At 48.0% G+C, this 57,671-nt stretch carries 52 protein-coding genes, 1 pseudogene and 2 riboswitches; of the genes and pseudogenes, 15 read left to right on the plus strand and 38 right to left on the minus strand.

The annotated features are described in order from the left end of the window. Positions 1-498: 498 nt before the first annotated feature. From ABNN70_RS02260 to ABNN70_RS02280, 5 genes are all read right to left on the minus strand, one after another. Positions 499-774, minus strand: a complete 276-nt coding sequence (locus tag ABNN70_RS02260) for a hypothetical protein (RefSeq protein WP_353948619.1) — start codon at positions 772-774, stop codon at positions 499-501. A gap of 36 nt (positions 775-810) precedes the next feature. After that, positions 811-2,535, minus strand: a complete 1,725-nt coding sequence (locus ABNN70_RS02265) for an N-6 DNA methylase (RefSeq protein ID WP_353948620.1) — start codon at positions 2,533-2,535, stop codon at positions 811-813. A 632-nt stretch (positions 2,536-3,167) separates the two neighbouring features. Next, positions 3,168-3,461 carry a DUF2252 family protein gene (locus ABNN70_RS02270; RefSeq protein WP_353948621.1) on the minus strand — a complete coding sequence of 98 codons (294 nt, stop codon included), beginning with the start codon at positions 3,459-3,461 and terminating at the stop codon, positions 3,168-3,170. Then, positions 3,389-4,474, minus strand: a complete 1,086-nt coding sequence (locus ABNN70_RS02275; RefSeq protein ID WP_353948622.1) for a DUF2252 family protein — start codon at positions 4,472-4,474, stop codon at positions 3,389-3,391. The genes ABNN70_RS02270 and ABNN70_RS02275 overlap by 73 nt, the downstream gene beginning before the upstream one ends. Positions 4,475-4,570: 96 nt before the next feature. Next, on the minus strand, positions 4,571-5,347 hold the full coding sequence (locus ABNN70_RS02280) for a tyrosine-protein phosphatase (RefSeq protein ID WP_353948623.1): 777 nt from the start codon (positions 5,345-5,347) through the stop codon (positions 4,571-4,573). A gap of 446 nt (positions 5,348-5,793) precedes the next feature. Between ABNN70_RS02280 and ABNN70_RS02285 the strand changes: the two genes are divergently transcribed. Both ABNN70_RS02285 and ABNN70_RS02290 read left to right on the plus strand, forming a co-directional pair. Next, positions 5,794-6,504: a tyrosine-protein phosphatase gene (locus ABNN70_RS02285; RefSeq protein ID WP_353948624.1), complete on the plus strand. Its 711-nt coding sequence runs from the start codon at positions 5,794-5,796 to the stop codon at positions 6,502-6,504. Between the two features lie 106 nt (positions 6,505-6,610). Further along, positions 6,611-7,360, plus strand: a complete 750-nt coding sequence (locus ABNN70_RS02290) for a class I SAM-dependent methyltransferase (RefSeq protein ID WP_353948625.1) — start codon at positions 6,611-6,613, stop codon at positions 7,358-7,360. A gap of 15 nt (positions 7,361-7,375) precedes the next feature. Here ABNN70_RS02290 and ABNN70_RS02295 read toward each other — a convergent pair whose 3' ends face one another. Continuing rightward, complete coding sequence (locus ABNN70_RS02295) at positions 7,376-8,038, minus strand: Crp/Fnr family transcriptional regulator (RefSeq protein ID WP_353948626.1); 663 nt, start codon at positions 8,036-8,038, stop codon at positions 7,376-7,378. Between the two features lie 195 nt (positions 8,039-8,233). Here ABNN70_RS02295 and ABNN70_RS02300 point away from each other — a divergent pair, with 195 nt between their 5' ends. The 4 genes from ABNN70_RS02300 to ABNN70_RS02315 all read left to right on the plus strand — a co-directional run bounded on the left by ABNN70_RS02300 (position 8,234) and on the right by ABNN70_RS02315 (position 10,190). Beyond that, the gene (locus tag ABNN70_RS02300; RefSeq protein ID WP_353948627.1) at positions 8,234-8,569 is read left to right on the plus strand and encodes a cupin domain-containing protein; all 336 of its coding nucleotides are present in this window, start codon (positions 8,234-8,236) and stop codon (positions 8,567-8,569) included. 14 nt (positions 8,570-8,583) lie between these two features. Continuing rightward, the gene (locus ABNN70_RS02305; protein ID WP_256359831.1) at positions 8,584-8,877 is read left to right on the plus strand and encodes a ferredoxin; all 294 of its coding nucleotides are present in this window, start codon (positions 8,584-8,586) and stop codon (positions 8,875-8,877) included. A gap of 78 nt (positions 8,878-8,955) precedes the next feature. Continuing rightward, entirely contained in the window at positions 8,956-9,318 is a 363-nt protein-coding gene (locus tag ABNN70_RS02310) for a DUF488 family protein (protein WP_353948628.1), read from the plus strand. A 95-nt stretch (positions 9,319-9,413) separates the two neighbouring features. Continuing rightward, positions 9,414-10,190 (plus strand): NAD(P)H-dependent oxidoreductase, encoded by a 777-nt coding sequence (locus ABNN70_RS02315; RefSeq protein ID WP_353948629.1) that lies wholly within the window; start codon positions 9,414-9,416, stop codon positions 10,188-10,190. Positions 10,191-10,265: 75 nt separating this feature from the next. On the opposite strand, the gene ABNN70_RS02320 is transcribed toward ABNN70_RS02315, so the two are convergent. Continuing rightward, on the minus strand, positions 10,266-10,934 hold the full coding sequence (locus ABNN70_RS02320) for a Crp/Fnr family transcriptional regulator (RefSeq protein WP_129929303.1): 669 nt from the start codon (positions 10,932-10,934) through the stop codon (positions 10,266-10,268). Positions 10,935-11,244: 310 nt separating this feature from the next. Between ABNN70_RS02320 and ABNN70_RS02325 the strand changes: the two genes are divergently transcribed. Continuing rightward, positions 11,245-12,180: a hypothetical protein gene (locus tag ABNN70_RS02325; RefSeq protein WP_353948630.1), complete on the plus strand. Its 936-nt coding sequence runs from the start codon at positions 11,245-11,247 to the stop codon at positions 12,178-12,180. A 10-nt stretch (positions 12,181-12,190) separates the two neighbouring features. Here the strand turns inward: ABNN70_RS02325 and ABNN70_RS02330 are convergent, their stop codons facing one another. The 9 genes and pseudogenes from ABNN70_RS02330 to ribD form a co-directional block, all read right to left on the minus strand. Beyond that, positions 12,191-12,826, minus strand: a complete 636-nt coding sequence (locus ABNN70_RS02330; protein WP_353948631.1) for an alpha/beta fold hydrolase — start codon at positions 12,824-12,826, stop codon at positions 12,191-12,193. A gap of 94 nt (positions 12,827-12,920) precedes the next feature. Continuing rightward, positions 12,921-13,607, minus strand: a complete 687-nt coding sequence (locus ABNN70_RS02335) for an NAD(P)H-dependent oxidoreductase (RefSeq protein WP_353948632.1) — start codon at positions 13,605-13,607, stop codon at positions 12,921-12,923. 32 nt (positions 13,608-13,639) lie between these two features. Then, positions 13,640-13,870, minus strand: coding sequence for a hypothetical protein (locus ABNN70_RS02340; RefSeq protein WP_353948633.1), 231 nt, complete (start codon positions 13,868-13,870; stop codon positions 13,640-13,642). Positions 13,871-13,900: 30 nt separating this feature from the next. Then, positions 13,901-15,936: pseudogene (locus tag ABNN70_RS02345) on the minus strand (KUP/HAK/KT family potassium transporter). A 158-nt stretch (positions 15,937-16,094) separates the two neighbouring features. Next, positions 16,095-16,240: riboswitch (cyclic di-AMP (ydaO/yuaA leader) on the minus strand. 210 nt (positions 16,241-16,450) lie between these two features. After that, positions 16,451-17,983, minus strand: coding sequence for a Vga family ABC-F type ribosomal protection protein (locus ABNN70_RS02350; protein ID WP_353948634.1), 1,533 nt, complete (start codon positions 17,981-17,983; stop codon positions 16,451-16,453). Between the two features lie 384 nt (positions 17,984-18,367). Continuing rightward, positions 18,368-18,847, minus strand: a complete 480-nt coding sequence (gene ribE / locus ABNN70_RS02355; RefSeq protein WP_353948635.1) for a 6,7-dimethyl-8-ribityllumazine synthase — start codon at positions 18,845-18,847, stop codon at positions 18,368-18,370. Between the two features lie 15 nt (positions 18,848-18,862). Beyond that, positions 18,863-20,050 carry a bifunctional 3,4-dihydroxy-2-butanone-4-phosphate synthase/GTP cyclohydrolase II gene (locus ABNN70_RS02360; protein ID WP_353948636.1) on the minus strand — a complete coding sequence of 396 codons (1,188 nt, stop codon included), beginning with the start codon at positions 20,048-20,050 and terminating at the stop codon, positions 18,863-18,865. Positions 20,051-20,065: 15 nt separating this feature from the next. Beyond that, positions 20,066-20,716 carry a riboflavin synthase gene (gene ribE / locus ABNN70_RS02365; RefSeq protein WP_353948637.1) on the minus strand — a complete coding sequence of 217 codons (651 nt, stop codon included), beginning with the start codon at positions 20,714-20,716 and terminating at the stop codon, positions 20,066-20,068. A 3-nt stretch (positions 20,717-20,719) separates the two neighbouring features. Beyond that, complete coding sequence (gene ribD / locus ABNN70_RS02370; protein WP_353948638.1) at positions 20,720-21,808, minus strand: bifunctional diaminohydroxyphosphoribosylaminopyrimidine deaminase/5-amino-6-(5-phosphoribosylamino)uracil reductase RibD; 1,089 nt, start codon at positions 21,806-21,808, stop codon at positions 20,720-20,722. Positions 21,809-21,990: 182 nt separating this feature from the next. After that, positions 21,991-22,136, minus strand: a riboswitch (FMN riboswitch). A 1,178-nt stretch (positions 22,137-23,314) separates the two neighbouring features. Between ribD and hcp the strand changes: the two genes are divergently transcribed. From hcp to ABNN70_RS02385, 3 genes are all read left to right on the plus strand, one after another. Then, positions 23,315-24,955 (plus strand): hydroxylamine reductase, encoded by a 1,641-nt coding sequence (gene hcp / locus ABNN70_RS02375; protein WP_353948639.1) that lies wholly within the window; start codon positions 23,315-23,317, stop codon positions 24,953-24,955. A gap of 170 nt (positions 24,956-25,125) precedes the next feature. Continuing rightward, positions 25,126-26,133: an NAD(P)/FAD-dependent oxidoreductase gene (locus ABNN70_RS02380; protein WP_353948640.1), complete on the plus strand. Its 1,008-nt coding sequence runs from the start codon at positions 25,126-25,128 to the stop codon at positions 26,131-26,133. A 359-nt stretch (positions 26,134-26,492) separates the two neighbouring features. Further along, positions 26,493-27,518 carry an IS30 family transposase gene (locus ABNN70_RS02385; protein WP_353948641.1) on the plus strand — a complete coding sequence of 342 codons (1,026 nt, stop codon included), beginning with the start codon at positions 26,493-26,495 and terminating at the stop codon, positions 27,516-27,518. 117 nt (positions 27,519-27,635) lie between these two features. Here the strand turns inward: ABNN70_RS02385 and ABNN70_RS02390 are convergent, their stop codons facing one another. The 6 genes from ABNN70_RS02390 to ABNN70_RS02415 form a co-directional block, all read right to left on the minus strand. Further along, positions 27,636-27,806, minus strand: a complete 171-nt coding sequence (locus tag ABNN70_RS02390; protein ID WP_353948642.1) for a helix-turn-helix transcriptional regulator — start codon at positions 27,804-27,806, stop codon at positions 27,636-27,638. Between the two features lie 349 nt (positions 27,807-28,155). Next, positions 28,156-28,683, minus strand: coding sequence for a histidine phosphatase family protein (locus ABNN70_RS02395; protein ID WP_353948643.1), 528 nt, complete (start codon positions 28,681-28,683; stop codon positions 28,156-28,158). 212 nt (positions 28,684-28,895) lie between these two features. Beyond that, positions 28,896-31,202, minus strand: a complete 2,307-nt coding sequence (locus tag ABNN70_RS02400) for an ADP-ribosylglycohydrolase family protein (RefSeq protein WP_353948644.1) — start codon at positions 31,200-31,202, stop codon at positions 28,896-28,898. A gap of 567 nt (positions 31,203-31,769) precedes the next feature. Further along, on the minus strand, positions 31,770-32,648 hold the full coding sequence (locus tag ABNN70_RS02405) for a DMT family transporter (protein ID WP_353948645.1): 879 nt from the start codon (positions 32,646-32,648) through the stop codon (positions 31,770-31,772). A 234-nt stretch (positions 32,649-32,882) separates the two neighbouring features. After that, entirely contained in the window at positions 32,883-33,353 is a 471-nt protein-coding gene (locus ABNN70_RS02410; RefSeq protein WP_353948646.1) for a GNAT family N-acetyltransferase, read from the minus strand. 308 nt (positions 33,354-33,661) lie between these two features. Next, entirely contained in the window at positions 33,662-34,219 is a 558-nt protein-coding gene (locus ABNN70_RS02415; protein WP_353948647.1) for a sugar O-acetyltransferase, read from the minus strand. A gap of 206 nt (positions 34,220-34,425) precedes the next feature. Between ABNN70_RS02415 and ABNN70_RS02420 the strand changes: the two genes are divergently transcribed. The 4 genes from ABNN70_RS02420 (at position 34,426) to ABNN70_RS02435 (ending at position 37,627) form a co-directional block, all read left to right on the plus strand. Then, positions 34,426-34,827, plus strand: coding sequence for a CrcB family protein (locus tag ABNN70_RS02420; protein ID WP_353948648.1), 402 nt, complete (start codon positions 34,426-34,428; stop codon positions 34,825-34,827). Next, positions 34,814-35,182 carry a fluoride efflux transporter CrcB gene (crcB, locus tag ABNN70_RS02425; protein ID WP_353948649.1) on the plus strand — a complete coding sequence of 123 codons (369 nt, stop codon included), beginning with the start codon at positions 34,814-34,816 and terminating at the stop codon, positions 35,180-35,182. The genes ABNN70_RS02420 and crcB overlap by 14 nt, the downstream gene beginning before the upstream one ends. Positions 35,183-35,254: 72 nt before the next feature. Next, positions 35,255-36,136 carry a DMT family transporter gene (locus ABNN70_RS02430; RefSeq protein ID WP_353948650.1) on the plus strand — a complete coding sequence of 294 codons (882 nt, stop codon included), beginning with the start codon at positions 35,255-35,257 and terminating at the stop codon, positions 36,134-36,136. Positions 36,137-36,385: 249 nt separating this feature from the next. Continuing rightward, positions 36,386-37,627 (plus strand): glycosyltransferase family 1 protein, encoded by a 1,242-nt coding sequence (locus ABNN70_RS02435; protein ID WP_353948651.1) that lies wholly within the window; start codon positions 36,386-36,388, stop codon positions 37,625-37,627. A 531-nt stretch (positions 37,628-38,158) separates the two neighbouring features. Here the strand turns inward: ABNN70_RS02435 and ABNN70_RS02440 are convergent. From ABNN70_RS02440 to ABNN70_RS02475, 8 genes are all read right to left on the minus strand, one after another. Beyond that, on the minus strand, positions 38,159-42,574 hold the full coding sequence (locus ABNN70_RS02440) for a hypothetical protein (protein WP_353948652.1): 4,416 nt from the start codon (positions 42,572-42,574) through the stop codon (positions 38,159-38,161). Then, positions 42,558-43,298 carry a DUF6063 family protein gene (locus ABNN70_RS02445; protein ID WP_353948653.1) on the minus strand — a complete coding sequence of 247 codons (741 nt, stop codon included), beginning with the start codon at positions 43,296-43,298 and terminating at the stop codon, positions 42,558-42,560. Before ABNN70_RS02445 ends, ABNN70_RS02440 begins: the two co-directional genes overlap by 17 nt. Next, complete coding sequence (locus tag ABNN70_RS02450) at positions 43,285-44,799, minus strand: replicative DNA helicase (protein WP_353948654.1); 1,515 nt, start codon at positions 44,797-44,799, stop codon at positions 43,285-43,287. Before ABNN70_RS02450 ends, ABNN70_RS02445 begins: the two co-directional genes overlap by 14 nt. Continuing rightward, positions 44,769-45,803 (minus strand): Wadjet anti-phage system protein JetD domain-containing protein, encoded by a 1,035-nt coding sequence (locus tag ABNN70_RS02455; RefSeq protein ID WP_353948655.1) that lies wholly within the window; start codon positions 45,801-45,803, stop codon positions 44,769-44,771. The genes ABNN70_RS02450 and ABNN70_RS02455 overlap by 31 nt, the downstream gene beginning before the upstream one ends. Before the next feature lie 190 nt (positions 45,804-45,993). Continuing rightward, positions 45,994-47,004, minus strand: coding sequence for a D-2-hydroxyacid dehydrogenase (locus ABNN70_RS02460; protein ID WP_353948656.1), 1,011 nt, complete (start codon positions 47,002-47,004; stop codon positions 45,994-45,996). After that, positions 47,001-48,194, minus strand: coding sequence for a pyridoxal phosphate-dependent aminotransferase (locus ABNN70_RS02465; RefSeq protein ID WP_353948657.1), 1,194 nt, complete (start codon positions 48,192-48,194; stop codon positions 47,001-47,003). Before ABNN70_RS02465 ends, ABNN70_RS02460 begins: the two co-directional genes overlap by 4 nt. 405 nt (positions 48,195-48,599) lie before the next feature. After that, complete coding sequence (locus ABNN70_RS02470) at positions 48,600-49,583, minus strand: NAD(P)H-quinone oxidoreductase (protein ID WP_353949360.1); 984 nt, start codon at positions 49,581-49,583, stop codon at positions 48,600-48,602. Between the two features lie 16 nt (positions 49,584-49,599). Then, positions 49,600-49,818, minus strand: a complete 219-nt coding sequence (locus ABNN70_RS02475; protein WP_353948658.1) for a hypothetical protein — start codon at positions 49,816-49,818, stop codon at positions 49,600-49,602. Positions 49,819-49,881: 63 nt separating this feature from the next. Between ABNN70_RS02475 and ABNN70_RS02480 the strand changes: the two genes are divergently transcribed. After that, a complete protein-coding gene (locus ABNN70_RS02480; RefSeq protein WP_353948659.1) occupies positions 49,882-50,484 on the plus strand; it encodes an NAD(P)-binding domain-containing protein in 603 nt (200 codons plus the stop codon). Positions 50,485-50,671: 187 nt separating this feature from the next. On the opposite strand, the gene ABNN70_RS02485 is transcribed toward ABNN70_RS02480, so the two are convergent. From ABNN70_RS02485 to ABNN70_RS02520, 8 genes are all read right to left on the minus strand, one after another. Next, positions 50,672-51,970 (minus strand): ABC transporter substrate-binding protein, encoded by a 1,299-nt coding sequence (locus ABNN70_RS02485; RefSeq protein WP_353948660.1) that lies wholly within the window; start codon positions 51,968-51,970, stop codon positions 50,672-50,674. Positions 51,971-51,998: 28 nt separating this feature from the next. After that, on the minus strand, positions 51,999-52,811 hold the full coding sequence (locus tag ABNN70_RS02490) for a carbohydrate ABC transporter permease (RefSeq protein WP_353948661.1): 813 nt from the start codon (positions 52,809-52,811) through the stop codon (positions 51,999-52,001). Then, positions 52,808-53,731 (minus strand): sugar ABC transporter permease, encoded by a 924-nt coding sequence (locus tag ABNN70_RS02495; protein ID WP_353948662.1) that lies wholly within the window; start codon positions 53,729-53,731, stop codon positions 52,808-52,810. The genes ABNN70_RS02490 and ABNN70_RS02495 overlap by 4 nt, the downstream gene beginning before the upstream one ends. After that, positions 53,728-54,846 carry a sn-glycerol-3-phosphate ABC transporter ATP-binding protein UgpC gene (ugpC, locus tag ABNN70_RS02500; RefSeq protein WP_353948663.1) on the minus strand — a complete coding sequence of 373 codons (1,119 nt, stop codon included), beginning with the start codon at positions 54,844-54,846 and terminating at the stop codon, positions 53,728-53,730. The genes ABNN70_RS02495 and ugpC overlap by 4 nt, the downstream gene beginning before the upstream one ends. 239 nt (positions 54,847-55,085) lie before the next feature. Continuing rightward, entirely contained in the window at positions 55,086-55,958 is an 873-nt protein-coding gene (locus ABNN70_RS02505) for a glycerophosphodiester phosphodiesterase (RefSeq protein WP_353948664.1), read from the minus strand. 443 nt (positions 55,959-56,401) lie between these two features. Further along, positions 56,402-56,557, minus strand: a complete 156-nt coding sequence (locus ABNN70_RS02510; protein ID WP_353948665.1) for a DUF1540 domain-containing protein — start codon at positions 56,555-56,557, stop codon at positions 56,402-56,404. Positions 56,558-56,629: 72 nt separating this feature from the next. After that, the gene (locus tag ABNN70_RS02515; protein WP_353948666.1) at positions 56,630-57,301 is read right to left on the minus strand and encodes a type 1 glutamine amidotransferase; all 672 of its coding nucleotides are present in this window, start codon (positions 57,299-57,301) and stop codon (positions 56,630-56,632) included. 176 nt (positions 57,302-57,477) lie between these two features. Then, positions 57,478-57,648, minus strand: a complete 171-nt coding sequence (locus ABNN70_RS02520) for a hypothetical protein (RefSeq protein WP_353948667.1) — start codon at positions 57,646-57,648, stop codon at positions 57,478-57,480. Positions 57,649-57,671: the final 23 nt, after the last annotated feature.

Raw genomic sequence — 57,671 nt, forward strand, 5'->3', positions numbered from 1 at the left:
TGTTCTTGGGTGATAAAAATGTATGCACCCATTATTTTCGCTGACTTCAATATCATGGTGTGAGTATTTTCTGTGAATAAAATTTAAACAGTTACCAGGTTACGTAAATCTGTCTTTTTAGATTTGTAAGCTTTCTGAAGCTGAAGTTGCTTCATTTCGTTTTCTTGAAGAATCTTATTTTTCTCTAAATCATTTCCCCCCTGCCAGTAACAGGCACATTCCCCATTAATCAGGTATTACTCTGACGAGTTTCATATATTTTCTTCTCTTCAAGCAACTTGTCAAGATCCTCAACACACTGATCCTTACTCAGTTTGCGCTTAAGAGAATAAAGCTTTTCTGTGGTTTTGATCATCGCTTTTTCGTAATATCAGGTTCATGACCAATAATTTCTTTTCTGTGTTTCTCCTCATCTAATTTTGCTCGAATACACAGAGCGCAAGCCCAGCTTGTCGGCGTGACATTTTTCCAATGTTTTTCTTAATTTGTTTTCCCTTTTTAACTCGCCACATCCTTTTTGACAAATGCAACTGCGACGTCCGGGAATGCATAGAGACACTTCACCTGTTCTTGATCAAAGTCGATGACCACACAATCTTTTGCTTCCTTTAATTCGTTTATTTGTTGATCATTCATTTTCAAAGCAAAATCATGTGACCAATCCTTAAAAAAGACGATATGATCGCTTTCTTCAATGAGTGCGACGGGAACGCCACTCGGATTTTCGCCAATATAGCAATCTTTACCGCTTACCATAATCTCAACACAATACATTCAATCACTCCTTCGTTATGGTGATAGATCGCTTTGTCACGCTTTGTCCCAAATACCCTGATTCATCGCGTCATCCAGCTGATTCCGCTCTGATACATATTTTTTCTGAAGCTCAGTTAGCTTTTTATAGTAGGATGAACGGAGCCGCCTGCAGGATTCACCAATCTGATCCGCTTTGGTAATCAGCTCTTCCGGTACCGGCAGCCGGCTCAGACTTTTCGCAGTCAGTACGGGCAGGATTGTGCCGGACTGGCTGCGCGACAGGTAATACTCCCCGAGCGGACTTTCCAGATAGGCTTTAAAAAAATAGGGATTGATCTGCTTCGGCCGCAGCGCCATCAGATTGATTGAGAGATAGACAGTTTCGCTGCTGTCAAAGACGGCGATCTTCTGCCGGGTGCCCTTGGCGACAAGGACGATATCGCCGTGCCGCAAACGGTGGCGGCTGAGGTCCCTGTTGACAGCGAACCGGGCGATCGACTGAAAATCAATGCGCCCGTCATCGCTGATGTCATTAAGCCGAAGTACGGCTGCCCCCTCTCCTGTCTCCGGGTTGTTAGCCGACAGGTTATACCCTTTCACCAGCGTGCACAGATCCTGCAGGGGAACCGTCTTCAGCGCGCGGAGTGTGTCCTGGTTCCACCGTATTTCACCCAGGTGTTTCGACAGAAAGGTAGTGCGCATCAGATACTTGTCCACGTCCCAGGAGTCGTCATGGGCAACAATCTCCTGATCCGGTACGAGCCGGCTGAAGCCATCTTCGTTTTTCGGCGTCTTCAGGACGGACAGGATCTTCTGAATGCCATCTTCAGAGATTTTCTTATCACGCAGGCGTCCTTCGCTGAAGGAACCGGCATCGATCATCAGCACGTGATCATTTTCCTTATGGTGGTCAAACAGCAGTAAATTGGTCGCTGTCGCCGACGCTGGATAAAGTCCGGCCGGAAGACGGATGACGGCGGACAGCTGAGCAAGCAGATAGCGCCGGACTTTCTGTTCAGAGGCGACGGAACGGATCAGCGGCCCGCTGCCGGAGACGATAATTGTCTTTCCTTTACTTCGTTCCACCGCATTGAGCAGGAAATAGAAGTCCAGCTTGCCCATTTTCCGATCAAGCGGAGAAAAGCGCCCATGCGACGCCGTTTGCGGATCAGCCGCCGTCTTCATGCCGATTGGCGGATCGATGACGACCGCGTCGAACTTTTTCAGGGCCGTCCCTTCAAAAAATGCCGGGTCGAGGATCGCGTCGCCGCGTGCCACCTGATGTGTGTTCCCACTGAGCGTGAGGAACATGTCGGTCAGTGCGACGGCTTCCGGACTGACATCCTGACCGTAATATGCGGTATCCGGATGATCCACTGCGAGGTCGAGGAACGAGCCGCCAAATCCGCAGGCTCCGTCGTAAATGGTTTTCACCTGCTCTTCATGAAGCATCCCGGCAATCAGCCGATTGATTTCCAGCGGCGTCACGGACAGGCTCCGGAGCCGGATCGCCTGTTTATAGAATCCGTCTTTCAGCTGGCTGGCGGTAATTTTTCTGAAATCGATGTCCTGAAATGAAGATTCCAGCTGACCGGCGAGATCCGGTACGAGTTTTTTCAACGTTTTTCGGATGGCATGGGCTTGTTCCTCCCCGCCGTCCTGTCGCGCATCGATCGCCCGGCTTCCGAGATACAGCGTCACCAGAAACAGTCGTTTTTCGCTGGACATCCGGTCATCCAGTGTTTCTGCACCACGCGCCAGTTGCTCACTGAGGTTCATTTGATCGCCTTCTCGATAGTTTTTATTAACTATTAATGTTATACCTCTTTTTCGTGGATTTATCAATAGTTTTGTAAAACTATTCATCTACACGCGCAGCAAAGACAACAAAAAGTGCGAGCAGCATCCGACCACGTAAGTAGAGATGCATTCTGCACCGGCAGCCGTGAGCAACTATCCACTTGTGCCTGAAAGGGTACCAGCCACTTAGCGTTCTCCGGAAATTTCCTGCTTATTTTAAAGCCATGAAGGTTTTACCTCCATGACCTGAATCGACGTTTTGATGATATCCATGGGTTCCATCAGAATGGGTCACGCCAGCAACTAATATCTGAAAATGTCATCGTCTTGCTTAATAAGCGGAGATTTTTCTCTTATATGCAGAATGGAGTTCGTTTCGGGGTATCATAAGCGGAATTTTTCCGATTATGGAAAGCAAAATCCACTATTCTCTTATTTTTCGAGTCAACAGGCGGAATTCCTCCGTCTATTGCAGATGTGCTGTTATCCTCTTTACTAAGTTAAGCGGAATTTTTCCGTCAATTTTTCAGACCGGGGCTTAACCTGACCATCCCCCAATAAAAAAGATCCGGGAATCAGCATTTTTTGGCGTACTCAGCTTTTTATGTGGATCAGGCTTTTATGAACTGCTCAAAGTCCGCTCTCACCTGATCGGCATACGCCTTGGCCCAGGCCACAAGGCTTTCATCAAATTTTTCCGATTTACCTGTATAGCCACGAATCCAGGCGGCGTTCGGGCTCTGTGCATGTGCCCGTGCCAGCAGGAACCCGCAGCCCGCTGCATATTGATCAAATGAGGCAGGAGAAAGCTCGTCCAGTTTAATAGATTCTCTCATATCTCTGTACTGACGAACATAATAATCCCGGCCGTTCGCGTGAAAATATCCGAGAAATGGATCGGACACTGCCTGAAGGATCTGCTGACAGGCGACGACCCGGTAGCCCTGCGAACCGGTACACACATCCGGATCCCCGGAAGCGGAGGACAATTTTCCGAAATGGCGGAGTGCTTTGCCTCTTTGATCTGCAGAACGAGATGACTGCCATCCGCAGCAGTAAGCAGCAGGAGAAATGACCGTGTCCCTACACTCCCTACGCCGACCACACGCCGGGTTACATCAGTCAGGGTATACTGCGCGAGAAAGAGTGCAACATCCGGAGCCGAATGAGCACAGTATTGTGCAAAAGACGCACGAATCCGGGTCATTAATTTGGGGGCAATGTGCGTCATGATCGGCGGATTTTCAACGAATCTGGTCCGCCCGTTATCTGTTTCTGTAAATTTTTTAACGACCTGTTCTGATGTCCGGTTTCTTGCCTCCTGTGCCGCTTCGATAAAAATCTTCCGCGAAGCATCATGTAAGATCTCTTCAATTTGCCGGTCATCCATGCTCATATAGAACCGGTCCAGTGCGTCCATCTTCATCATCCGGCGAAGGCCTGTACGATAACTGTCCGCACTCCGTTTCGCCGCATCCGCAATCTGCCTGTCATGGAAACCAAGGGACTCCCCGCAGAGTATCACGCTCGTCACAAGCCGCTTCACATCCCACTCCCACGGGCCCGGTGCCGATTCATCGAAATCATTCAGATCGAAAATCAGTCTCCTCTCCGGCGAGGCATAGAACCCAAAGTTGGCGATATGTGCATCTCCGCATAAGACCACGTGCTTTCCGGTCAGCGGCTGTGCCGCCAGATCATACGTCATCAGTGCTGCGGTTCCGCGGTAAAAAGCAAATGGAGAGGCAGACATACGTTCTTTTCGCAGCTCCAGTAATTCCGGAAGTCGCTCCCGATTCCCGGATTCAATAAAGGTGACAGGATCACGATCGCGGGGAATAAACTTTGCCTGATCAGAAAAAGGGGTAACCTGCCTGGCCGCTTTTCCAGCCTGTTTCAATCGTTGTGCATCCTCCATCTGACTGTATCCTCCTCACAAATAGAATTTCCCGGGTCACAACAGCATTTATGTAAAAGCTTCCCTCCATAGAAGAGGGAAGCTTTTTATTCACGGTTATTCCAGACAGAAATCTTTAATTCTGCTGCGCATACGATCAGTAATGCCAAATTCCTTTTCAAGATAGTTATTAAATGTCCCATACGTATCGGTGATCGCATCCATCGACGCTTCCAGAAATTCTTCATGCAGAATAAAACCGTCTTCAAATTGCCTGAGCTTTACACCGGAAATGTAGTGCGATGCCTCCTCAAACATCTGCTGATGATAAGCTGTAAGTGTCTGATTAGAGTACAGATAATCCTCCATAATGGATGATACCGGTACATCCAGCGTCATCAGAATCAGCATTGCACCGACCCCGGTCCGGTCCCGTCCACCCATACAGTGATGGACAAGCGGGAGATGTTTCTCCGGACGTGCCAGCATGCTCATCAATCTCCGATAGGACGGATTTCTGACAGGCATTGATGCATACACCTGCCTGAATTTCTCACGGGTAAAGGATTTGTAAAACTCCTCCGGATCCCATTCACTGTGTGCCGTTGAACGGTCTTCCCCGTTCACCGCGACCCGTACATGCCTTTCCCTGTCGATCTGCGGATCGGGACGCATATACGCTTCTTCTTTGTCCCGATAATCAAAAATGTATTTCAAATGAAATTGCTTCAGATACCCTTTATCTTTCACAGTCAGCCCGCTTAGCTCTGCCGCACGGAACACGATGCCCTTTCTGATCCGTCTGCCATCGCGCGTTTTCATGCCACCCATATCACGGAAATTGTAAACGCCCTGCAGCGGTAGCAGGCGCTCCGTCATCACTTTTTCTTCCATCCGCATCACCCTTTTCCCATTCATTCCTGAACCGGCGCGACCCGGTCGAATCGTTACACTATTTATCTATCTTATCATAATTTTCGGGCTGCGCATGTATCAACTTTTTCATTCGAAATAGCAGGCCGGCGCCTCACCGGTTTTTAAAAAAAGTGGGGATACTGACATCAGAGATCCTTACAGTAAGTGAAACAGTTGCCCGGGCTGAAGCCGGCAGACACAAGATCATATACGCTGGTCAGTTATCAGTCAAGGGCGACAATCCATCAGATAAAATAAAATTCAGACTTATATTTCCATGTGATTTATACTAGTATTAAAATTGTGCCGGAGCCTCTATGGTTTAAACGCGGACCAAATTGAAGGTACATTCAACAGAACGACTGATTTTCCGGATGGATATCAGCCATTCATTTGATTCAGAGCTTGAAAAAAGGAGTTTGTCTATGCCTTCCAGAAGGATATTACTGTCCGGTACGCTCAACACCCGGGACCTCGGCGGGTATCCCGCAGAAGAAGGCCGCATCACCCGGTTCGGGCGGATCATCCGCAGCGATGCCCCACTGATGTTCACGGCTGACGACATCACGCTTCTGAAACAGGCAGGGGTGACCGCCGCGATCGACTTTCGCTCGAAGAAAGAAATCATGAAGAAACCGAGTGCTTTTGCACAAACGCCTGGCTTCCATTATTTTCATTGCCCGTTTGTTATCGGCAATCAGGACCCGGGATCCAAAGCGGGCGTCCCTCCGCTGTACGCCAGAATTATTGCCGACTTTCCGGCCATGCGTCAGATATTCAAAATCATAACCAGGGAAAAAGGGGCGGTTCTGATCCACTGCGCAGCCGGTAAAGACCGAACAGGCGTCGTCTCCGCCCTGCTGCTTCTGGCAGCCGGCGTTCCGGTCAGTGACATTCTTGCAGATTATCAGATTTCCTACACGTATCTCCGTACGCGAATTATTGAACAGCTGAAACGGGATCCGCAACTGCCTGCTTACTTCGGCCGATCAGATATGGAATATATGGAAATGACGCTGGATCAGTTTTTCAAGACCTTCGGCGATATCGGAAAGTATCTGACGACGATCGGGTTAACCGGAGAAGAAAAGCAGCTGCTGAAACAAAAGTTATTCCTGCCGTCTGCAATGGGATAATCGTGTCACACAGGTCTGACCGGCCGCGAGAGAAACGGATCGGGAAATGCCGGCGTACTGTGACCTGCGGCCTGCCGGAAAACAATCCATGAAAGAGGTGCCTGCCATGGGAAATACAGAAAAATTCACTGGAAAAGCTGAGGTCTATGCTCAATTCAGACCAGATTATCCTGAAACTTTTGTCCGGGATCTGATTCTGGAAAACCATCTTTCTCCGTCATCAGTCGTCGCCGACATCGGCTCGGGAACCGGCATTCTGACCGGACAGCTTCTGAACCAGGGGCTGAACGTCATTGCGGTTGAGCCAAACGCAGAGATGCGTCAAATTGCTGAATCGGCCTTTGGCTCAAACCCGCTCTTCACATCCGTTCCGGCCACTGCCGAACAGACAACACTGAAAACCGGATCTGTCGATTTAGTTACCGTTGCACAGGCCTTCCACTGGTTCAATCCGGAACAGTTCAAAGAAGAATGCCGGCGGATACTAAAGCCCGATGGAAAAGTCGTCCTGATCTGGAACAGCCGCGTACCGCACGCCCCTCTGATCAGGGAAACCGCGTCAGTATGCCGGAAATTCTGTCCCGTGTTTCACGGTTTTTCAGGCGGGACCCGTGAAGACCCCGCACCGTTCCAGACCTTTTTCCGCAATGGTCGGTTCGCAGTCAGAAAATATGACCACCCGCTTTCCTACAGTCTGAACGCTTTTCTCGGCCGGCATCTTTCCGCCTCTTACGCGCCGAAAGGGCAGAAAGGGCAGCCTTACATCGACGCGCTTACGCAGATTTTTCAAAAGCATCAGAAGAGAGGCCGGGTCCGTTTCCCCAATGTGACCTGCAGTTACAGCGGCCGGGTCTGATCCATCCAGAAACCCTTACAACCGGTCAGGACGAATGATCAATTTACCCTTCCCGGCTTTCTCAGCGGCCCGTTTATCGTAAAGATCCCGCAGGATGCGGCTGACGGTTTCCGGAGTCACACCGATATACTCGGCTATATCCTGTTCCGTCATGTTGAGTTTCAGTAAGTAACGTCCGTCGGCCTGCCTGACACCTGACTTTTCCACAAGTTTCCTGAGAAAAGCGGCGAGCCGTCCGGACGCTGTGCCAAACACCGAATCGGAAATACGGGTCATCAGCTCCTGATTTTTCTCCGTTAAAAACTGTTCCAGATGCGCCCTAACAGAAGGGTAAGTGCTGAGTATCTCTGCCATCGCCTTACGGGACAGGCGGAAAAGCGTCCCGGACGTGATGGTTTCCGCACTCGCAGGGTAAGTCCGCGCCTGATTCAAGAGACCCACATGGGGAAACAGGTCACCATGAGAAAACAGGCTGGCTACCCATTTCTTCCCTTCACTGTTCTGATGATACGCACTGATCAATCCGTCAACAACAAGATAGTAAGCTGTAAGTTTCTCTCCATCATAGAACACCGTCTCCCTTGGCCGGCAAGAGCGAAAAGTGCCTTTTTCTTCGACAGCCTGCAATTCTTCTTTTGTTAACCCCTCCAGCCATCCGTCATTGGAAAGATGTACCATCCCGATCCCTCCTCATTTTGTAAAACCAGCTCTGTCTATATGAATTCTCATTGTGATTTATGTCATTTTCACGTCAATTTGATTTGGATCAAGGTCACATAGCGCCTCGTCTACTATTATAAAAGATAGATCTTATCTATTGAAATCGATCCGCCCTGAATCGGGCGGCATAACAATAACAGGAGGATACAAGTGATGCGTGTTTTTGATTTTACATCCCGTGAATCTATGAAGGACCTGCTTTATCATGATGACGCTCAGACGATTATCCACCTTTCCCTTAAAGAGGGTCAGGAAATTCCCGAACACAGACACAGAGGCGCGGATGCCATTGTGACTGTCATCCCGGTCAAAGGTAAAGTGACTTTTTCCACCCCTGGGCAGACAGAAACTCTGGTTCCCGGACGCGTCATCCGATTAAATGCTCATGACCTGCATGGAATGAAAGCTGTTCAGTCCAGCGACCTTGTCGTTGTGAAATGGAATCAGACCGGCGAGGCGTCGTCTTCACAAGAGACAAACCAGAGCTGAAAGGAGTCATGAACTTGAGTCAAAATGAGCAAAATATACAGGCACACAAATATACCCTTGTAGCTAAAGATACATGTATTTCCTGCGGAGCCTGCCAGATGGCCGCGCCAGATATCTTTGATGAGGATGAAGACGGACTGGCCTTCTCTGTTCTGGATGATAATCAGGGCATTCGTCCTGTTCCGGAAGAACTCCTGATGGATCTTGATGACGCTTATGAGGGCTGTCCAACCGAATCCATTCAGATTTCAGATCACCCTTTCACCTCGCCCAATAAACCGGAACACCATGTCTCTGCCCGCAAGTGAGCCGGGTCACCGGGTGATCCTGACGGAATACATGGTATAATTTGAGTGAAAATGTCAGGAAACAGAGGCTGAATAGAAATGATACAAATCAAACGCATTTATGAAGAAAAAGCCCCGGAGGACGGCCAGCGCATTCTGGTGGACAGGCTCTGGCCAAGAGGTATGTCCAAAAAACGGGCACAGCTTGACGAATGGATGAAAGATATCGCTCCCAGCCCGTCGCTTCGTCAGTTCTATCATCAGCACAGGGAAGACTTCACTGCCTTTAAATCGGCCTATGAAAGAGAACTGGCTGAGGATTCGGAAAAACAGCAGGCGCTTGAGGAGCTTGTGCAACGTGCCCGTAACGGGAACGTCACGTTGCTCTATTCTTCAAAAAATACCGCGACCAATAATGCAAAAGTTCTGCTTGAATTTCTGCACGCACATTATGATGTCTGAAGAAAAGTCCGGCGCAGTCAGGGCTCTATGCTGACTGAGCCAATGATCCATAGCCTTTTTACTTTCTTATCGTATGAGAAAGGATTGTGATTTCCATGACACATGTGATTGGCATTCTGGGAGCGGCTGACCGGCACGGCCTGACTGCGGAGATGCTTCAGGCCGTTCTGGACGCGGCTGGCCATCAGGGATGTACAGTCGAAACGATTTTTCTTGCAGATGAAGATCTGCGCCTCACCGATTTTCGGAAAGCAAATCCTGCGATCGCGCAGCTGAGTCATAAACTGCACGAAGCTGACTGTCTGGTTCTTGCATCCCCCACATACTGGGGGAGCATCTCCGGAATGATGAAAAACTTTCTTGACTGCATGCATCATGAACTGGTCTCTTTCACTAAGAAGGGAGAACGCCGGCCTGCCGGGCTGCGTGGCCGGAGCTATATCCTGGTCACCTCCTGCTTTACACCCACCTTTGAAAACTGCATCACCGGCGCGACGGACCGTACCTTTCAGGCAATGGATGTCCCTCTTGCCGCTGCGGGCATGCATCGCATCGGTGAAGCCGTCTGTACCGGTACCTGGGGAATGACTGAACTGCCCGACTCGAAGAAAGCAGACTGTGAGAAACTGGGTCAGCGTATCCCGGAAAAATTAAAACAGGGAGGGTTCCTCTTGAAACGCTATATTGAGCTTTTCTTCATGCTTGCTCTGACCGTACTGATTGTTATGGGCATTCAGCAGGGGCTCAGCGCCCTTCACTTTCTCAACCTCAGCAATTTCTGGATCAATTATGCGATATTCGTTCTGCTTGCCTATCTGTTACTGGCATCCATCCTCCACTATGTCGCCATGCGGATGCATAAAAGGCATTAACCGTATGTAAGAGCAAAACAGCAGGGAACAGGACATCCATAAGGAAATCTCCTGACTTCTTTACTCCGGCCCTATTCATTTATCTATATGAAAGGCTCCCAGTTCCTGTGGTCTGACGATGGTCACCTGCCGTCCTTTCCTGGAGATCAGCCCTTCGTCCTGGAGCAGTCTGAATTTACGCGACAATGTTTCTGAAGTTGTACCCAGAAAAGCAGCGAGTTCCTTCATCTTCATCGGCAAATGGAGCGTCGCGCTTTTTTCTGATTTCATTAAATTCAGCAGGTAAGTCGCTACTCGTGTTTCCACTTTCTCCATCATCAGAAACTGCGTCTGCCGTTCGGCAGAAACGGCTTTTTTTGCATTGATTTCCAGGAGCTTCAGACTCAGCTGCGGATGGGTCAGCAACAAGCTCTCGAAATCCCTGTGTGTTAATAAACAGATCACCGTTTCCTGCAGTGCCTCACCAAAAAGGCTGTCATTTCTCACGCCAAATAAGGCGGATTCCCCTTCATAATCGCCTGGTCCTGCTACGCGCAGAAGCTGTTCTTTCCCGGAATGGGACAGCTGATAGATCTTCACAGCCCCACGGGCAACAATAATCAGCTGCGGCTCACCATCGGGACGAATCACCTGCTCCCCTTTTTGGTAAACCCGGCTGTTGACCAGAGTATCAATTTTCCCCCGATCCTCTTCATTTAGCTGGCTGAACAAAGGCACAACAGCTACACATTGATGGACGTTCATGATGCGTCCCCCCGTCCTGATTTTGTCCTAACAGTAAATGTTTCATTTTCTATCTGAAACAGGCCGTGAAAAAATCCTGATGCCTGCGAGGCGTTGGCGTCCCCGCCTGAAGCGCATCCAGGTCAATCCCCGCCCTTACATGAATAGTATATACCGCCTATACCATGAATAAATTGACAACCATCAAGTTTTGCAGAAACTGCCCGTTTTTCCCCTTTCCCGATAAAAATGAGCTAAAATAATAGCAACAGGACGCATAAAGGGAACATATCCTGTATATAAGAAGTCCAATTGCCGGAGGAGAATCCGGATGCTTGAACAACTGAACAGAGAACTGACTTCCATCATGTCCGGACAGATTAACAAGCGCCGGTGGACAGACAGGCAGGAGCGGACCGAGGCAGGGCTGAAGCTGGAGCAGGTAAAAATCCGCAGCCTGAAAAAGCAGATGGACAAGGAGCAGCGTGATGTCGACCGGCTGACTTCACTGAGTGTCGCGGGGCTGGTCTATCTGCTGACCGGACGCAATCCTGAGAAAATGGATAAGGAAAAACGTGAGGCCATTGCGGCACGGCTGAAATATGAGGAAGCGGTCAAAACATCGGAGGATATGCAGTTTGAACTGGAAAAGATCAAAGCCCATCTGGCCTCCGTTCAGAATGTGGACCAGCAGTATAAGGATCTGATGAAAAGAAAAGAGCAGCTTATCCGGGACCAAAATTCACCGCTCAGTGAAACCTTATATGCGATGGTTGAGCTCGAAGCCGCTCTGAAGGCTGCCATCAGAAAATATAAAGAAGCCATTGCGGCCGGGGATCGGGCCCGCGTCTCACTGGAAGGAGCCATAGAATCGCTGAAATATACAAAACAGCTTTCTGCAGCAGACCCTGCCAGGGGGGAAATGATGATTACGAACAGGACAGAAGCCCGTCATTCCCGCGATGAAATTCATGAAGCCCAGCACAATCTTCGTCTGTTTGAAAATGAGCTCCATGATATCCGGGTGCTGACCGCCCGGGAACTGGAAGAGAGCGGCCTCCTGACTTTCGCTGATTATTTCTTTGACGGATTCGTTACCGACTGGTTCGTTCATGAACAGATCAGAGAGTCTGAAGCGATGACGTATCAGACCCTGCGCGAGACGAAAAAAATGATCCGCGATCTGCAGCGCGGGCTCTTCCAGCTGAAGAAGCAGCTGGAGGGAGCCGTCCGCAGACGAACCGCTTTTATAGAAATGGCCAAATGAGCCTGCTGAATCAGAACCTGTTGTTCAACCTGTGGAGAAAGGTCCGAATATCCGCAACTTCCTGAGGAATTACGCCATGAGCCGACGGGTATTCATGATACGATGTATTACATGCATGCTGTTGCAGATAGCGGCGGGTGTCCCGGGCTATTTTAATGGAAAAAAGCGGATCATACTGACCGTGGGCAACAAAGAACGACGTTTTGCCTGCCCTGACCCCATCAGACTGTTTAAAAAACTCCGGCAGACGGCCGCTCAGGATCACTGCCCCGGTCACACAATCGGGATAAAACAGGCTGTAGGACAGGCTGAGGATCGCCCCCTGGCTGAAGCCAAGGAAGAAAACAGGCTGCTTTGCCGACAGATTCTCTTTCTCATAGATGTCGGACAGACTGTCTTTTATTTTCCGGAGGACTTTCGTAATCACCTCCTGCTCGGACTGTCCGGAAAAGTCAGGAAGATAGTAAGTATAACCGGAACTGAATCGCAGATCACCCCGGATATTGATCTGAACGAACTGAGCGGGCGATTCACTGACAATGCCGGCCAGATCATGATCGTCTGTTCCCATTCCGTGGAGTGTGATCAGAATCGGGGTCTCATCTGTTACCGCTTCTGGTTTACTGATGTTATATTGATAGATCACTTCATTCACCTCTGCCTGGTATGAACTTACTACTTCGGTTTGGTTCGACCCTATACAGGGACTAAAAGAGGCCGTTCGAAACGGCCTCTTCCAGTCATTTGATCCACTGCACGACTTCATCCATCGACTGTCTGGTTTTCGGTCTTGGTTCCTTCGCACGGTATCCGAAGGCCACCATGCAGGCAATGCCGAAGTCGTCTCCGTTAATGATGCCCTCATCCTTGAGAATCTGTTCGACCTTTGCTTTAGGGAATCCCTCCATCGGGCAGGAATCAATGCCGATTTCTGCCGCAGCGGTCATCATATTCGCTACGGCCAGGTAGGCCTGACGACAGCCCCATTCAAAGAAGACGCGATCATCACCTGTCAGGGCAAAGTCCGATTTCTCGAAATTCCCGATCGTCTTCGTCGCCTGTCCACTGATATTTTCAGGCAGTCCCTGTACCTCTTTCAGTATATGCTGAACGTGATCTGAATCCGCACGCAGTCCGCTGGCCAGCCTGGAAAGAACAAGAACAAAATGACTGGCTGTCTTCAGTTTGTCGGCAGCGCCCCATGAAACAGCAGCCAGTTTATCACGCAGCTGCTGATTCTGTAACACAACGAATTTCCACGGCTCGAGGCCAAAAGAGCTCGGCGAAAGGCGCCCAGTCTCAAGGATGAACTGAAAATCCTCGTCACTGATTTTTTTCGATGCGTCAAACAGCTTACAGGCATGTCTGAAGTGAAAGGCATCCAGAATTCTTTTCTTTGTCTGTTTTTTGTCGACTGTCTTTTCCATTATTTCCATCCTCTCTTTATCCGGCTTGTGAATTACCGTTTTCCTCCGTCACGTTTATTATATCCTTCCTCTGCCTGTATATGAAATGGCCTGCATTGCTCTAAAATCCGTCTGATTCCAGAATGATCCCTGTCCGGCCGGCACTGCTTGCCCGGAACGTCCACCAGCCGGCCAATACCCTGCTGATCACCCTCCGACGCGTCAAGCACGGCTGCTCCCCATGGGGAAAAGCGTTCAAAAAAAACGAGAGGGCCCGCAATCATCCCTTTCGTTTTTCAGACTTGCTGCTGTCTTTATTTTTCCGTGTCTTTCACAGGATGCCGTACGTCTGTCTGATTCAGATGCAGAACTTCAGGATCATAAAGCATCAGCGGGATCGGTTCTTCAACCACCTCACTGAATCTCAGGCCGTACCACACAGCCGGTGACGTCGTGATGTTCTGCAGGAAAATACGTCCGCCGATCAGTAAACGATCGAGCCGTTTCATTTTGGGATCTGTCGCTAAATCCATCAACTGCTCGGTTGGGATGACGAATTTAAAATCACCGACGCGGCGATTCTTAAGCGTGGTGTATCTGGGGTATTGTGTGTCGATAAGCCTCTGATCAATCAGGTCATTGATGATCTGCCGGATATAGACATTAACATGCTGTGAATTTCTAAAGCCCAGGTAGAGCTGCACACTAATGATATTACGCGTACCCAGCATATCTACGGTGTATTCGCCTTTATAAGGTGAGTCTGTTTCGTTTACCGTCACAAACCAATAGACCTTGGCCCGCTTTGGCCGCTTATCCAGAATGGAGTACAGCACCTTTCGTTTGATGCTGTAATGAGCCCCGACTCTGGTCATGTAGACCAGATTCGTCGCATAAAGCGGTTCTGAGGAATCATGACTGAGCTGGATTAACTGCTTTCGATAGTCCAGCAAAGAAACATTTTCACTTGTTCGCTCATAGCTCTCACGCTGCTTATTCCCGAAGTACCAGATGACCATAACCAGAAAAATCAAAAACGTAATCAGAAGTGTCAGGTAGCCGCCATGCGTAAACTTGACGAGGCTGGCCAGCAAAAAAATCGATTCAATCGAACCAAAAAACAGAGCCATGCACGCGGCAAGAGCCTGACTGACCCGATCCTTAACAAAGGCATACAAAAGGATCGTGGTCATCAACATGGTCAGGGTTATCGCTAAACCGTAAGCCGCTTCCATGTGATGTGACGTTTGAAACAGCCAGACAATACCCAGGGTAATGATACACAAAATCCAGTTTACGGTTGAAATATAAATTTGATTGCGCACATTACTTGGATGTTTAATCACCATGCGAGGAATAAATTTCAAACCAATGGCTTCATTGACCAAAGTATAGCTGCCGGTGATCAAAGCCTGTGAAGCGATGATTGCGGCTAAAGTCGCAATGGCAATTGCCGAAAGGCGCAGTTGATCCGGAAGCATTTCATAAAAGGGACTCACAACAGATAAATGCCGATAAGCCGTATCCTGGTAATGACTCATGACCCAAGCGCCTTGCCCCATATAGTTCAATATCAGCATGAGCGAGACAAATGGCCAGCTTCCATAAATATTTTTCCGGCCCACATGGCCCATGTCTGAATAAAGTGCTTCGGCCCGGTCGTTGCCAGAAAAACACTTCCAAGAATAAAAATACCCGCTTTATTAACCGGACTGAAAAGAAACTGAATCGCATAAAACGGCGATAATGCTTTTAAAATTTCTAAATGATCCATCATACTTATGAAACCGGCGGCACCGATAAAAATAAACCATAGAAGCATGATCGGTCCAAACGAACGTCCGATGGCCGCTGTGCCAAAATGCTGAATCAGGAAGAGAGCAAGTAATATGACTGTGACCACAAAAGCCACAACGAGCTGATTCTCACTGAATGTAAAGGAACCGATATGCTGTCCTTTAAGCCCTTCAATAGCTGAAGTCACCGAGACAGCCGGAGTTAACGTACCATCTGCCAGAAGGGCCGCCCCGCCAATCAGTGCTGGAAAGATCAGCCAGCGTGCCGACCGATTACGAATTAACGCATATAATGCAAAAATGCCGCCTTCATGATGATTATCTGCACGCATAGCAATCAGGACATACTTTACGGTGGTAATGACCATCAACGTCCAGAAAATTAATGAAACGGAGCCAATGATATATTCAGGTACAGCATACTGCATCTGACCGGCATCCGAAATGATCGCATTCATTACGTACAAAGGTGAAGTACCAATGTCGCCATAGACAATCCCTAAAGTAACCAGCATCCCGCCAAGCGACAGGCGCTGAGTCATTTTATTATCCATAATGTTATTGATCTCCCCCGCAAAAACTGTTTTTTGTTGAAAGCGTTAAATGACCGGTTTCATTTCGCTTATGATAATATCCATAAAATGGAATAAGGGAACAACAAAAAGACCATAGAGGATTAACTCTATGGTCGAATTTTGCCGATCATACGTTCACACCCTCTCATTAACGCTTACGGGGTTAGCTGTCGGATTCGGACCATGAGAGTAGCCCGTCCCTGCATTAAAGGATTCACCCCAAGTGATGCGGACATCACAGAGTTGGTTCCCCCGCTCCTAACGGATTAAGCGAATAAAGAATGATTCTGTTATTGGAGTCATTATACGCCTTGTCGCTCATGATGTAAAATATAACGGGAACGGCATGCGCCAATCAGGTCGGCGCAATCATCAAACCGTGGTTCACAACAGCCGATCGGCAGGCCACCTGAACCCTTAAAGCAGGCGCTTCTCACCACCCGGTCAAATGGGCTCAAGCAGTCATTCGTTATTTCTCATCTCACGAAGGCGCTCACTGTCCGAGCTCCTTTTTCTTCCTTAAAAGATCCTGAAACTCTTTCTCCAGTTCCTGCGAAGGTTCAAGGCTGAGCCGGCTGAGCACCTCGCTGATTTTCGTGTCAAGGATCAATCGCTGATCCTGTTTCAAATCGCGCTTCTTTTGCGGTTTGAAATGTTTGAACTGCTGATACGTCCCTTCAAAGACCCTGACTTTCTGATTGCGTATCTCCAGCACACGCGTTGCAACATTTTGAATAAAACGGCGATCATGCGAGACAAAAACCACGGTTCCTTCATAGTCTTTAAGCAGTGCTTCAAGCGCTGAGGCCGCATCCAGATCAAGATAGTTTGTCGGTTCATCCAGAATCAGTGTGTTCATGTCGCTTAAAAAAAGTTTGGTCAGGGCAACCTTGACACGTTCGCCACCGCTCAGCACGCCAACCCGCTTTTCGACGTCGTCACGATAAAAATGCATCCGTGCCAGCACGGTCCGGATCAAAGTCTCACTCTGTCTGGATGAAACACGCACATTCTCAAGAATCGACTGACTCTCATCCAAAATGTTCAGTTTCTGGCTGAAGTAAGCGATTTTCACCGAGGGTGCCCGCGAGATTCCCGCCTCCTGATGGATCATTTTTTTAATCAGTGTCGTCTTTCCCGCTCCGTTCGGTCCGATAATTGCCAGTTTGTCGCCACCACGTACAAGAAAACGGGCGCGCTTCCAGAGGACGCGTTCGCCAATCCGCCCGGAAACATCTTTTACCCGAAAAATAATCCGGTTTTTAAACGATTCAGCGTTGGGCAGATCCATCCTGACCGGTTCGGGCTCTTTTACTTTATCAACCTTCTCCAGTTTATTCAGGCGTGTCTTCATGGAGCTTGCCGTTTTCTGCAGCTTCTTTTGCTTCTTGGCAAAATAAGGATTTCTGGGGCTCTTAACCGCCCGTTCTGCTTTTCTTGTCTTTAAAGTCAGTGCTTCTTCCAGCTGATGTTTCTTTTTCTCATATTTTTCATGGGCGAGCTGCTGTGCTGCCCGTCTGGCTTCTTTTTGCTTTTCGTAATCACTGTAATTGCCGGTATAGACGTTCAGCCTGCCGTCATCAATCTCCCAGATTGTTGTGCACAGATGATCGAGAAAGGCGCGGTCATGCGACACAAGAATCAGTGCCCCCTGCCAGGCAGCCAGTTTCTTTTCCAGCCACTCAATATGCTCCAGATCAAGATTTGTGGTTGGTTCATCGGCCAGCAAAAGTTCGGGATCCCTGAACAGCGCATCCTGAATGTACGCCTGGGTTACTTCGCCGCCGCTTTTGGTCGTATCGGCCCGTTTCAGCTGGGGCAGCAGTTCGCACGATGCCCGCTGAATCACGGTTCCTTCTTCAGGGTTAAGCTTTTTCGCCAGAATATTGAGCAGAGTGGTCTTCCCGCTTCCGTTCGGGCCAACCAGACCAATGCGATCATGTTCGTACACATATAATTGATCAATGTCAAACAGCAGCCGGTCTTTGACATCATATTTGATCTTCAGTGCCTCAAGCAAAACCATTACATCATCCCCATTTTCATTCATATCCGGGGACAGAAAAAAGCCCCCTGTCCCAGTTCAGAACAGGAGGCATCAGTTCGGCGAACAGCAAAGAAGGGTTCTCCCTTCTTTCGGCCAAAGCGATACAAACCAATCCTGTCCTGAACATCCGTCTGAAGGTATGAAGACAGAAAACCTCTGTTCCTTCATTTCATGACCTTCAGTTATCGGCTTCAAAAACAGGATTAGTTTTTCATTGGCCCTTGGTTCACCCTTCCGTTCGTTTCATTATCTTTACTCTATGCAAATTCCAACCCATTGTCAACCAGAGCCGGATAATGGAAACCTTTATTTATGCCGGAGTGCGACTCCGTGCATTCTACTTTCCGGCCAGTCTCTGCGGGTTCAGATCTTCCCGCCGGTCAGTGATCGGTTCAGGTTGGCCATTTCAATTCCGCTGACCGCGGCATCCCAGCCTTTATTGCCTGCTTTCGTTCCTGCGCGTTCAACAGCCTGTTCAATCGTCTCCGTTGTGATGACACCAAAAAGCACAGGAACCCCCGTCTCCAGACTTGTTTTGGCGACCCCTTTGGAGACTTCATTGCAGACATAGTCATAGTGCGAGGTGGCACCGCGGATAACGGCTCCGAGCGCCAGAACCGCATCATAATGCCCGGACTCCGCTATTTTTTTCGCCGCAAACGGAATTTCAAAAGCGCCGGGCACCCAGGCCACCGTGACATTCTCATCACTGACGCCGTGCCTCTTCAGGGCGTCCTCTGCACCGGCCAGCAGCCTGTTTGTGATAAACTCATTAAAGCGGCTGACGACGATGCCGATCTTTAGCCCCTTACCGATTAAATGACCTTCGATAACTTCTACCATTGTGATACCACTCCCCTATTTTGATAAATGCAGCAAATGTCCCATTTTCTCGGCTTTCGTGAACAGATAACGCCGATTGTTTTCGTTCGAATTGATCTCAAGCGGCACTCTCTGGATCACATGAAGCCCGTGCCGCTCCAGATTTTTTATCTTCGCCGGGTTGTTCGTCATCAGCCGCACCTTCGTGATTCCCAGATCGCGAATGATTTCTGCGGCCGCGGCGTAGTCCCTCATGTCGGGCGGAAACCCAAGATGCAGATTGGCTTCCACCGTATCGTCACCCTCTTCCTGAAGTCGGTACGCTTTCAGTTTATTAATGAGGCCGATCCCCCGCCCTTCCTGACGGAGATAGATCACCACACCCTTGCCTGCTTCTTCGATCATCTGCAGGGCTTTGTGCAGCTGCGGCCCGCAGTCGCAGCGTTCCGAACCAAAAACGTCCCCGGTCAGGCATTCCGAATGGACCCGGACCAGGACGGGCTGATCGCCGGCAACCTGTCCTTTAACAAGCGCAACATGCTCTTTTCCTTGATCAGAGTAACCGATGATGTGGAAGCTGCCCAACGCCGTCGGCAGATCCGCGCTGACTTCACGATGCACGTGATGCTGCTGCCGGTAAGTGATCAGGTCCTTGACCGTAATCATTTTCAGGCCAAATGTCTGCGCCAGCGCTTCCAGTTCCGGCCGCCGCGCCATATGGCCATCGCCCTTCAGGATTTCACAGATGACCGCAGCCGGCTTCGCACCGGCCAGTCTGGCCAGATCAACCGATGCCTCCGTGTGGCCGGCCCGTCTCAGAACGCCCTCCTCGCGAGCGATCAGTGGAAAAATATGTCCCGGATGATGAAAATCGGATGCCTTTGCCTGATCGGCTACGATCGCCCGGATCGTCTCCGCACGTTCAAAAGCGCTGATCCCGGTTCTGGCTTTTCGTGAATCGACACTGACGGTAAAAGCCGTTTCGTGATTGTCCGTATTCTCGTCAACCATGGGCCGAAACTTCAACGCATCAGCTATTCTTTGATCCAGCGGCATGCAAAGCAGCCCCCGGCCATGCGTGATCATGAAATTAACCGCCTCAGGCGTCACCTTATCAGCCAGGCAGACAAAGTCTCCTTCATTCTCCCTGCCTTCGTCGTCGCAGATGATGATGATTTTCCCGGCTTTCAAATCACTGACTGCTTCTTCGATTGATGCAAACATGCTTCCCCACCTCCGTTAATGACTGATAAATCCATGCTCAAGCAGTTTGCCATAAGTCAGATGCTGCGCGGTTTTTGTAGTCTTAAGTGCTGCGTTCATGACATATTTCTGCAGGACATCACATTCCACGTTGACGGAATCGCCCATTTTTTTCTGTCCAAGCACCGACTGGTCTGATGTATGCGGAATTAAAGCAACCGTCAGCCGGGCGTCCTGAATAGCAAACACCGTCAGGCTCGTTCCGTCCAGAGCGACTGATCCTTTTTCAACCAGCCAGGCATCCAGTTCTGCGGGCACTTTAATGATCAGATAACGAGCGTTTCCTTTTGGATAACTCCTGACGATTCGCCCGACTCCGTCCACATGACCTGTCACAAAATGTCCGCCGAATCGCCCATCTGCCCGCATCGCGCGCTCAAGATTCACCGGATCACCTGATTTCAGTGTTTTCAGCGCCGTGCTTTTTATCGTTTCAGGCATGACGTCTGCCGTGAACCCGGATCTCATTTTTTCCGTAACTGTCAGACAGGCGCCATTCACGGCAATGCTGTCACCAATCGTCAGATCCTGCAGGATGCGTGTGGCCCGGATCGAAATCTGTATGGCCTCAGTGCCTGTTTTTACAGCGGATACATGCCCGATTTCTTCCACAAGTCCGGTAAACATGGTTTAGTCCCTCCTTCGGGTCGCCGTAATTTTCAGATCACCGTCAATTTTTTCAACATCGTCTATGGACAGCGCGGCGGCATCCCGCAGGTGCTCAATACCGTCGCCGCCGATCACGGGGGCCGCCCGCTGCCCGCCAATCAGCTTCGGCGCCATGTACACAATCAGCCGGTCAAACGCGCCGGCCTTCAGGAAACTGCCGTGAATCGCCGCCCCTCCTTCAACGAGCAGCGACATGATCCCTTTTTCCCCAAGGAAGGTTAAAACATCCTGGATGCGCAGATCTCTTTCCGGCAAGCGAAAGACACTCACCCGGTCATTGCGGATACGCGCCGCTTTTTGCTCATCAATCGTTCGTCCGGTGATGACCCAGGTCTGTGCGGCCCGGTCATTCAGAAGCTGTGCCTGTTCCGGAATACGCAGCTTTGTATCCAGAACAACGCGGACCGGCTGACGCGCGACGCTTTCCGTTCGGACGGTCAGACGCGGATCATCAGCAAGCACGGTGCCGATACCCACGAGAATTGCATCATGCCGGCTGCGCAGGTTTTGCCCGTCGCGCCTGGACGCCTCACCTGTGATCCACTGGCTTTCTCCCGCCGCCGTCGCCGTCTTGCCGTCCAGGCTGCAGGCAGCTTTCAGCGTCACAAAGGGCGTCCCATGCGTCATGTAGTGGAAGAAGCCCGGATTAAGCGACTCTGCTTCTTTTTTCATCAGCCCGGACTCCACGGTAATACCGGCTTCCTTCAGGCGCTGAATTCCCCGTCCGGAAACCAGCGGATTTGGATCGACCGAAGCGATCAAGACGCGCCTGACCTGCTTTTTAATAATCAAATCCGCGCAGGGTGGAGTCTTCCCAAAGTGGGAACATGGCTCCAGCGTGACATAGAGCGTGCTGCCCTCAGCTCTGGCCCCCGCCATCGTTAGTGCGTTCACCTCCGCATGCGCCTCGCCGGCTTTTAAATGCGCGCCCATGCCGACAATCCTCCCGTCACGGACAACAACCGCCCCGACCGCCGGATTTGGCCAGGTCTGACCGACTGTCGTTTTCGCCAGATGAATCGCCAGGCTCATAAACTCCGCATCTTTCATATGCCTGCCCCCTTTACCATCGATTTTTCGGGCATCAAAAAACCCCGAAGCAAATAATCACTTCAGGGTAGTGTATAAAAATTGAATACGACAAATATGTGCTCACTTAAATAAACCGTTTTCACGCATGACTCATAAGGAAAGCGAAAAACGGGTCTCCCACGCGGGAAACACAACTTGCCGCAATCTTTCTCCCATCCAGACTGTACTGTCGGCTTCAGCTTCTCACTGAATCCACCGTTTGCCAAAAAAGAGCAACCGGGTCGCGGGCTTGCACGAAAACGTGATCACCGCCGGTTGGGAATTTCACCCTGCCCCGAAAGATTACTTAACATATGAAATTGTCTTAATTATAACGCAGGAGGATGCCGATGTACATGGATATGAATGAGGGCGCCAGTTACTGCACAGCCAAGATGCCGAATAATCAGTTCTTTTTGCTCCAGTTCGTTCTCGATAATTTTTCAGCCGAAAGCCAATGAAACTAAACTTCTCTCCAGGACACCTTTTCAAAAACACCTTATTTGTACCAACGAGCTGATTGACTGTTTGCCAAAATATATTTCCCTTTCAAAGTTGGGCAGGTGATCCCGGACGTTGCGCAAAAAATTTCCCCGGCATCGCTGCCAGGTGGCTCGATAAATGAAGCGGAAAATATCCGCTTAACTTAGTAAAAAGAATGAGTGCGAGTTTCAATAGACGGAGGAATTCCGCCTATTGATTCAAAAGACATGAAAAGGGGGAGTTTTCATTGCTAATCGGAAAATCTCCGCTTATTAAGCTCTGAAACTCGTTCGATTCTGCATTTAAGCGGAAAATATCCGCTTATTAAGCAAGGCGATTAGATTTACAAATAGTGATTCTATCAATCGTCTGGTTCGTGCGGCTAGTGTTATTCATTGAGCCACCCATGATGGACAGGATCAACACATCGATTCAGATTATGGAGCAAACACTTGGCTTTAAAACAGGAAGAAAAAATCTGGATAATTCTCTAAGAAAAGCCCGCCAACAGGTCTGGAATGGGTACGATTAATTTTACTTGAAAGATAGAAAAGTGTCCTTATCCCTTGCTGGTTCTATGTTTTTCTAGCTCAGTCTAACCTGTGATCGCAGTTTAGTAAGTGTAACTTGATCTGGATCAATGTGCTTTTCTTATTTCATCTGTATCCTAATAATTAAGCGCTTTCATTAAAAATTATCATCAACATCCAGGCTTTCTGTGATACATTCGCTATTTAAGGAGGTGAAAAGTTTTGAACGGCTCCAAACAAATTGATACAGCAATGTTTTCTAAGTTTACGATTGTTAATCAGGATACCTGCACTGCACCCGATATTTTTGAAGCCGAGGAAGACGGACTTGCTTAATAAGGGTCTCCGGCCAATTCCTGAGGAACTGTTATCGGATCTGGACGATGCTCCGGCGGAGTCTATTCAAGTGTCGAATAAGCCGTTTAATAAGGTTAATTCAAGATAAAATAAGCTCAATGGAGGGAAGAATAATATGGAAAATGCAATGTTTTGTTTTCAATGTCAGGAAACTGCAAGGGGCACAGGATGCACGCAAATCGGTGTATGTGGCAAAAGCCCGGCAGTGGCTGCCGCTCAGGATTTACTCGTTTATGTGACCAAGGGCATTGCCGCGGTCACTACGCGTCTGCGCGCCGAAGGGAAAAGCATCAGTCGCGAAGTCAATCATTTAATAACCGAAAATTTATTTACAACGATCACAAACGCTAATTTTGATGAACGAGCTATTCACGCCCGAATAACCGCCACTTTGAAAAAAAGAAAAGAACTGACAGAGCAACTGTCAGACAAAGAAAATCTACCCGATGCAGCTATCTGGTTGCCTTCCGATGATTCCGAAGAAAGTAACATTGGCCGGGTCATCCATATGGGCGTACTTTCCACAAAGAATGAGGATGTTCGCAGTTTGCGCGAGCTGATCACCTACGGCCTGAAAGGACTTTCCGCGTATAGCAGGCATGCCAACGTTTTATTAAAAGACAATGAAGAGGTGGACACTTTCCTGCAAAGCGCACTTGCAAAGACGCTGGACGATTCTCTAAACACGGATGAATTAACCGCTTTGGTTCTGGAAACAGGGAAATATGGCGTAAAAGGTATGGCTTTACTAGATCAGGCAAATTCAAATGCCTACGGTAATCCGGAAATCACAGAAGTGAATATTGGCGTTGGGAATCGACCGGGCATTTTGATTTCCGGACATGATCTGCGTGATATCGAAATGCTTCTGCAGCAGACACAGGGCACAGGTGTGGATGTGTATACACATTCAGAAATGCTCCCGGCACATTATTACCCAGCTTTTAAAAAGTATCCGAATTTTATCGGCAATTACGGAAATGCCTGGTGGAGACAAAAAGAGGAATTTGAAAGCTTCCGCGGACCGATTCTGATGACGACGAACTGCATCGTCCCACCGAAAAAAAGCTATAAAGATAGACTGTATACAACTGGAGCCGCCGGTTTCCCGGGCTGCAAACATATTCCAGGTAAAATTGGCGAACAAAAGGACTTTTCCAAAATTATTGCGCAGGCTCAAAAGTGCCCACCGCCGATCGAAATTGAAAGTGGCGATATTGTCGGCGGCTTCGCCCATCATCAGGTGTTTGCGTTAGCCGATAAAGTGGTTGATGCCGTTAAATCCGGAGCAATCCGGAAATTTGTCGTAATGGCTGGCTGCGACGGGAGAATGAAATCACGAAAGTACTATGCTGACTTTGCTAAAGCGCTGCCCAAAGATACAGTGATTCTGACGGCAGGCTGTGCAAAATATAGATTTAATAAACTAAATCTGGGCGATATCAACGGCATTCCCCGTGTACTGGACGCTGGACAATGTAACGATTCCTATTCTCTGATCCGCATCGCGCTAAAGCTGAAAGAAGTATTCAATTTAGAGGATATTAATGATTTGCCAATTGTCTATAATATTTCCTGGTACGAACAGAAAGCAGTTATCGTCTTGCTGGCTCTGCTTTATCTGGGCATCAGGAATATTCATCTTGGTCCTACTTTACCCGCCTTCCTGTCGCGTAACGTTACCAATATACTGGTAGAAAAATTCGGAATATCGGGGATACATTCCGTTGAGTCAGATCTGAGCCTGGTTTTTTAATAATTGTTTTTTCCCCTGTTCCCGAATGAATAGATAAAAAGTCATTAGACAGCAAATATAACTGCTAAACTAAAATCAACAGATTCTGCTAAATAGAAATGAACAGTGGGATTAATGCTCCATTTCTTATTTATTCCGAGTGACAAGGGAAGAAAGAAGAAGGGATTATTATGACGGAGAATAAGGAAATATTTGATACAACCATTATTGGTGGAGGTCCGATTGGACTTTTTAGTGCTTTTTACGCCGGGCTGCGTCAAATGAAGGTCCGGTTGATTGAAAGCCTGCCACAAGTGGGCGGACAATTGAAGGCGCTCTATCCTGAGAAAACTATTTTTGACGTAGCAGGGTTTCCATCGATAAAGGCAAAAGAATTAGTCAGTGTTTTAACTAAACAGACTTTACAATTTGACCCAGCAGTTATTTTAGGCCAAAAAGTTGAAAAGTTAAAGCGATTGCCAAACGGTGTAATAGAGCTGCAGACAAAAAAAGGTGAAAAATATTTAAGTCGAACCGTAATTATTACTGCCGGTGTCGGTGCTTTTTCACCCCGACTATTCAAAGTTGAAAATGTGAAATCTTATGAACATGACAATCTTTATTATTATGTTCATGATATTCAGCAATTTGCTGGACAATCAGTTGTGATCCTCGGTGGGGGAGATTCTGCGGTTGACTGGGCAAATGCACTTGAGCCGATAGCGGCCCAGGTTACAGTGGTTCACCGACGCAATGCATTTCGTGCACATGAAAGCAGTGTACGTCAAATGAAGCAATCCAACGTTAAGATTGCCACTCCATTCACAGCAAAAGCGATCGTTGAGAGGGGGAAGACAATTGAAAAATTAATTATTAACGAAGTAAAAGGTGACCGAGAGATGGAGCTGCCACTTGATGATTTAATTGTCAATTATGGTTTTGTTTCTGAGCTTGGCCCGATAAAAGACTGGAAATTAACTCTTGATAAAAATTCAATTATTGTGAACTCAAAGATGGAAACCAATATACCAGGTGTTTACGCAGCTGGTGACATCGTCAGCTATCCTGGTAAGGTTAAATTGATTGCCACCGGTTTTGGAGAGGCACCGGTAGCAGTTAATAATGCTAAGCATTTTATTGATCCTAATGCACGGACGCAGCCAATGCACAGTTCAAGTAGCAGGCTTTTTGGTCAATGAAAGAGATAACGATGCCATAGAAAAGAGGGAAACTGCTCCTACTGTCAGGCGAAGGCGGGAATCACCTCAGTATGCCGCAGCAAGATCGGCGGTCCAAAGATGAACAACGGTGAAGAGTTGACAAGCCATTCAAGGACAAGATTTTAAGAATCGAATCCCCATTGAAGGAGTGTTTGGCACCGGTAAACGGCGTTTTGGTCTAAACCACCCTGCAAAAAGTGCAGGGGGTTTCTTTTACTTTTATATCACTGGCTTCGCATCCCCGGATTTAAAATCTAAGTGCAACACATCAAGATTACACAAATAGGCCATGGAGACCTAAACTTAAAGTGCCAAAACTCTAAAGAAAGGAAATCTCCATGACCCAATCTAAGAATAGCACTGCCGAGCATTACCAACAACTCACACCAGAAGAAAGAGGCGCAATTGAAGCGTATTTGAACGCTGGTAAGTCAAAAGCCGAAATCAGCCGTCTGCTTCATCGCAGTCGCAGTACCATCTCTTGCGAAATCAGGCGGGGCAGGGTTCAACAGCGTAATTATGACTACCTCTTTGTCTATCGATACTACGCTGACACCAGCCAGCTCTTTCATGAACGGGCCCGTCAAAAGTGCCATTCTAAGGGCTTAGAAGAACGCTGCTGGTTGTTCTTCAAGATGTTCACAAAGGCGCTCAAACGGCGTCCGCGGATTGAAAGTGTGGACAGTTATATCCATGTCTTCAAACAGGCGCATCCAAACAAGCCCTGTCCATCAACGCCGACCGTTTACCGCTACATTGATCAAGACCGGTTAGACGTGAAGAACATTGATCTGCCGGCCAAACTGAGGCGTCATGTGAAAACCAGTCACCACAATCATTCATGTAAGAATAAGCGCCTGGCTGGCCCCTCAATTGAAGAACGGTCAGACGTCATCAACGACCGGAAACGCTTTGGCGACTGGGAAGGTGATCTGGTTAAAGGCAAGCGCCAGGCCAGTGAACCAGCTCTCCTGACGTTAACTGAACGACAGTTACGTTATGAACTGATTGTGAAGATTCCCAACTACCACGCTGACACCTGTTTGAAGTATCTTCAAAACGTTGTCGACAAGCAGCCTGAGCTCTTTAAGACCATCACCTTTGACAACGGTTCTGAGTTCAAACTCTTAGATCAAGTCAAGGGCCCTCAGGTCTACTTTGCCCACCCTTATTCACCCTGGGAACGAGGCGGTAACGAGAACCAGAACGGTCTGATCCGGGAGTACATCCCTAAAGGCCAGTCACTACATGGCTTCTCTAAAGATGCTATTGCTCAGGTTCAAGAGGCACTGAATCAGAAACACCGCAAGGCGCTCAGCTATGCTAGCGCCGCCGAGCTTATTGAGGCCGCGCTGGCAAGCTAGCTCACGGCGTGACTCCATGGTTGTTGCGCTTGATTTGACATTCCGGGCTGTTCTTTATCGTTTATTTCCATAGTATTTTCTGCCACTAGCAAACAGCCCCAACCTTTCATTCCTGAATTATTTTTGCTCTAAACTGATAATATCGCCAATATCAACGCCTAAAGCAACACATATCTTAACAAGAGTTTCAATTGAAACCGGCTCATCTTTACCAAGCTTTGCGATGACATTACTACTTACTTGAGCTGCTTCTTTTAATTGAGTTTTGTTCATTTCTTTATCTATCAATAGTTTTCAAAGCTTTTTATACGTTATGGACACGTTTTCACCTCGAACTTTTTTAAAAACTCGCATAAACTGCTTAAAGGATATTATATCACGATGTGTCAATGTTTTATCTATAAATACACACAATTTGATTCAGAAGTAACTTTCCGTTTTCGTAGGGGGGTAAGATATCGGCTCAGGGGGGTAATCATGCAGGTCATAATTATAATCAAAGAGGTAATAATTTCCCAGTATATGAGTGCATAAAAATTTTCTCGGCCACTGAGAATGACAGGTGAATTCTACTAACTTATAAATGTTCATAGGTAAGATAGAATCATCATTGAATCTTATCAACTTCTCTCAGCAGTTAATTTGTCATATCCGTTTCGATCAAACCGCAATACGGAATTCGCTCTTGATTGACAAATTGCCGAATTAATACGCCGTGTGTGACAACCGCTATGTTCTGATAATCCATGTATTTTTCCAGTACATGAACTGCTCTGTTTTTGACCTGCGAATAGCTTTCCCATTTGTATTTACAGGCTGCATTATGTTCGCCTTTAAATTGTTTAACTTCCTTCAACAGTTCTATAAAGTGTTCGGGTCCGGAATACTGAAATGTTGTATCCGGCAGCCACTCATGCAAATCGGTCTCGACTTTTATATCCAGCCCTGTATTTTTAGAGATGATTGCTGCTGTCTGCAATGCTCGTGTGTAAGGAGAAGAAAGAATGATTTGGGCTGTTCTCAGCTTTTCATTTTTAGAAACGGCTTCAGCCTGACGAACGCCTTTTTCCGATAGCCCGGCCAAATCTATTCCGTGGCCAATAAAGCGACGCTGTCTAACCGTTTCATAATTTGGTTCAGCGTGTCTGATAAATACAATGTGCATGATTCATTCTCCTTCAAGCGGGCATGATATCTTATATAACGCTATTTTCATTGTTTAGCTGCAGATTCCAAAAGATACAGTCCTGTTTGCAAAGCTGAACTAAATTTGACTGTTGCAGCATCGGAGGATTGGCTGAATACATAAGGATTTCTTTCCAGCAAACAGATATACATACAGCTACTGCATAGTTGACCGGCCTCTGTATCATCAGCTCACTGTTCCTGCACTCTCCCGATTATTTTTTTCGTCTTCTCCAGCGGGAATGGAACTTCTTCAATCGGAAAATAGTCAATGCTTTCAACACGTGCGGTTCCTTCCATGTTCGACGCGCCAAATGGCACACGGACATAGTCGCCGACTTCGATACCTTCATCATCGGTTTGATAATAATAGGTTCTGTCGCTATCATCGAAGGCGACGCTGCAGTATTTCACTTCTCCATCTTTCCGCGCATTCATGAACGCATTTCGATCAAGCAGCTGGCCAAATCCATAGAAACCAATAAACCAACGGATCAGGTCCATCAGTTCAGACCATGATTCTTCGGGGATGTGGCGTCGATTATAAATACCGGAATGTGACCGGACCGTGCCGTCATAATATATCGCCTCAAGTTTGTAGAATCGGACACCCGTTGTGTCATCAAACTTTGGTGTATCCACCCAGCCGTCGTCATGGAAACAATCCTCGGCAACCCGCAACAGGTCATCCATCCCCCCTTGAACATCGTACTGGTGCGTCACCGAACAGGCCATTCCGGCACGCTGCCTGATGACGAGCTGCTGCCTTTCATGGTCGATGGTTATAGATTCTGTATCATGCCAGTTTACCCCCTGCGGACTGAATGAGGCGTCAAAATGACGATGACGATCAAATTCAATCGTCATTTTCCTGATGTTCACCGTGCTGTCAGCGTCATCATCGATATCGAAAAAGTGCAGCAGGTCTCTCCAGTTGGGCGGATAGGCGTTACTGCCTGACCAGACTTCGTCGCGTTGTCCCCCATAGTTGACCGCGAGTTTCCACTGTGTTCCGTCAAGAACCCCGGGATCTGTGTATTCGCTTTCCCAGTATTCAACATGGATATCCTCAAAAGTCTTCATCAGTTGTGCTGTTTCTTCACGTGAATAATGTTCTGTGGCTGAAGGATCCCTCATAAAATCTGTGGTGAGAATTGCTCTGCCGTTTTCAAATACCATGCGATACGTATGCCATCCACTAAAGAAACCGCCGATATCAAAACAAATTTCCTCGATCTGTGTGCTCTTCAACCGCCTGTCAATCGATTTGAGCTGTTTCAGCCATTTGACCATCGATCCGTCCTGGAAAAAGTCAAAAAGCGCCCCATCGCAAAACTGCTTGGCTCTGATCGCTCCCATAATCAGCGCAAGAATACACTGAGCATCAAGCGAGTCCGTCCCGGCATGACGCATCACCTCACTGTCCCATTTCAATCCGTGGTTTTCAAGAATCGAGCTGTACTCGGTCAGAGCGTACGCCGGGTGGCTGTCTGAAAACTGGCAAAATTCACGGATAAACGAATCAACAAGGTGATTAAAATAGATATCTGGCATGGGAATCGGAAACTCTGGAGTGCCAGCATACTTACTGCCGATAAACCAACCACCGAAAGAATCAACTGCGGACAATTTACCGATATATTTGGTCAGCACTCTGAACTGATTACCCGTGCTTCTGCCGATAAATCGTGACCATTCATGATAAACGGCATAACGGTCCTGATCAAGATATGTAACTGCTTTTTCAACGATCGAATCAGAAACGCCATAATAAGCTTCTGCAAGCGCACCGGTAATGGCGGCCCGTATTCCGCGATCACCGCCCAGGGAAACAGCCGTCCGTATTGCATCGTCAAACGATACAGATTCTAAAAAAACTTCGATCGCCTGCGGCACGATTCCGTGGCTGGTTTCGTCAGGTCCATTTACTTCTCTGATCCCATCAAGGGTAAAGTCCAGAGGAAAATAGTTCTGGTTTACTTTTTGATAGATTTCAGATTTGGTAAATCCCCGCCTGGCCATGAAGACGGCGACAGCCACTGCTTCACCATCCTTAATCCCTTCATGGTGAAGAGGGATGGTCTCGGTTACCGCTTCAGCCAGGCAGATGGCTTCCATGTCCGTTCTTGCTGCAAATCCCGCTGGAATGACAGACAGCACTGCACCGTTTCCAAAGCTGCTGTCGATTTCAGGCGTTTCACCATTTACCTGATCGGATAAGCTTTTGCCCGAACCCGATTGAGGAGACAGGCGGCTGATGTTCTTCACATTCCTGAGCATCAGGCTTTCCAGCAAGGCCAGGAACTCATCATCGTATGTTCCGCCTGTCGAAGGCTTTTTTGCTTTTACTGTATCCATAAGCGCCCTGGCCACGGCAAACATCAGCAGGCTGCTGTCCGTCAGCCGGCAATCGTCTGTAAACAGTTCAAAATCTCTGCCCTGATTATCATCGGCCGTAAATCGGGAGCCGGCGATATCGCCGATCATCGCACCGATCAATTTTCCCCTCCCCCTTCAGCTTTTTGCCATTTTTGTGAACGCCATTTCTGCCGATACATGATCCTCCGCCGCTGTTCGTGCCGCGACGGGAATTTCAGCAGATGGTTCACCCGAACCTTACATTTTGATCTGTCGAGCGCAAAGTGAGCGGGCATCTTACGATTGATTCATTGATTTTCATCGAATTTATTTGAAATGACTAACGCCGTCTTCCACTTTACTTCTGCCTTCAAACGGTTTTTTCAACGTCAATGCCCTTTTTAATATAGTCCTTCAGGATGGGGCCCCTGTCAACTGTTTCCTGAATATGGGTGATCCGAATCTGGCACGCCGCCTGCACGTTCTCCGTTTGTTGGATGAGAATCCCATAGGCATCCTTTAACCGTGCACCTTTGTGAACCCTTGTGTAACAGAAGCACTCAAGATTCTTTAAACCCATGGGTTAAAACGATGTCTTCCCTTCATATGGACCATTGTTTGATAAAGCCATTAAATAAAAAAGGATGGATAATAAATCATCCATCCTTTTTCATCACTGACAGCTGAACAAAGGGCAGCAGATCCATATCAATCCGAATATCTGATATTGATCCAGATACTGGCAGATATTAAGAGTACACCCGCCCAGAAACCCAGGCCTATTGCTTCGCCTAAAATGAGCCAGCCTAAAAATGTCCCGACTAAAGGCTGAAAAACGAAAAACAACCCGGAACTTGCAGCATTCATTAACTGCAGCCCACGATTCCACATAACAAAAGCGACTGCCGTTGAAACCACGCCTAAATATAAAATACAAAGGATTACAGTGGGCTCCGTCAGGTAATGCCATTGAATTGTAAAACGCTGCATGTACACAATCGGCGACAAACAAAGTAAAGCCGTTGCTGTAGCTAAAGTGGTCACCTGTATGGGTGAGTAATGATCAGGAACCAGTTTAATCAGAACGGACATTAAAGCCCATGTCAGCGCGGCTATCACCAGAAAAAACGCGCCATGCAGTTTTCCCATGTCGATTGCATGAACGCCGACAATCATCAGTACCCCAATCGTTGCCAGTGCTACTGATCCTTCTTTAATCCAGGTTAAACGCTCTTTTAATATCCAGCAGGCAAACAGAATCATAAATGTTGGGGTCGCAGCCGTAATGACAGAACCCAGCTGAGCGGAAGATAACCATGTGCCGGTTTCTTGCGTGACGATCGATACAGCGTTACCGATCAGGCCAATTAAAAGGATTAATGGCAAATCTTTTGGTTTCACACGCCAGTTGACGTGCTGCCAGCAGCCAATAATAAATAAGACAACAACAGCAACTAAGTAACGCAGCCAGACCAGTTCGATGGGCGGAAAAAACGCTACCACTACTTTGACTACGACAAACATACCGCCCCATATACTGGCAGAAAGGCTTAAAAATAAAGCGCCAATGATCTTATTTTTCCTCATGTTGTGATCTCCGTTTCCGTAATTTATAAATCTTTCGTTACGAATTTAACGGAGCATCTTCTCCGCTAAATTAACGGAGAACTGGAACATCACATTCCGTTGCCGGTGCATAAATCATACGCTTATGCCTCCTCATTTTTTTATTTACACATACTATACCATGTGTGCCATTATTTTTTGAACTATTCGCTAAACAATTTAGGGGTTTTCCGGACTGATATCAGCAAAACAGGATCATCCGTTTTTTCCTGTTTTTTTCGGTTGATAAACCCTTTCAGAAACCAGCTTTTTAAATTGTAAAAATTCCTTCTCAGTCATCCCGTCCGGGTAATGCATGATCTTTAATGCAACCGGCTCTTCATTCACCGGTTGCATATTTGGCTGCACATAGCCATAATCGCTGAGTTTAAAACCGAGTTTCTGGTAAAAATGAATTCTTCGGGCAGCCAGTCTGCTATTGGGTTCTTCCACTTCAAGGACGACCGGTCTGTCAACATGGTCCAGATAACGCTTCACCATGTTCGATCCAATGCCGGATCCTCTCAGAGCAGGCTGAACCGCCAGGTGTTCCAGAAAAAGTAAACCGTCAAGCTGCCACTCAGCAATAAATCCGGCGATTTTCTGACCAGCTGCTGAGGCAACATATATCCGGTAGTCCGGAAGATCAAGCAGGGCTTGTGCGGCTTTATATGAGCGGCGTTCCACAGGGGGAATGACGCACACATCAGCTGATAGACCGGGTTAAAATCTTCACGGGCAAGTGGATTGATTTCTATCATCAATATAGATTATCCTTTCTGAAATGGTTCAGCATCATGTCAATTCTACTTATCTTCCAGTATATCATCTCCAATTGAAATGAGCTTCGGCGTGATATGTATTTATAGACGGCTCTGTTCACAGGCTCCCTTTACACAATGTACCGATCGTTACAACTTTCCAGGCTTGCCTGTGAAACTTAAGCAGCGCGTACGGAAGTGCCCCCGATTCACTCATATAGTCTGCTGTAGTATTCACTTAATCGTCTTGATGATTTTCGCCGGATTTCCGGCTGCGACGACATGGTCAGGGACGTCTTTTGTAACCACCGAACCGGATCCGATGACCGCATTATCACCGATCCTGACACCCGGGTTGATCACCGTGCGGCCACCGATCCAGACATTGTTACCGATCGTCACAGGCTTTCCGAACTCGAAGCCCGAGATGCGCTCCACGGCATCAAGAGGATGTGTGGCCGTATAAATATGGACACCCGGGGCCATGAAACAATTAACTCCAATCTCAACTTTGCAGACATCCAGGATGACGCAGTCAAAATTCGCATAGAAATTTTCGCCGACATGGATGTTTGAACCATAGTCACAGCGAAAAGTCGGCTCGATATACAGGCTGCTGCCGGTTGAACCGAAAAGCTGATTTAATAAATCCGTCCGTTTATCTCTTTCGCTTTCCGTCGTCTGATTAAACAGCCGGGTCAGTCGCCGCGCGTTTCTCCGCCCCTGCACCAGTTCCGGATCGTCTGCATAGTAGCGTTCTCCGTTCAGCATTTTCTCTTTTTCTGTTTTCATGATTGCTCCTCCTGCTTTTTTATGGTCATTTTTTCAATTGGCATTTGTCTTCCACGCTATGACTATAACGATAACAGGATCGACGTGCAATTCTTTTTTCCTCGTTCGAGCAGGTCCTTCACACCCTCATTGAAGAAAATGCAGGCTATGTATGACCCTTTTTTTGTCGTACAATAGGGACATGCTCTGCCCTGGAGGGATAATCTGTGCTTAACTACATTCTCTTCATTCTGTTCGGCATGCTGGGTGCCGTCTCAAGATACCTTCTCAGCATGCTGTTTCATGCCTCATCATTTCCGATTGCTACATTGGTCATCAATCTGTGCGGATGCTTTCTGCTCGCTGTGGTCGCACGCTTTCTGATCCATATCCGCCGGCTGCCCGCAAGTCTGATATCTGCTGTGGGCACAGGGTTCATTGGATCATTTACAACTTTCTCCGCCTTCGCACTGGAGACCGTTGAACTGATCCGGCGAAATCTGCTGCTTGCCTGTATCTACGCGGGGACCAGTCTGTTCGGCGGGCTCGCTGCCGCTGCGCTGGGTTATCTGACCGCAAGACTCCTGTTAAATCGTCTGAAAGGAAGTCTGGATCATGATCATCAATAGTTTCCTGGTTGCCCTTGGCGCGGGCTTCGGCGTTCTGGCCCGAGTGCTGGTGACGCAGTGGATCATGCGAAAATGGACGTTTTCATTCCCCCTGGCCACTTTCCTGATTAATCTTTCCGGATCCTTCCTGCTCGGACTGGTAACGGGTTCTGCTATCCGCCCGGATCTGGCATTGTTACTCGGCACCGGATTTCTCGGTGCCTATACGACATTTTCAACTTTCAATGTGGAAAATATCGAACTGATCCGCCGCAGGAAAATAAAAACGATGATGACTTACGCGGGCGGGAGCCTTTGTTCAGGCATTCTTGCCGCTTTTCTCGGACTTTCCGCCGGGGTCTGGATCACCGGATGATTTGACGAATGAGAGGGACCCGTCTATCCTGTTGGACAAGAAACTTCTAAATCTGGAGAAGAGGCATATACATTGAACAGATCTGCTTTTATTAAATTAAGTGTGGCTATGGCGATCTTTGGATCGATCGGTTACTTTTCCCGACTGAGCGGACTTCCTTCGATTGAACTCGTTTTTGTTCGCTGTATCAGTGCCGTGGTGTTCCTCACGGCGTACTTGCTGCTTAGTGGACATTATAAGAGGGAAAAATGGAATAGAAAAGAAATGACCGTCATCATCCTGGGCGGAGTCTTTCTCGTTTTGAACTGGGTATTCTTCTTTGCTTCGTTCGAAAAAACCGCAATCACTGTCGGCATTTCCATCTATAATCTGGCTCCGATCCTCGTCCTTGTCATCGGCTGGGTCTTCTTCAGAGAGCGGGTCAAAATACTCGGCGTATTAGCCGTTCTGCTTGCCTTTACCGGCACCGTCCTGATCTCCGGTCTCAGGGCAGCGGATCTTGCGGCAGGCGGAAGACCCCTCGTCGGGGCATGCTTTGCGCTGATTGCTGCCGTTTTTTACGCCCTTGTCATCATTACCGGGAAACATATTCAACAGGCAAGTCCTTACCTTGTGACCATCATCCAGACATTCATCGGTGTCCTTATGCTCTTCCCTTTTGTTCACTTCACGCTGTACAGCGATCTGACACCGGCCGAATGGCTGTACAGTATCCTTACCGGTATCGTCCATACCGGTATCGTGTATCTTCTGTTCTACGGAAGCATCCGCTCGCTGTCGACACCGGTTGTCTCTGCACTGACCTATCTCGATCCGCTCACAGCTATTCTGCTTGATGTGCTGGTTATCGGATTTGTACCCTCGAACCTGCAGATCCTTGGCATTCTCATGATTTTCATTGCACTCTCTTATACCCTTTTCAAATCACAAAAACCTGAACGGACCCGGACGTGAAGAAAGACTTGCAGACATCCGCCACAAATAGTTTCATATCATCAGATGTTGCAGCTGGTTTGACCATTTCGGGGGGGGTATAAAAAGCAGGGAAAAGCCCGGCAGATCAGCCCATTCTGCCATGCCGGTATTTCTTCCAAATAGGAAACAGCTTACTGAAAGAACGACCCGTTCACACATGAAACGAGAGAAAATGATATAATAGAAGATGTGAGAAACTTCTCACAAAATTTCAGAGAGGATGTTGCAATGATGGAAGTGCCTGTTGCCACTTCATTTAAGCCCGTCCCGGATGGAGATATCCATGATTATGACGGGATTATTAACTACTTTAACTTTGCGCCGGTTCGTCAGCAGCTTTTGCCAAAGTATAAGTCGATTACTTTTGTAACGACAGGAATCATTCCCTATGATGGCGGACAGACGACGATGCTCCACTTAGGTACGGAACTGAGTAAGCGCGGGTTTGACGTGTATTACCTGTCTTATTTACCTCAGTCCCGGAAGGAAATGGAAATCGATGCTGAATTTAATTATTCAGGCTATCAGGGTACCTGCCTGGACGTCAGCCATCTGGCAAGTCACCAGTCGGATATCTGGCTTGGCACATTATGGGAGTCTGTCTATGTATTCAAAGATAAACCCGGATACAAAGCCTATTTTGTCCAGGACTATGAACCTTACTTTTATCCTTACGGAGATCGATTCTATCTTTCTTTCAAAACATATGAATTAGGCCTGCATATGATTTCTCTTGGCCCATGGTGTGCCCAGATGATCAGGGAACATTGCAGAATCACCAGCCCGCTTGACGTCATCCATTTTCCGGTCGATGTAGCCAACTATCCTTACTCCCCAAGAAATTTCATGGCTTATAAGAATAAGAAAGAAATCAATCTTGCTGTCTATACTAAGGTCGACAGTCCGCGTCGGGCACCAATTTCCATCCAGATTATACTGAATAACTGTATCGAACTTTTCAGGGATCAGGGTTACACGCTGAATATTACCTATTTTGGTTCCGATAAATCCGAATCCTTTATTAACGGCAGAAATGTCGGGCGATTAACAAAGAAGCAATTAAAAGAGCTGTACCTTGCCTCTGACTTCGGCATTGCTCCATCCATGACGAACTTCTCACTGGTCACTTATGAAATGATGAGTGTCGGTTTACCTGTCATCGATTTTTATGAAGGAACAGGTTTAAGCTTTATGCCCAAAAATTGTGCGCTATTCTGTCATCTGGATGAAAACAGTCTTTCCCGGACGGTCCATCAGGCAATGAATCACCCGGAAATCATTCAGAATACGGTTAATCACGCACGGCGTCATCTCAAATCAATACCCTGGAAACAAACTGTAGATGATTTTGTTGCCGTTATAAACAAAATAGAAAGTAAACACAGCAGCCTGGCTAATAAAGAATACCTGGTGCCGGCCAAACACAGCGACCCGGATAATAAAGAACACCTGGCGCCGGCCGAGCCTTAAAATCTGATCTGTTCAATCATATTAGGGGCCGACGATTCTGTATTCATGAACCGGCAGAGGCAGAGACTGTCTGAAGGATATACAGGCAGTCATGCAAAAGCAATCTGCTCTGCTCATCAGCAGAAGGTAAAACACTATTTCCTTCTCTGCTATGCTATCATATATTCATCTTTTTTTATACATTTTCACCCATTTTTTTTGTAAATATTTTACGGTCCGACCGGCCTCGCAGAGACGGGACAGATTCAGGTCCATTTCGCCTCTGTTTACTGATTCCTTCTTCAGGAAGATCCTGAATGGGCGAACGTCTGAGACCGCCGGATTTGACTATGATACAGGAGGTTTTTAGATTGATCTATTTGTTCAAATGTCTGACGCAGCAGCAAAACGGTCCTCCCATTCCTTTTTCTGATCTATTTATGAAAAAAAGTTGCTGACGCATCAGGTGCATCAGCAGGAAACAGGCAGATTTTGCCCTTCTTTATTTATCTGTTCAGTCTGAATTTTCATCCCCGGTCATCTCCTCGCGTTTTAGTCAAATAATCCGAGCTGCTCCGTTTCTCCCAGCCGTTCAAGACTCTGAGGGTCCTGGTCTTCAAAAAAGGCTTTACGGATCCATTTCTCTTTTGTCATCACCTGTTTGCCGGAAGCTGTCGCTCCTCTGAGGCGGCAACTGTAGATCACCGGAAAATAATCCTGCAGAAACTTGCCTTCAGCCAGAGCCGTGAGGGCAATGATTTGAAAACCAAGCTGCTGTGCCACGAAAAAGACAGGATTCAGTACATGATCACTTGATGCCTGACCAAAGGGGTTGTCCAGGATGACGGCCCGGTTCAGTTTCGCACCGGATTTCAGATATTTCTTTTTCTCAGCGACATAATTGAGAATCCCCAGAAACAGAGTCATATTCTTGCTCCATTTTTCTCCCCCGGACCAGATATTACTCTGCTCCCATGAGTAGGAACGGGTCGTCACCAGGCTGTCATTTGTGACCTTCCTGCACGTCACCTTCATCGCCTGATTGTCCATCACCACCCGGATCAGCTGTTTGGACTGAAGCCACATATCCAGTTCCCGGCGGATTTTGCCTGTATCAGGATGCCCCTCTTCATCCTGAAAGCGTTCATTATCCAGCTGCTGAAGGATCCAGTCTATATAATTCCGAATCCTTGCTTTTCCTTCTTCCTCACCCCAGTTCGGTATCGTAAAGGAGTAGATGGCCTTCCAGTCGTTCTGAACTTTTACCCGGGTCTTCTTTGGAATCTGTTTCAGTTCTTCCGTCAGCGTCCGCAGATGCGTATGAATCTGATCAATAAACAACTGAAGGTCTTTATCACTCTTGCGGATATGCTCACGCGCGTAATGCGATATGCTCTCTATACGCTCCGACATATTATGTCTGAACGCCATAATCTCTTCATATTTTTGTTTGGTTTCCACACCGCTGATCGCCATTTGCCGCAGCTTGACATCGGAAATTCTTTTACGGCAGAAGTCTCTGAATTGCCTCTGGGCGTCTTCCACAGACTGACGCCCCTGATTGACTTTATTCCTGTTTTCCTTTAAAGCCCGTTTGACAGCCGTCACGAATTTTTCACGGCTGTAGCTGAATGTCATCAGTTCTTCATTGGTCAGACTGACCGGTTCCAGGTCCGGCGCTTTAAAGTGATGGGCTTCTTCAAACATTTCAAGCTGATACTTTGCCGACTCCAGCACCTTTAACTCTTTTGCAATCCGGTCCGCTGTCTGATCGATGGATGTTTTCTGTCTGGTCAGATTGTCTTTTTCTTTCTTCAGCTCTTCACGTACTTCGCCGGGTTGCCTGTCAAAGGGGATGACCGGCTCATTGGCGTATCTGCTTTTGAACTGGCTGATCAGCATTTCCGTTTTACTTTCCTGCCTGTCTTTCCCGGTTCTCGCCTGCTGCACATCCCGATCCCGCTGCTCCTTCTCCCCGGAAAGCAGCGAAATCCGCTCACGCAGGGCATCGATCTGCTGCAGGCCGTCCGGCGGGAATGCCCGCGATTCATCAATGTCACTGTCATCCTGCTTCAGTTCGTCCATGTCCTCAAGCAGTTTCCGGATACTTTTCTGCGCCATATCCCGTTTTGTCACCCATTCGCTCCGATCCTGGGCGATATTTCTCAGTTTCATTTCTGTGATTTTAATGCGCTCCTGAATAACAGGCTTACTCTCATTCGTCTCGGCGGGCGTTAAGGACCTGAGTGCCAGATATTCTTCATTTTCCCGGCTCATACCCAGCCGGACCTCCACCTGATTTCGGCGACGCGTCAGTGACGCGCTTTTTTCTTCCAGCCTGACAAGTTTCCCTTCAATCGCTGCTCTTTCTGCTGAGGCCGCCTGAAGTTTTTCTTCAGTGTCCCGTTCGATCTTACGCTCAGAAGCAAGCTCATTTTCAATCTGCAGATAGTCATGGCCTTTCTCGATATAACGCTCGCGCCCATTCTTTTCCTCACGGTACCGGGTTTCTTTTTCTTTGCTCATTTTCATTTCATTCTGTAATCTGCCCAGTACCTGATCTATCTGCTGCAGGGCAACCATCTGCTTTTCCCTCTGATTCCTTAAGTCACTAAGCTCTGTTCTCTGCGCTTCAACCGTATCATAGGGATAAAGCGTCAAAAATTTTCGGAAGGCAAGCAGTCCTTCCTTCCATTGATCTCTCTGGCCTTCTTTAGCCCGGCGTTGCGCGGTCCTCTGCCCGGCATCGGCAGCCAGATGGGCCTTCCACGCTTTAAAAGACGCAGCGTCGATGTTTTCCTTCCAGTGGACCGGAGCGACCCAGGATCCTGGCATGTCCTGATCCTGAATGGTAAGGGCCTCTTCAGTCGTCAGTACGTTAACCGGATACTGCAGGCGATCTGAAATATGACCGAGTTTATCGATCACTTTCTCCTTGTTTGCCTGAGTGGTCACAAGAGTCAGCGGCCATAACGAATAACCCAGATATTTCTCGCGCTCCTGATCACTCATGGTCTGCAGGAATTCCACCCCTGTGACGAGGTAGTCAAACTGATTTTTCCAGGAAATCAGCTGCTTTTCCAGAAAAGGATCAGAGAAAAACAGGTCCTGACTGCCATAATCATCCACAAATCGCAGTGCCACACGTTCTTTAAGGAGCAGATCCTCATGCTCCTGCTCCAGGCGGTCGATATTTTCATTCAGCCTTTTTTCAATCGAATCGGGGTTCAGATAGACATCTTCAAGGGTGGCCCACTGTGGGCGCAAAACAGAAAGCTGACGCCTCAGATCTTGCTCCGATTTTTCCATATGGGCAAGGGCATCTTTCAGTCGGTCGATTTCGCGGGTCGTTGCGCCCTGCTTTTTTTGAAGATCCGCCTTCTGCTGCTCCGCAGCCTCACTTTGCGTCTGATCGTCTTTCTGTTTCTTCACCAGAGCGATGATCGCTTCGTCCAGATATTGGACGCGTTCCTGCCAGTGGGCAAGCTGCCCGGCTACTGTCTCCTGAACCGGATCGGTGAGCAGTTCGCGCTTTAACTTATCGAGTTGCTTCAGGTGCGTCTTTATGATACCCTGCCGTTCTGAAAGGCGGCGGCTGAAGCCCTGCTCCGTTTCTGTGGCCGTCTTCTTTTTGTGGTTAAGCTCAGACAGACGTTTCTGAACCGGATGAAGCCGCGCGTCAATTTCCTCCAGTTCCTTTTCAAGGGATTTTAACTCTTTTTCATAACAGCCAAGCAGTTCCCGCTTTGCGCGTTGCAGCTGCTGATCGAGCGTGCGCACATCCTCTTTCCGGTCAAACTGATCAAGCTGATGTTGATAGAGGCGCAGGGCATCTTCCTGTTCCTGTTTTTCCCCGTTTGCTTTGGCCCATTTCAGCGTCACAAACTCGTGACGCTTCTCTTTCAGCTCATCCTGCGTGCGGGCCAGAGCAGAGCGCGCCTGATTTAACCGTGCTGCACACTTTTCAAGTGCCAGGCGTTCGATATAGATTTCGAATGAATCTTCTCTGACCTGATGCGTGTGACTGGCAGCCTGCCACTTCATGAAGCGTTCATGCGTTTTGTCCTGGTCGGCCCGCCACTGATCCTGCTCCTGAATCAGCTCGTTCCAGATCCCCTTTGCACGGCGTCTGGTCTGATCATAATCTTGCTGCGCGCTGTGAAGCGTTTCGCAGGTCTTGCTGTAAGTTTCCAGCTCAGCACTGATTTCTTTATTTTCCTCGAGCGTCTCATTCAGTCTTTTATAGTTTCTTAAACTCTCCAGCTGCCCTTCAAAAAGGCTGGCAAAAAGATGGCGGTCGTGTCCGACGATGGAATCTTCCACTGTCGGAATCAGCAGACGGTCAAACAGCTGGTTGGTTGTTTTGCATTCATCAAAAAAGGCATCCACACCGCCTTCAGAACTGTTGATCTTCACAACGCTTTCCCATTCGCCGGAAATGATCTGGTACTGATCCTCCAGAAAGGCTTTATAATCTTTAATGGTTTTAAAGGTTTGCGCAACCGGCGATTTCTCACTCATCCCGCTGTAATAGTCCTGGATTTCCACCCGTTCTGCCGGGCGTTTACCGCCCTTTATCTCCCGGACAAACGGGATCCCTTCGATACCCTCCGGATCATTTTCATTGTACTCATAAACATACCTCAGGGAGTCGAGATTATTCTTGACCAGAAACAGCGAAACGGCGGTGACCACATAGCGCCTCGGCCGTTCATGAATGATCCATTCGATCGCAATGTGGGCCGGCGCATCATGAAGCATCAGCGTATTTTTAATTTTACGATTTGCCAGATCCGTGTGCGGCAGAATCGCCTGAAGCACCGTCTGGATAAATACCGTTTTACCGCCGCCGTTTTCAATGAGAATTGCTCCATTATGGCCGTCGAAACGAAAGAGTTCATCATTATAACGCTTGTTGCCCTCTTCATAGATCACATTGGTTAATCGGATCTTACTGATTGTCGGCATGCTGCTCCTCCTTAAAACCGTAAATAAATTCCAGAATCCCCTTGTTGTATTCCACTTCCATGAAATAACGCTGAATGATGGTCTTCGCTTTCTCCGTCAGCCTGATTTCCTCATTCCCGATATCCTGAACCAGACCCTGATCGGCCAGAAAACGTTTCACCGTGTCGATAAAGCTCAGACGGCTGATTGTATTCCCGCTCTGCCTCTTCGCTGACTCCTTAATGTCGTCCATATCGTCCCACTTCTCAATGATCAGACGCCAGTTATAGGAAAACTCCTGCTCGAGCTGCTTCAGTTCCTCTTCATCATGCGTCTTCAGCTGATCGATGCGTTCCTGAATAAAACGCACCCATTCGTCCAGACGGAGAAACAGCCGTGTGGGCTCCTGACTTTGATAGGTATCATAGAAGCTGCCGAACAGGACCAGCGTGGCAAAATAGAGTAAATAGAGATCACCGTTCGTCGCCCCTGCCCGCAGATAATGGCGTTTGATCCAGTCGTTACTGACATGAAACGGAGATAAGGTCGTCTCCGGTACCAGAAAAAGCTGCTCGCTGGTCACAATAATCACGCAGTCCACCTGCTTTGCAAAGGTATCAAGCAGTCCGCGTATCGCATCATCCGCGCGGTACAGCTGCACGCCGTCCATCCCCGTCTGACCGTCCCTTGCGAGCACGGTGTACAGCCGAAACGCCTGGATCACTTTCTGTTCAGGATAGTTCATCCGTCTCATCCTCCAACTCGATCAGTAGCTCCTGCACGGCAAACCGCTTTGATTTTTTGATGATACCCTTTCCCTCGCGGACGTACATCACCCGGTTACCCAAAAGGGCCAGAGCCTGATCGAGAATCGTTTTCCCTTCTTCATTTTCCTTATCTTCATTTCGGACAGGGGACCGTTGATGAAGAATCAGCCAGAACTGATAAAAATAACGCTGTTCATACCATTCGGACGCCCCGCGTGCTTCAAGAAAGTCGAGAAACAGGGACAGTTTCCCTCCCTGACCTGCTTCATGGGCGACGAGATACAGGCGCATCAGTTCTTTATATTTCTCCGCCAGCAGCCGGCGATAGGACTGGTCCTCTCCTTCTTCATCTGCTTCCGGAAATCCCGGATTCTCCTGTTCTTCCCGTTCTTCCATAATCTTCTGATCTGAAAAAATCGCAAGCGGCGACCAGCTTCTGTTCTCCTCTACTTTTAAAAAGGGCTGCAGCACGCCGGCCATGGCCTCGAGCGGGAGCGGCGTCGCAATAATCTGTGCTGCCAGATCCTGATCGAAATTGAATGCCTGTATCCCGGTATAATACAGCGATTCCTGGGCGGTGAGCAGCGTGGTATTCTTTAAATCAATGGTCTGCTTCAGAAGCCGTGAATGATCGTAATGAACGGACTCCAGTTCCCGCGCGATCGTGAGGACCAGGTCATACGTCCGGATTTCTTTTTTCTGCACATCGCCGGCATAAAGGCGATCGCGCGTTTCTTTTACAAATAATCTCAGTGCTTTAAACTCGTCGTCCTCATGTTTGAGCCGTTCATAGATATCTTCGAGCAGCTGCTTGTACCGTTCAAACGTCTCCTCCGATACAATGCTGCGCTGAATCTCGTGTTTCAGGCGCGTCATCCGCTCCTCCAGGCTCTCCACGTTGATCCGCATTTCATTGATCTGCCTCAGCGCCCCTTTAAATTCGCCCTTCTCCAGCTGTTTGCGCAACATCAGCTGATTAATGGACAGCTGAAATTCACTGTAAAACTCTTTTGTCGCAAAAACGAGTTCCAGACCGTCTTCATCAAGGGTGTAATATTGGGTATTGGTTTTTACGTCAAAACTGTTGGCTTTTAAAATCGAATAGTCGATACCGTCTTCTTCACCTGTCTCCCAGTTAAAGAAGGGATACCGCCGTTTCTTCCCGGTGGTCGGCCGGAATGTCTGAATGATCGACCGGGCAAGCCGAACATACCCGTCCCGGTCAAGCCGGTAATGTGAAAGAGAGACCTTCTCAAGAAAGGCGGCCAGCTGCGCTGCTCCTGCTTTGTACTGACGCATCAGTTTCTCTTCAAAAAAGAACAGCAGAGTGACGAGACCCAGCCCTTTCATATCAATCTCTTTATGATTCTGATCCTGCTCCCGCTTCCGATCGAGCTCATAAAGCGGGTCAAACAGAGCCAGGCGCCGCACGCGTTCCTTATATCCGTTCACGATCTCGTGAAGTTCAGGCTGTTCCAATCCGAATGCCTCCATATATGCTGTAATTCTTTCATCCTGAGAATCTCCTGCGGATAGTACTGCCCCTTCTGCAGCGTTGTACTGATCCGTTCCGCCTGCTTCGCCGGAAAGTAAGACAGGAACCGGTCGGCCGCCGCCCTTCTCAGGCGCTGATACGCTTTCCCGGCCACCGGCTCCTTATCGAGGCAGGCCTGATAAAAAGGCAGTGCCGGGTCGGCTTTCTGCTTCTGCTGAAGGGAATACCAGATCGACAGGCCTTCACGATCCAGATCGCCGAAGTATAGAAAATGGTGGGCGGCGTGAACCGGATACTGCATTGTAAATTGTCTGATACTTTTGATCACCGCTTTGCCCGCGCCATAAATCAGCGTCGCAAAAATCGTCTTGTTAATCACCGGGAGCAGGCCCTGATAGGTGGTCTTATTTTCGACGATCAGGTGAATCTGTTCCGCATCATTTATTTTCAGCGGGTTAACCGCGAACATCAGCGGATCGGCAACCGGGATGATGTGAAACCGATTGAATAAATGAATCCGCTCGAGAACGTCCCGGCCGCCTTTTTCATCGATCCATTTTTCATCACCGACCAGTTCAAAACTCCGTTCCGGTGCCGGTACCTGATCTTCAGGAAAACCATTTTTTCTTATGTACGTGTCGATTTTCTTAAGACTCGGCAGATCTCTCCGCCAGATCGAAGGATCGGCCTGATAATACGCGTCAAGATTGATCGATGTGTCCAGCATCATCCGGTATTTCTGCAGCTCTTTGTGATAATCTCCGGTTATCGCGCTCCGGTTAATCCGGTATTTCAGGGCAAGAGACGGTCTGCGGCCGGTTCGTCCGGCGGAACGCACCATGATCAGCACCTCTTCTTCTTCCAGCTGCAGAACAGTCTGAGAAAATGCCTGCCAGGTATGACATTGCGGGCTCATCAGTTTCTCAAGATCATCCAGACCGATCGTTTTCCGCTGAAATTCAGCGAGCTTTTTTTTCAGTTCATTCAATGCTTTCCACCTTCCCGCCAGAATCCCTGATTAGTTCTATTGTACTAAATTTTCAGATCAGCTGCCGCCGATCGACCCAATATTGCGGATTTTTATAAACTTTCCCTGATATATGAAATTTCCGCTGAGCACATCAATCACTCAGCGGAAACAGACTTTTCCCCTTTGACGGCCGTCCGGCGGCGACTGCTCAGTTTTCGTTTACGGTCACTTCATTAACCTGGTGCCTGCCCCTTCCTGTTTTCAGAATGGACAGCGTATCGTCCAAAGCGATTTCTACCATATTCTTCACCGCCATATTGGTATAGAAGCCAATATGCGGCGTAATCAGAACGTTTGGCAGGGTGCGCAGGATTTTTAAAGCGTCGCTCGGAATGTCTTTCCCGCGCAGATCCCGGTTAAAGAATTTTTCTTCGCCCTGCAGCGTGTCAAGCGCCGCCCCGGCTATTTTCTTCTCCTGCAGCGCCCTGATCAGTGCATCCGTATCGAGTACCGGCCCGCGTGATGCGTTAATAATAAAGGCATCGGGCTTCATTAATGCCAGATCATCCGCTCCGATCAGTCCGACGGTTGTATCCATCAGTGGGACATGCAGTGTGACGATGTCGGCCTGCCGCAGTAATTCTTCTTTCGATACGTACACCAGAATATCTTTCAGGTCCTCACGTTCGACAATGTCGCTTGCGATCACCGTTGCGCCAAGTCCCTTGAAAAGTCGTGCGGCCGTGCCGCCGATTCTTCCGGCACCGATAATGCCGACGGTCAGCGTACAGATCTCACGGGCCATCAGCCCGCTCCAGCGGAAGTCCTGCTGCCTGGCTCTTTCCTCGAACAGCGGCAGGTTACGGATCAGTCTCATCGCCTGGGTAACAGCGAGTTCGGCAACCGAATTCGGCGAGTAGGCAGGCACATTGGTTACAATCAGGCCGTATTCAGACGCCTTTTTTGTATCGATCATGTCGTAGCCCGCTGTCCGTGACGAGAGCTGCCTGATGCCGTAGTGCTTCAGTGCTGCGAAAACAGCATCGTCCGTGATCGGTGTCCGCTGCTGAATGACCACTCCATCATAGCCCTTCACGAGACTCACCGTATCGGCAGTCAGCTCCTCACCGCTGACATCGACCTGAACACCGTTTTGTTTCTCCCATTCCCTGATCGCCGGAATTTCATCATCTCTGACTGTCAACATCAAAATCTTCATGCCTGGACGCTCCTTTGTTTTTTTTCAGTGACATAGTGTTCAATCCGCCGCATCGCTTCTTTCAGTACATCCATGCTGGCTGCATAGCTGATTCGGATACGGCCGGCACTGCCGGGTCCGAACGAATCGCCGGGGATGACCGCAACTTTCGCATTGCGGGCAAGGTCGACACAGAAATCTATGCTCTTCTGCGGAAAACCTTCGGGAATTTTCGCAAACAGATAAAAAGCTCCCTCAGGCTTCGGACAGGAAAAACCCATTTCTGTCATTTTCTGATAAACAAAATCACGCCGCTTCTCATACTCCGCCCGCATTTGCGTGCCATCATTCATCCCGTTTTCAAATGCCTCCTGCGCTGCGTCCTGTGCCATCGTTGTGGCCGAAGTAATCATAAACTGGTGTACTGTGCCCATTTTCCGCATGACTTCCTCAGGACCTGCAAGGAATCCGATCCGCCAGCCGGTCATCGCATGTGATTTTGAGGCGCCGTTGATCAGAATCGTCTGATCCGGCAGATATTCTGCCATCGAGACATGCGGCTCCCCGTAAGTCAGCTCACTGTAGATCTCATCGCAGATGACAAAAATGTCGTGCTTTTTCAGCACGCCCGCCAGCGCTTCGATCTCGCTCCTGCGATAGGTGACGCCGGTCGGGTTGGTGGGAAAATTAAAGATAATCGCTTTAACCGCCTTCCCATGCTTATTCAGCGCCTGGGCCAGGATCTCAGGAGAGAGGACAAAACCATTATCGGAGGTATCCATGAAGACCGGTTCAGCCCCATTGAGCAGCGCAATCGGTATGTAAAGCGGAAAAATCGGCGTTGGAATTAGTATCTTATCTCCCGGATTAATGATCGACGTCAGTGAAGCAAAAATCGCTTCCGTCGCGCCGGTGGTTACAAGGAGCTGAGTATCCGGATTGTAACGGAGTTTATATTTGGTTTCAAGAAACCGGCTGATTGCCCGGCGCAGTCCAGGCGTACCGGCCGATGGAGCATAATGGCTTCGGTTTGCATCAATACTTTTCTTTCCGGCCTCTTTAATGTGTTCCGGCGTATTGAAATCCGGCTCACCCAGGGTCAGTTTGATAATCCCCGGTATCGAAGACGTTTCCTGATCAAATTTCAAGATGTCCGAAGGCTGAAGGAGGCTGAGCTCCTTCTTCATTTTGTCTGCCAGTACATGTGTCATCATGATTCTCCCCTTTTTTCAATCAGTTAAAAAAATCACCCACGGCTTCAACAGCCGGTGGATGATTTAAGTCTCTTCATCAGATCCATTAAAAAACCACACGGACTATTGAATCATCCATGTGGCTGTTTTTACGTGTTTCGCCAGACCACTTTCGGCCTTTCGCATGGATGCAAACCGGTAAAGAAGTGTTTGCACCCGCTGATTCGAATGCAAACACTAACGAAAGAGACGAAAGCAGTAATAATAGTTTTTTAATTGGAGTTCATGCCTGCTCTGACTTTTCATCAGTGAAAACTCCCTTGACTTTGTGGTTTTATTAAATCAGAAAAAAGTGCTGTTGTCAATCCGGGCAGTCCATGAATGATGTCACGTTTCGATCAAAAGCCCATACCAGAGGCCACTTTAATTCTGTACATCAAGCAAAATCTTGCCTGTACTCTGCCGACTTTCCATCCATTCCTGCGCCTTGGCCGCTTCTTTCAGTGGATAATGACGGCCGATTTTCATGTTCAGACGGCCCTCCTCAAAATAGTGAAAAAGATGATCCGCCGCATCACGGAGCGCATCCGGTCGGTTTCTGATTGTCGTACCCAGGCTGAAACCCAGTACGGCGCGGCAGCTGGCATGAAGATCCGTCGTTTTGAAATGGCCGGCCTTGCCGCCTGCATTTCCAAAATTCACCAGACGGCCGTACATGGCAAGGCATGTGAGACTCTTCTCAGCCACTTCGCCCGAGACGGAGTCGAGAATCACGTCAGCGCCTTTGCTTCCGGTTAACAAGTTGACTTCTTCAGCAAAATCTTCCTTCCGGTAGTTAATCACGGCGTCCGCACCTGCATCACGGACAATCTGTTTTTTCCCGTCACTGCCGACCGTCCCAATAACCTGCCCGGCCCCGAGAATTTTCGCCAGCTGGACAGCCGTCGTCCCAATCCCGCCTGCAGCCGCATGAATCAGCACCGTTTCACCCGGGGAAAGGCGGGCGACATCGGCTAGAAGCTTGTACGATGTGAATGAAACCGTCGGACAGGCCGCCGCTTGTTCAAAGTCCATGTGGTCCGGGATCGGAAATGTCAGATCCTGATCCGCTGTCACATATTCAGAGTAAGAACCCTGTTTCAAGAGGGCAATGACACGCTGACCGGGTCTGAGATGCTGAACCTCTGCACCCGTTTTTTCAATGACACCGGTAGCGTCGAGCCCTGGAATAAAGGGCGGTTTAGCGCCGGAATGGTATCTCCCCTGCCGGGACATGATATCCGCAAAATTGACACTTGTTGCTGCCACACGGATCAGTACCTGCCCCGGTCCAATTTCAGGCAGCTTCCTGTCGACATACTTCAAAACACCCGGATCACCAAAATCAGAAACGACAACAGCCTTCACAATAATCACCCGCTCCTTACCATACTTTACGATCTATTATAGACCCGGATAACAGAGAGAGCGAAGCATGTGCATCAGCCCTGTGCTGAAGAGCAGAATCCGGAGCGGCATTGATCGGACAAATGCCGCCGCCTGCCGCTTTTTCTCCGGCTGAAAAATGGCTGCCAGACCCAAAACAGATGTTGCGCGCATGGGTACAGGACGTGAAAAAGCGATCTCCGTGAACAATGCCCATGAATAGACACAGCCGGAGGGGCATGCTAGACTGTAGCTGAATTCAAAAAGGGGGTAACGTCCAATGAAAATCGGATTTATCGGAAGTGGAAATATCGGACAGGCCGTCGCAACAAGTGCAATCCGCGCCGGCTATTCGGTTGTGATGTCGAATTCCCGTGGTCCGGAAACGCTGAAGGGACTCATTCGGAAACTCGGCCCGAAAGCTGAAGCGGCGACTGCTGAACAGGCGGCACGCGAAGGAGACATGGTTGTTGTCACCGTTCCCCTCTATGCCCTGCCGAAACTTCCAACTGACGGAACAGCCGGAAAAACGCTGATCGATACCATGAATTACTACCCGGGACGCGACGGCCGGATTGCGTCACTCGACAGTAACTCGACGACAACGAGCGAACTGACGGCCAAGCACTTTCCCGAAGCTCACGTTGTTAAAGCCTTTAATTCAATCATTGCCGGTGAAATTGTCACAACCGGAAAGCCGAACGGGGATCCGCAGCGTCGGGCGTTGCCGATTGCCGGTGACAGTGCCGCAGCAAAAAAGGACGTGACCGACTTGCTGAATGCCATCGGCTTTGACGTCTATGATGCCGGAGCATTGCACGAAGGCTATCGTTTTCAGAATGGCACGCCGGCTTATTGTGCCCGGCAAATCGAGAAGAACTGATTCAACTGCTGAAGCAGGCAGCTGACTGAACACGGCTTCACCAGACATGTGCCTTCAACCCGCGGCTGATCACAGATTATGTCAAATAGAAGGATCAAACATTGATCAGTTAAAAATCAATCGAGTCAGGGGAGTAGCCTCCTCTGACTCGATTGATTACTGTATTATTCAAGCCTGTCTGTCCTGATTATTTTGATTGTTCAAGTGCCTTATTTGTCTCTTCTGCTGCTTTATCCAGAGCCTTTTTCGGATCCACACCCTGGTACAGGCTCTCCATAGCTGTAACAATATTCTGTCTGGCCTCCGGGAAGACAGAAATCAGGGCACCCTGAGTAGCTGTCGAAGCTTTTGTATTGTGAAGCTGTTCGACAGTTACTTTCAGTTGCGGGTATTTTCCCCATTCCTGTTTAACGACTTCTTCATTATAAGCGCCGGGATTGGTCGCAAAGTAACCCGATTCGACATGCCATTTCGCCTGAACTTCCGGCGTTGATAAATACTTCATAAAATCCCAGGCAGCCTTCTGTTTATCTTCATCAATGCCACTCGACATCCAGACTGATGCACCACCAATAATCACACCCTGACGATCAACACCATCCGGAACCGGGAGGTAAGATGCGCCGACTTCAAAAGGAGAGTCCTCAACAAGATTTTTTACACCTGCTGAAGAATCCAGAAACATCACTATTTTACCGGATTGAAAAGATGCCCGCATATTATCCCAGTTTGTCCCAACATTATATATGGTTCCGGCTTTATTCATGTCACTGATCAGCTGAAAAACTTTAAGGCCTTTTTCATCATTGAAGGCAACTTTTTTAGCATCACCTTTACGTCCATTTTCATTATCGACATACATGCCGCCCTGTTCAGCCAACAGTTGTTCGAAGAACCAGCCATAATTTAATATGGCAAAACCTTTCTGATCACCGGTTGTCAGTTTCTTTGCCGCGTCCTTCAGTTCACTGTATGTCATCGGCGGTTTTTCCGGATCAAGCCCTGCTTTCTTAAAGGCATCTTTGTTATAGACCAGAATCGGGGTTGAAGAATTAAACGGCATGGAGTATTGTTTTCCATCAACCGTATAGTAATTTGAGATATTTTTCTCCCACTGAGAAGTATCATAGTTTTCTTCATCAATAAATTTCTGAACAGGCTGAATTTTGCCACTATCGATCATATGCTTTGTACCGATTTCGAAGGTTTGCATGATGGTTGGTGCATCTTTTGTCCCTGCAACGGCGTTGAACTTAGTCAGGGCATCCTCATATGTACCCTGATACGTAGGTGTCACGTGCACTTTATCCTGGGATTTGTTGTATTCATCAGCAATCTTCTTGACCGTTTCCTGAAGTGGACCGCTCATGGAATGCCAGAAAGTGACCTCAACTTTACCTGATCCACTATTTGACCCTGAGGAATTAGAACATGCTGACAGGACAATCAACATAATAGCCGCAAAAAAAAGAAAGAACTTTTTCATTTGATAAAACACTCCCATATGATTTTCGTTATTTAATTGCGCCCTGTGTTAATCCTTTTCTCAGTTGCTTCTGGCCAAAAAACAGCAATAAGAGAGTTGGAATAATCACAACGATGACAGCAGCCATAACTACGCCCCAGTCAGTAGACAACTCCTGGGCCTGCATTTGTTTTAACCCGATCTGGACGGTTCTGACGGATTCATCGTTTGTTACCAGTAAAGGCCACAGATACATATTCCACGTTGTCAGAAAGCTGTAAATACCAAATGTAAATAATGTCGTCCGTGAGATCGGCAGAACAATATTCCAAAAAAACCGAAACCGGCTTATTCCGGCAACTCTTGTTGCTTCATAAAGCTCATAAGGTATGGTTTTAAACTGCTGACGCAGCAAAAAAGTTCCAAAAGCTGAGGCCATAAAAGGAACAGTTAATGCCGTAAATGAATTGATCCATCCCAGCTGCTGGACGGTCAGAAAATTTGGGATAACTGTTGATTCACCGGGAATCATCATCGTTGAGATAAAAAGGAAAAAGAGCAGTTCCCGTCCTTTGAATCTGATGAAAACGAAAGCGAACGCTGCCAGACTGGCCAGTGCCAATTCTCCAGCCATGACCATTAAGGACACCAGAAAAGTGTTCCCGATATATAGAAACAGTGGCGTTCTTTCAAACGCTGCGCTGTAGTTTTCCAGTGAAAAAGAAGAAGGAATGATTTTCCCCTGAAGAACCTCTCCCCCCTGCATAAAGCTGATGAGAAAGGCATACAGAATGGGAAAGATCATCAAAAAGCCACTAACGGTAAGTAAAATGTAGAGTCCCGTTTTTTTTGCTTTACTCATTGATAATGCACCTTCTTCTCACCAATCCTGAACTGGATCACCGTAACAATGAGAACCAGGAAAAAAAGGATAACAGCCTGCGCACTGGCCGGTCCAAACTTATAGTTAATGAATGCATCCTTGTACAGAGAGTACACGATAACATTTGTTGATTCGAGGGGTCCTCCTGCAGTCAAAATATCGATCTGTCCGAATGTCTGAAAAGCATTGATCAGCTGAACGGTTGACACGAAAAACAGAGTAGGTGACAGCATGGGCAAGGTGATCTTCCGCAGTGAATACCAGTAGCTGACGCCGGCAATCCGGGCACTCTCGTAAAGTTTGTCGTCAATGTTCTGTAACCCGCCAAGAAGGATTAAAAACGAAAAACCGGTATGCATCCAGATGGTTACTATAGCGACTGCATATATGGCAATATTGGGTTCAAGAAGCCACTGAACATCTTCAAGCCCAAATAGATTAAGCAGTCGGTTGAATAAACCCATGGATGGGTTATACATAAACATCCATATAATGGCGGAAGCTCCCACACTCATGCCCATGGTCGAAGAAAAAATGGTCCTGAAAAATCCGATCCCCTTTAATTTCTCATTTGCCAGTAAAGCGAGAAAAAGTGCAAGAATCACACTGGTCGGAACAGTCAGCAGAACAAAATATCCGGTTACCTTCATACTGTTCCAGAATCGCTCTGATCCAAATAATGCTGTGTAATTGGCAAATCCGGAAAATGTGAGCGGGTTACCCTGCGAATCCGTGTTGAACAGGCTCATGTATAAGGCGCGAATCATCGGATAAAAGGTAAAAACTGCGAGCAGAAGAATGGAAGGCAGAAGATAAAGCAAGCCTTCTGCTAATTGCCATTTACTTCCGACCACTTTCACATGCTTTGTCTGGATGGGGACTCTCGGCATGGCGCTCATTGTAACGCCGCCTTTACATCATGCTGTTCCATCTGATCTTCCTGGTGATAAATGAGCTGACCTGTTTCACGGTCAAACAAAAACAGATCTTTTTCATCCAGATAAACAGGGATATGTTCCCCGACACGTACCGACCATTGTCCGCTCCATTTAGCTGTCCATTGTGTATCTTTGATATTGAACGTGATCAGCGTGTCGGTTCCCAGCACTTCAACATTGATCACTTCAACAACAAAAGTTACCCTGTTCTCTTGTGCAAGATGTATTTTTTCTGCACGAATCCCAATCGTAATCTGGTGATTGTTCAGCTGTTTTCTGATTACATCACTGACCGTCATTTTCCGATGTGCATCAAATATAACTGAATTTCCGCTGATTTCAATATCCAGCAGATTCATTGGAGGCGTTCCGATGAATGAAGCAACAAACCTGTTGCCCGGTCGATTATAAACATCCAGCGGTTTTCCGATCTGCTGTACATGCCCTTCATTAAGAATCATCATACGATCGGCCATGGTCATCGCTTCTGTCTGATCATGCGTGACATAGATTAAAGTCATGTTTAACTTTCTCTGGATCTGACGGATTTCGGAACGCATCTTTGCCCGAAGTTTAGCATCTAAATTCGATAACGGTTCATCCATGAGACATATTGGTGAGTGGGTGACAATCGATCTGGCTAAAGCAACGCGTTGTCTCTGACCACCGGATAGTTGACGTGGTTTACGTTTAAGTAATTGATCCAGTCCAAGCATATCAGCGGCTTCCTGACAACGTTTATTCTGTTCCGCTTTTGAAATTTTTTTAGTGTACAAACCAAAAGTGATGTTCTGCTCAACGTTCAGATGCGGGTACAGGGCATAGTTCTGAAATACCATGGAAAGATGACGTTTACTTGGAGGCAGGTGATTCGCAGGCTGCCCCCCTATCAGAATGTCACCTGAAGTGATGTTTTCCAAACCGGCAATCATTCGGAGCATTGTACTTTTCCCGCACCCTGACGGTCCGACCAAAACAAAAAATTCACCATTTTCGACGTCGACATCAATATGGTGAATGACATTGGTTTTTCCGTCATACGATTTACTGACATTTACCAGCTGTACCTGCTTCATGCTTCGTCCCCTTTCATCAAGATGGTTGCTGACACCCCGGTCAGTTTTTTATGACTCATACAGATAACAGAAACAGATTTTCGTTCAATGAACTTTCATCTGCGCATCTTCTGTTCGATTCCCATTCTACTCATCTCGTATGAATTGTCTGTAAATCTAATTTTGATTATTATAAAAATACAGTTAAGATGTGTTTACATTTCGTTTCATAAATTATGAGTAAAAAAAAAGCAGGGCCATTATGGGCTCTGTGTTATGTCATCGGCCTTATCCGGATAATTTGTAAACATACCATCGACACCAAACCCTGTCAGTCTTTTCATATCTGAAACTGAATTGACTGTCCACGGGTGCACTTGCAGTTGCTCCTCATGAGCTTTACGGACAAAACTTTCTGTCACTCCCTGATAATCCGGACCAACGGCATCTGCATATCGGGAAATAGCCGGAAGATCCATTTTTTCCGGATAACCCAGCTGAACTAAAAAGAGTTGCGGATATCGGTCATTAAGACGTTTCAGACTGTCGGCACTGAAGGATTCAATAATCACTTTTCTGTTCTCCGCACCCGAATGGATTAAATGATTTTTTTTCAGAACTTTGAGCAGCTCATCTTCCATTCCCGGATATTCGGCTGGTTTCTTCGTTTCAATATAATAGTTTGCCTGTTTTCCGAAGGTTTGAATCACTTCCTGTAAAGTGGGTATGGATAAATCATGATTCCCCGAATCCGCTTCACCTGGAAACTTTTGATTAAACCATGATCCGGCATCCAGTGACTTAATTTGATCGAGAGTCAGTTCCTTTACAGAACCGGTTCCATTTGTCGTCCGATCCACTTTATCATCGTGCATGGCGATAAGCTGCCTGTCCTTTGTCATCTGCAGATCAATTTCTATGTAATCTGTATCCATCTTTTCAGCCATGCGATAAGCCGGAATGGTGTGCTCTGGTGCATAGCCTGAAGCTCCGCGGTGTGCAATGACAATCGGCGGGGTTGAACGGGTATCATGACCTGCCTGACCTGCCACAGCCGCATGCTCATTTGAGCATCCTGAGATAAAATACAGGGCGGCAAAAGCGGCAAACAGAAACAAAAGTTTTTTACCCATAAGAAACGTCATCACTCCAAATCTTTAGTAAGTCTGCTCATTCAGGTCACACCAGGATGAGGCTATTGTTATATCCCGATTAACACGCACCACTTTCATTGACTTGACGAAGCCAAGTCTCTGACGCCGGCTGGCCTTTTTCGTAAACGCCGGGTTCCTGATCATCACCGTCAATCAATGCCCGCTGAGCATCAATATCAGGCAAAGCCTGCTACATGGGCAGCCCTCCCTGTTTTTTTTTATTTTAACATGTTTATCGAAGGAAACGTCACTGCGGCACAAGAAAAAGCGGAGGGAACGGGCCTCCGCTTTCTCACGTACCTAATACAAATTTGCCTATTGCTGTTCTTTATCCAGCATAAACGGCAGTACCCTCTCAGGGTGATGAGGGTAAGCGAACTTCACCAGGTGGGGGATGCCCCCCCGCTGCGTGAAGTTTCACTTTATTTTTCAGGCTCAAAAGTTTTGCAATCTGTCTCTTCGGTTCGTTTCGCCTGTCTGCCTTTATGACTGACCACGTAAATGGCGTCTGCTGAACATTTATTTTCTGTCTCCCAATAGGAGCAGTTATTCACTTCACAGAGTACATCTTTAGCCAAAGCTTTCACCCCCTCGGCCTGTAGTATCTGCCTGTCCGGGGAAATCAATGCTTCAGCGGTGTTCCTGTAGCGTCAGCTGACGTGACTCACTAAGTCATCAAGAAAATGAAATAAGACCACTCGATTTTCTTCAGGAACGGGAAAGTTTTCAATCTCTTCAGCGCTTTGCACATAGCGGGATGAATCGATATAATCCCCGTCATGGGTAAGCAGGAGACGGACACTCTCCGGTGTGGTTTCCAGATGAAACTGCAGGCCGATCACACGCTGCCGAAAGACAAAGCCCTGATTCCTGCAGGCCGCGCTGCTGAACAGCCGTTCAGCCTGATCAGGTATGGCGAACTGCTCCCCGTGCCAGTGGAATGCAGTCAGGTGATCCGGAATAAAAGACCCGGTGCCAGACGTCGCCTGTACCGGATGCCATCCGACTTCTTTCGGTCCCGGAGTCACCGCTGCCCCTAATGCCTTCGCAATCTGCTGCGCACCGAGACATACGCCGAAAACCGGAGTGCCCCGGGAAATCACGCTGCGGATCAGCCGGCGCTCTTCCTCAAGCCAGCTTTCTTTATCGTTAGCGCTCATCGGCCCGCCAAGGAGAATCAGAAACTGAATGCCCTCCGGCCGGGGAACAGGGTCCCGCCCGTAAAGTTTATGAATACGTAATTCATGTCCCCTGTCACTTGCCCACTCACTGATTGCCGCCGGTTTCTCAAAGGAAATATGCTGCAGAACATCAATTTTCACTACCTGTCACCTCTGAACCAGATTTTACGCTTACACCCTATTTCGTGCCATCATATCCGTCATAAAAATACAGCATATAGAGATATGATAACATCATTCACATCCGAAAAAAATTCTTGCCTACCTGCTGTCATCCATCCTGACTGAAACGGGTGACGAGACTGAAGAGATGGTCTTCAGATCTGACTCTGTTTTGCCTGTGCTTTCTTCCTCTCGCTGCGCATCACGATATAGAGATAAATGCCAATGCCGGAAAAAGTGATGAGCAGACTCAGCACGCTTTTTGTTGCTGCATCCATATCCGTTTGATTGAGAAGGAGTTCCGGAACGATGAGAAAGGCCGGCATGAGAACAGAGACCCATGTTTTCG

This window comes from Sporolactobacillus sp. Y61 (assembly GCF_040529185.1).
Classification (GTDB): Bacteria; Bacillota; Bacilli; order Bacillales; family Sporolactobacillaceae; genus Sporolactobacillus.

What these genes read in the sequence shown, in the direction of transcription:
- ABNN70_RS02480 (WP_353948659.1), top strand. Translation starts at nt 49,882, where the DNA reads ATGAAAATCGGATTTATCGGAAGTGGAAATATCGGACAGGCCGTCGCA.
- ugpC (WP_353948663.1), bottom strand. Translation starts at nt 54,846, where the DNA reads ATGAAGCAGGTACAGCTGGTAAATGTCAGTAAATCGTATGACGGAAAA.
- ABNN70_RS02380 (WP_353948640.1), top strand. Translation starts at nt 25,126, where the DNA reads ATGACGGAGAATAAGGAAATATTTGATACAACCATTATTGGTGGAGGT.
- ABNN70_RS02490 (WP_353948661.1), bottom strand. Translation starts at nt 52,811, where the DNA reads ATGAGTAAAGCAAAAAAAACGGGACTCTACATTTTACTTACCGTTAGT.
- ABNN70_RS02495 (WP_353948662.1), bottom strand. Translation starts at nt 53,731, where the DNA reads ATGAGCGCCATGCCGAGAGTCCCCATCCAGACAAAGCATGTGAAAGTG.
- ABNN70_RS02415 (WP_353948647.1), bottom strand. Translation starts at nt 34,219, where the DNA reads ATGAAAACAGAAAAAGAGAAAATGCTGAACGGAGAACGCTACTATGCA.
- ABNN70_RS02340 (WP_353948633.1), bottom strand. Translation starts at nt 13,870, where the DNA reads ATGATTGCGGGCCCTCTCGTTTTTTTTGAACGCTTTTCCCCATGGGGA.
- ABNN70_RS02440 (WP_353948652.1), bottom strand. Translation starts at nt 42,574, where the DNA reads ATGCCGACAATCAGTAAGATCCGATTAACCAATGTGATCTATGAAGAG.
- ABNN70_RS02505 (WP_353948664.1), bottom strand. Translation starts at nt 55,958, where the DNA reads ATGGGTAAAAAACTTTTGTTTCTGTTTGCCGCTTTTGCCGCCCTGTAT.
- ABNN70_RS02280 (WP_353948623.1), bottom strand. Translation starts at nt 5,347, where the DNA reads ATGGAAGAAAAAGTGATGACGGAGCGCCTGCTACCGCTGCAGGGCGTT.
- ABNN70_RS02265 (WP_353948620.1), bottom strand. Translation starts at nt 2,535, where the DNA reads ATGAACCTCAGTGAGCAACTGGCGCGTGGTGCAGAAACACTGGATGAC.
- ABNN70_RS02360 (WP_353948636.1), bottom strand. Translation starts at nt 20,050, where the DNA reads ATGTTTGCATCAATCGAAGAAGCAGTCAGTGATTTGAAAGCCGGGAAA.
- ABNN70_RS02385 (WP_353948641.1), top strand. Translation starts at nt 26,493, where the DNA reads ATGACCCAATCTAAGAATAGCACTGCCGAGCATTACCAACAACTCACA.
- ABNN70_RS02405 (WP_353948645.1), bottom strand. Translation starts at nt 32,648, where the DNA reads ATGAGGAAAAATAAGATCATTGGCGCTTTATTTTTAAGCCTTTCTGCC.
- ABNN70_RS02465 (WP_353948657.1), bottom strand. Translation starts at nt 48,194, where the DNA reads ATGACACATGTACTGGCAGACAAAATGAAGAAGGAGCTCAGCCTCCTT.
- ribD (WP_353948638.1), bottom strand. Translation starts at nt 21,808, where the DNA reads ATGAAAGATGCGGAGTTTATGAGCCTGGCGATTCATCTGGCGAAAACG.
- ABNN70_RS02260 (WP_353948619.1), bottom strand. Translation starts at nt 774, where the DNA reads ATGTATTGTGTTGAGATTATGGTAAGCGGTAAAGATTGCTATATTGGC.
- ABNN70_RS02300 (WP_353948627.1), top strand. Translation starts at nt 8,234, where the DNA reads ATGCGTGTTTTTGATTTTACATCCCGTGAATCTATGAAGGACCTGCTT.
- ABNN70_RS02435 (WP_353948651.1), top strand. Translation starts at nt 36,386, where the DNA reads ATGATGGAAGTGCCTGTTGCCACTTCATTTAAGCCCGTCCCGGATGGA.
- crcB (WP_353948649.1), top strand. Translation starts at nt 34,814, where the DNA reads ATGATCATCAATAGTTTCCTGGTTGCCCTTGGCGCGGGCTTCGGCGTT.
- ABNN70_RS02285 (WP_353948624.1), top strand. Translation starts at nt 5,794, where the DNA reads ATGCCTTCCAGAAGGATATTACTGTCCGGTACGCTCAACACCCGGGAC.
- ribE (WP_353948637.1), bottom strand. Translation starts at nt 20,716, where the DNA reads ATGTTTACCGGACTTGTGGAAGAAATCGGGCATGTATCCGCTGTAAAA.
- ABNN70_RS02315 (WP_353948629.1), top strand. Translation starts at nt 9,414, where the DNA reads ATGACACATGTGATTGGCATTCTGGGAGCGGCTGACCGGCACGGCCTG.
- ABNN70_RS02335 (WP_353948632.1), bottom strand. Translation starts at nt 13,607, where the DNA reads ATGGAAAAGACAGTCGACAAAAAACAGACAAAGAAAAGAATTCTGGAT.
- ABNN70_RS02295 (WP_353948626.1), bottom strand. Translation starts at nt 8,038, where the DNA reads ATGGTACATCTTTCCAATGACGGATGGCTGGAGGGGTTAACAAAAGAA.
- ABNN70_RS02460 (WP_353948656.1), bottom strand. Translation starts at nt 47,004, where the DNA reads ATGAAGATTTTGATGTTGACAGTCAGAGATGATGAAATTCCGGCGATC.
- ABNN70_RS02520 (WP_353948667.1), bottom strand. Translation starts at nt 57,648, where the DNA reads ATGCCGGCCTTTCTCATCGTTCCGGAACTCCTTCTCAATCAAACGGAT.
- ribE (WP_353948635.1), bottom strand. Translation starts at nt 18,847, where the DNA reads ATGGTAGAAGTTATCGAAGGTCATTTAATCGGTAAGGGGCTAAAGATC.
- ABNN70_RS02310 (WP_353948628.1), top strand. Translation starts at nt 8,956, where the DNA reads ATGATACAAATCAAACGCATTTATGAAGAAAAAGCCCCGGAGGACGGC.
- hcp (WP_353948639.1), top strand. Translation starts at nt 23,315, where the DNA reads ATGGAAAATGCAATGTTTTGTTTTCAATGTCAGGAAACTGCAAGGGGC.
- ABNN70_RS02485 (WP_353948660.1), bottom strand. Translation starts at nt 51,970, where the DNA reads ATGAAAAAGTTCTTTCTTTTTTTTGCGGCTATTATGTTGATTGTCCTG.
- ABNN70_RS02395 (WP_353948643.1), bottom strand. Translation starts at nt 28,683, where the DNA reads ATGCACATTGTATTTATCAGACACGCTGAACCAAATTATGAAACGGTT.
- ABNN70_RS02475 (WP_353948658.1), bottom strand. Translation starts at nt 49,818, where the DNA reads ATGGGCATTGTTCACGGAGATCGCTTTTTCACGTCCTGTACCCATGCG.
- ABNN70_RS02350 (WP_353948634.1), bottom strand. Translation starts at nt 17,983, where the DNA reads ATGGTTTTGCTTGAGGCACTGAAGATCAAATATGATGTCAAAGACCGG.
- ABNN70_RS02275 (WP_353948622.1), bottom strand. Translation starts at nt 4,474, where the DNA reads ATGGAGGATGCACAACGATTGAAACAGGCTGGAAAAGCGGCCAGGCAG.
- ABNN70_RS02320 (WP_129929303.1), bottom strand. Translation starts at nt 10,934, where the DNA reads ATGAACGTCCATCAATGTGTAGCTGTTGTGCCTTTGTTCAGCCAGCTA.
- ABNN70_RS02445 (WP_353948653.1), bottom strand. Translation starts at nt 43,298, where the DNA reads ATGAACTATCCTGAACAGAAAGTGATCCAGGCGTTTCGGCTGTACACC.
- ABNN70_RS02325 (WP_353948630.1), top strand. Translation starts at nt 11,245, where the DNA reads ATGCTTGAACAACTGAACAGAGAACTGACTTCCATCATGTCCGGACAG.
- ABNN70_RS02290 (WP_353948625.1), top strand. Translation starts at nt 6,611, where the DNA reads ATGGGAAATACAGAAAAATTCACTGGAAAAGCTGAGGTCTATGCTCAA.